Genomic DNA, 57,671 nt, shown 5'->3' with positions numbered 1-57,671 from the left:
AAAACAGTGCTTGTATTTTATACGGCACTGTTTTTTATATCTAGCTAACACCAACACCAACACCAACACCAACACCAACACCAACACCAACACCAACACCAACACCAACACCAACACCAACACCAACACCAACACCGCTTCTATACTTTTAAAGCCTATAAAAATAATAAAATAAATCCAAAAGCAGCTTTAGAGATATATACGTGTCTTGCGAAGCTACTCGCAAACTAATATGTATATTTTTATCAGTAAAAAACATATTGGGAAGCGCTACGAAAAATAAAACAAAGAGACTTAAAAAATTCATAGGAATAAATAAACTAAAGCAAATAAACGCTATGTAGGGATACAAAAGTTGATAAAAAATATCATCTACATAATAAGATGGCTAAATAATTCAATCAAAAAATGTAATTTAATCTTTAATGGGAAATTGTCTGTTTCGATGACAATGGCTTCTATTGCTTTGATTTTAGGTACATTACCACTTTTATTTATACCTAAAATTTTAATGCTGAGTGAATTATTATTTGTTTCTTTGTTTGTATCGGTATTAATAATATTCTTTATATTTGGTAAATCATGCAAGTTTTTAGCACTAATTATTATGTTTTTTCTATGGGCTAATTGGCATGGAATTAACATCATTAATCATATTAATTATCTATCTAAAAAAAATAACGATATTGATGTGGTTATTGTTGGTATTCCTTTGAATAGCAAAGAGCAAAAAATCAAAGTACGTATTGATAAAATTAACAATCGCATTGTTTTTCCTCCGTTATATGCTACATGGAAAACAAAGAAAACTGTTTGCGCAGGGCAGTCTTGGCGGATCAATGGCAAAATAAAGCCATTGCACAGTTCACTAAATGAAGGCGGGTTTAATCTACAACGTTATTATTTAGCTAATAGGGTTATAGGGGGGGTGAAAAGCCAAAAAATAGAACCATTAGAAATGGCGTGTTCTGTAAGGCAAAAAATTATTTATAACTATATGGAGCTAATTAGCTCATTATCTAATAAAGGAATTATTTATGGGTTAATGTTTGGCGATAGAAATTTACTGCCTACAGATCAAACCTATTTACTGCAGAAAACAGGTTTGACACATTTAATGGCTATCTCGGGTTTACATATTGGTTTAGCCTACTTGTTTGGTTTTCTTATTGCTCGAGGAATTCAATATTTTTTACCAATAAAATATATTAGTGAAATACTTCCAGTAGTAATAGGTATGGTGCTAGCTATTTTTTATGCATGGATCTCGGGGTTTGCTATCCCTGCAACACGGGCACTGTTTGCCTTACTATTATGGGTATATATTAGAAATAAGCCTGCAAGGCATTTTGCTTGGCAATGGGCGCTTTGGAGCATAGCGGGAATATTACTATTTGACCCATTGGCTATTTTGTCAGATAGTTTTTGGTTATCTAGCTTCGCTGTACTAGCCATCCTCTATTGGTTATCAATATTTCCATTAGCCTACCATTTAGCTAGAGGGATAAAAGGTAAAATTATAGGGTTAGCACATTTGCAAATAGGCTTGCTCATCTTACTAATTCCAATGCAACTTATTATATTTAATGGTATTAACATAATGGGGTTAGTGGCCAATATTTGGTTTGTTCCGTTAATTTCTTGGTGTGTTGTCCCTGCTATTTTGATCGTATTTTTAGTGCCAATAGAGGTAGTTCAGCGCTCTTTTCTATATGCGATAGATAGGGTGATAGATTTAGGGTTAAAGCCATTACCTTATTTCAGTACTTTTTGGTCAGAGTTCATTAATGTACCTTATTATTTATTCTTAATATGTTGGCTAAGCATCATTGTCATCTTATTTAAGTGGTACAAACGTTACTTTGGGCTTATTGGGTGTGTGGTTATCTCAATCTTTCTAGAAAGGGGAAGTGGTAAACAACTCAAAGAAGGCTGGAAAATGACGGTATTAGATATCGGGCACGGTTTAGCTGTTGTGATAGAGCAAAATGACTTGGCATTTCTCTATGATACTGGAAATACTTGGAAAGAAGGGAGTAATGCACAGCGTCAAATTGTTCCTTTTCTTAAATATCATGATATAACCCCTATTGGCTTAATTTTAAGCCATAATCATTTAGACCATACAGGGGGAGTGAATTATTTAATTCAACAATACCCATGGTTAAGTGTAAGAAGTAGTTTTGGGCCACAGGATACTTTGGCATACAAGAAAAAAAGTAATAATATTAATAATATAAGAAAGATGAAGCACCTTCCCTGTTTTAAAGGTCAAAAATGGCAGTGGGGAATATTAACTTTTGAAGTATTATGGCCTGAAAAGTTAGCACCAATATCGCATAATGATGATTCTTGTGTCATTCAATTGACGGATGGGTTTCATAAAATTTTATTAACAGGAGATATCGAAAAACAAGGGGAAAAATCACTTGTCGCAATGTACAAGAACCGGTTACGTTCGAATCTTCTTTTCGCCCCTCATCATGGAAGCAGCACTTCATCAACTGATTTATTGTTAAGAAATGTTCAACCTTCAATGGTAGTCGTCTCATCTGCAAGGTACAGTGCATGGAAAATTCCGTCGCCAAAAGTCTATTTTAGATATAAAAATAGTAATATTAAGTGGTTAAATACAGCAGAAGATGGTCAGTTAACTATATGGTTTAAAAGGGGAAATGTCCAAGCTTCGCGTTATCGCTATGAAATTCAGCCCCGCTGGTATCATCTGTGGTTTGGCTTACCGCTATTTCCCGAGTAGAATAGTGCGCTTACATTAAGTCTGGTAATTAAAAGTATGAATGATAAAGACCTTTCGACAAAACAAACTTTTCGTCGCTTGTGGCCGATAATTGCGCCTTTTAAAGCGGGTTTAATCGTTGCAGCAATAGCACTTATCATAAACGCAGCGGGTGACGCATTTATGATTTCTTTATTAAAACCTTTATTGGATGAAGGCTTTGATAAAGCAGATAATGACGTTTTAAAATGGCTTCCGCTTGCGGTGTTAGGGTTAATGGTTGTTCGTGGTGGGTCTAGCTTTGTTTCAACCTATTGTGTTTCATGGGTTGCAGGTAAAGTCGTGATGAACATGCGACGTAAACTGTTTGGCCATATGATGGGAATGCCCGTTAGTTTTTTTGACCAACAATCCACAGGAACACTGTTATCTAGAATTACTTATGATTCAGAACAAGTTGCATCTTCTTCTTCTGGGGCATTAATTACAATTATTCGTGAAAGTGCTTATATCATCGGGTTATTTGCGATGATGTTCTATTATAGCTGGCAGCTTTCTCTTATTTTAATCGTGATCGCCCCTGTTGTATCAGTCACTATTCGTATCGTTTCTAAGCGTTTTCGTAAGATTAGTAAAAACATGCAAACGGGTATGGGGCATGTGACGGCAAGTGCTGAACAGATGCTTAAGGGTCATAAAGAAGTGTTAATTTTTGGTGGTCAGAAAGTTGAAACTGAACGTTTTAATAAAGTCAGTAACAACATGCGCCGTCAAAATATGAAAATGGTAACCGCTTCAGCAATCTCAGACCCTATTGTTCAGTTAATTGCATCATTTGCATTAGCATTTGTTCTTTATGCTGCGAGCTTTCCCGAAATTCGCGATGAATTAACATCAGGAACAATTGCAGTTGTTTTCTCATCAATGTTTGCCTTGATGCGTCCATTAAAATCATTAACTAACGTTAACTCACAATTCCAACGTGGTATGGCGGCTTGCCAAACGTTATTTGCAATCTTAGATTCGGAACAAGAAAAAGATAACGGAACTAAAGTACTTAAAGAGGTTAAAGGGGATATTAAATTTGAACATGTCACCTTTACCTATGCAACCAAAGAACATCCTGCGTTAGATGATGTATCGTTTATTTTGCCTGCAGGGAAATCAGTTGCTCTAGTTGGGCGATCAGGCTCAGGTAAGTCCACTATTGCAAATTTGATTACACGTTTTTATGACATTGATGAAGGCTCTATTCAAATTGATGGTCATGATATCCGTGAATACACATTATCCTCATTACGTAGCCAAGTCGCGTTAGTTTCTCAACATGTTTATTTATTTAACGATACGATAGCGAATAATATTGCTTATGCAACAGACGGTAGCTACAGCCGCGAACAAATAGAGAAAGCAGCAGAAATGGCCTATGCAATGGATTTCATTGTTAAACTTGAGAAAGGCCTAGATACAGTTATTGGCGAAAATGGTGTGATGCTTTCTGGCGGACAACGTCAAAGAATAGCGATTGCTCGAGCGCTGCTACGCGACGCCCCAATTCTTATTCTTGATGAGGCAACATCTGCACTAGATACAGAGTCTGAGCGTGCTATTCAAGCGGCTCTTGATGAGTTACAGAAAAATAGAACATCCTTGGTCATTGCTCATCGGTTATCGACGATAGAAAATGCGGATGAAATATTAGTTGTACAAGATGGCCGGATCATTGAGCGTGGTGACCATAAATCGCTATTAGCTCAAGATGGCGCATATTCACAGTTACATAGTATTCAGTTTAAACAATGATAGAACGTATTTGGTCTGGTAAATCATGGCTGTATCTTTTATTACTGCCGTTGTCTTTCCTTTATGGATTGGTAACGGTAATTAGGGATATAGTTTATAAAATCGGGCTGAAACGTTCATGGAAAGCGCCAATTCCAGTGGTAGTGGTGGGAAACCTGACAGCGGGGGGGAATGGTAAAACCCCTGTTGTTATCTGGTTGGTGGAATCACTCACCAAAGAAGGCTACCGCGTGGGGGTTGTTTCTCGAGGGTATGGCGGTAAAGCTGAAAAGTACCCGTTGATACTCGATGAAACGACCACAACTGAAGTTGCAGGGGATGAACCTGTATTAATTTTTCATCGTACTAAATCCCCTGTAGCCGTTGCACCCAAGCGCAGTGATGCAGTTAAAGCCTTACTAGAAAAGTTTCCACTAGATGTAATTATTACTGATGATGGGTTGCAACACTATGCATTGCAACGTGACTACGAAATAGTCGTAATTGATGGTCAACGTCGTTTTGGTAATGGGTGGTGGTTACCCGCAGGGCCTATGCGCGAAAGAGCTGGGCGTTTGAAGAGTGTTAACGCTGTCATTGTTAACGGTGGTGAAGCTCAAAAAAATGAGGCTTTAATGGCCCTTGAAGGCGATGTTGCTTGTAACCTTGTTAGTGGTGAAAAACGAGCGGTTACACAATTGCCTGCAGTTATCGCAATGGCAGGTATTGGTCATCCTCCTCGTTTTTTTGCCTCATTAGAAAATAAAGGGGTCGAGGTCATTAGTACCCATGCTTTTGCTGATCACCAGTCATATGAATTAAAACAGCTTTCACGGTTAGTTAAAAATGAGCAAAACTTATTGATGACCGAAAAAGATGCTGTAAAGTGCCGTGCTTTTGCACAACCCAATTGGTGGTTCCTTCCAGTCCAAGCGCATTTACAAGCTCCTGACGCTGAAAAAATCTTAAGCGGAATAAAAAAACTTATCACAAATAACAAAAAAACTTGTCTATAACGTTCCTCTGTGATAATAATATCGCCAATGTGATATAGATCCACTTATTATGTATCTAGATGCAATACATTAATAATTGGATTTTATACTAGCTTAAATTTTACGCTCCGTTCTTTAGTTAGTCTTCATATCCTCGCATAATCTATATTGTAAAGTCGCTGTCATCGTGTTTTGTCATCATAATGTCAAAATAGACTGTTAACTTCGCAGTAGATTTGCGGTGTCTGAAATTTACATACATGAGCGTTATAAAATATGCACAATGATTTGTGCGCATGAATTGGTAAAGTTTAATTACTCTTTGATATATTAATAGATCAGCAGTTTATAAATGGGAAGCAAGAAAGAGTAATGATACAAAGATAAAAAATATTGTTCTCAGAACAAAAGGAGTTTTAATATGAATTTTCAATTACATATGGGTCGAGTTAAATGGTTTGATGCAAAAGAAGGTTACGGTTTTATTTCCCCATTCAATGGTGGTGATGATGTATTTGTGACAACAAAGTCAATTGCTAATAAAAAAATCAAATCATTATTCGAAGGTCAAAACGTTGAGTTCTCTGTTACTCGTAATTCGAATGGCATAACGGCAGCTGACGTTATTGCTTATTAAATAATAAACAGAACAATTTCTCCTGCTTTTATCCTCTCATCTCACGCAGGAGATCTTATTCAGGAAGATTAAAGTTAACGGTGATATCTGCATGTGATATCCTGACTCCAAGTGAGTTAAAATCCATTCAGGAGAAAACATGGATCACCGTTTACTTGAAATCGTTGCCTGTCCTGTATGCCACGGCAAATTAAGTTATAACAAAGAAAACCTCGAACTTATTTGTAAGTTTGATCATCTAGCCTATCCCATTCGTGATGGCATCCCTGTATTGCTAGAAAATGAAGCCCGCCCTGTTTCATTAGATGAAGGCCAGTAATCATCATGTTTACGGTTATTATTCCTGCTCGTTATGCATCAACACGTCTACCCGGTAAACCTTTGGCTGATATCCATGGCAAGCCAATGGTTGTTCGAGTGATGGAGCAAGCTATTAAGTCGGGGGCTAGCCGGGTGATAGTTGCGACAGATCACTCTGATGTTGCTAAAGCGGTGATTGAAGCAGGCGGTGAAGCCTGTATGACAGACCCAAATCATCAGTCTGGAACAGAAAGGTTGGCTGAAGTTATTGATACATACGCTTTTTCTGACAATGAAATTATCGTAAATGTGCAAGGTGATGAACCTTTAATTCCACCTGAGATTATAAGCCAAGTGGCTCATAACCTTCAGGGGAGCAAAGCTGAAATGGGGACACTGGCTGTGCCCATTAATGATGCTCATGAAGCGTTTAATCCAAATGCAGTCAAGGTTGTTACTGACCACGAAGGTTATGCACTGTATTTTTCTCGGGCAACGATTCCTTGGGATAGAGACAACTTTGCGAAAAGCCAAGACACAATAGGTGATACCTTTTTACGCCATATTGGTATATATGCTTATCGCGCAGGGTTTATTCGTCGTTATATTAAGTGGGAAGCGAGTCCATTAGAAAAAATCGAAATGCTAGAGCAACTTAGGGTGCTTTGGTACGGAGAAAAAATTCATGTGGATGTTGCGAAAACCACGCCAGGCGCTGGTGTTGATACCCCTGAAGATCTTGAACTCGTTAGAAAGCAATTTATTCAGTAGTCAGTATTTTCTTAATAGCCAAAATGGCCAATATACGATTTAGCTAAACGAAAGGTGTAATCTCAATAGGTTACACCTTTTTTGTTGTTATTCAGCAGCAATAGCTTCAGGCGTGGCAAGCTGTTCTTCTAACGCTTGTGTATTATTGGGTTTTAAATGCCACCAAATGGTACCAAGAAATTCATACCAAGCACGTTCACTATGACCAAAATAATATGAGGAAGGAATGTATTTCTCCCATGGATTAATTTCACTCGTGATAACCAACTGATTTGCGGGTGCAGGGAAAGGGGTCATTCCTCGTTGAGTAAACATGGTCATCGCTCGAGGCAGGTGATTAGCAGAAGTTACTAATAAAAAAGGTGATTTCCCAATAATTTTTTCAACTTCATAAGCTTCCTCTTGTGTATCTTTGGGTTCAGTGAGGGGGATAGTATCTTGTGCTGGGACACCCAAGGATTGCGCAACTTGTGCGGCAACTTCGGCACTGCTGATGGTGCTACTCGCTTTACCGCCAGTGAAAATAAGTTTACTACCAGGGTGTTTAAGATAAAGGCGAACACCTTCAGTCACTCTAGGTAAGCTATTATTCAATAGATTAGAGCTTGGGCTCCAATCCGGGTTATATGTAAAGCCACCTCCTAGCACAACAATGTAACGTACATCTTGAGGAGGTGTTTCAGTAATCAGTTCATAGCGTTTATTAAATTGCTTTTCTGCAGGGGCAAGCAAAGTATCTGAAATAGGCTGTAATCCCAACAAGGTTATGAAAACTAAACTTAGAGTAGTCAACGTCTTCCCACAACGCTGCCAGCGTGTGAACCAGAGCAAAAGCAGCCCAATAAACCCGACGATGAGCAATAATGGTAATGGCATCAATAGAGAACCAATATATTTTTTTAAGATAAATAACATAACTAAGCCTATTCTTATGGGGTATCGAGCCACCATTGCGGTGGTATCTGCAGAAAAAATACGTAATAAAACGGCTAAACTAGAGGAAAAATAACAACATGGTGTTTAATAGCGCCAAAATGAAATTTGCTGGGCACAATAAAGTACTATGCAAAAATATAGCTATTATCTGTTATAATTCCTGTTTTAACAGTCGCCTCGCATTGTATGTGATAAGTGCAATGTAATGTGAGAATATTTCTGGTTAGCGTTGATTTTCTCCATAATCAAGATGTAATCAACCATTTTACGTTTTTTCGCGACAAATTGGCTCATAAACCGCTTTAAATAATAGATGATAGGTAACCGGATAGCACATGGCAGACCGCAACTTTGATGATATTGTCGATAAATTTGCAAAAAATATCTACGGAACGACAAAAGGAAAAATACGAGAAGCGGTAGTTTGGCAAGATTTAACTCAATTATTGCACAGCCAATTTGAGGGTAAAACCCTAAAAATACTTGATGCAGGCGGTGGTGAAGGGCACTTTTCACGCAAACTCGCCGAAATGGGGCATCAGGTGATACTTTGCGATTTATCTGAAGAGATGTTAGAACGAGGCAGTGAGCTTGCCAAGGAACAAGGTATTAGCGATAACATGCGTTTTGTACATTGTGCGGTGCAAGATGTTGCACAATACATTGATGAACCTGTTGACCTTGTTCTGTTTCATGCGGTACTTGAATGGATTAGCGATCAAAAATATGCAATTGAACAACTGGTAGATATAATTAGACCAGAAGGCGTATTTTCTGTCATGTTCTATAATGCAAATGGTCTGGTGATGCGTAACGCAATTTTGGGAAATTTTCATCTTGCAACGCCACATATTCAACGTCGTCGTAAACGCTCGTTATCACCGCAAAAACCGCTTTTTCCTCATCAAGTTGATGCTTGGTTGAGTGAGTGTAATATGCAAATTATCGGTAAAAGTGGTGTTAGGGTATTTCATGACTATTTACAGAGTCGGCAGTTACAGCAAAAAGATTTTCCAGCATTGTTAGCATTAGAGCAGCAGTATTGCCGTGAAGAACCCTATATTAGTATGGGTCGTTATATTCATGTCATGGCACGCAAACAAATACAAAAGGACGATTTATGAGTGATTTTTCCCAGACCGTCCCTGAACTTGTGTCTTGGGCACGAAAAAATGATTTTTCGATTTCACTTCCTGCTGAACGTTTAGCATTTTTGCTTGCGGTGGCGGTATTAAATAGTGAAAGAGTCAATGGTGAAATGAGTGAAGTGGAGCTGGTTGATGCCTTTCGTGAGGTCTGCAAAGGGTTTGAACAGACCACAGAATCTTTGGCAGTAAGAGCCAATAATGCCATCAATGATATGGTTCGCCAGAAGATATTTAACCGTTTTGCCAGTGACATTGTTGAAGGTAATGCCATTTACCGCCTAACCCCTCTGGGGATCGGTATCAGCGATTATTATATTCGTCAGCGAGAGTTCTCAACATTAAGACTTTCTATGCAGCTTTCTATTGTCGCAGGAGAACTGCAACGTGCCGCTGAAGCCGCAGAAGAAGGGGGCGATGAATTTTATTGGCATCGTTACGTGTTTGCTCCACTAAAATATTCAGTTGCTGAAATTTTTGACAGTATTGATTTATCGCAACGCATTATGGATGAACAACAAAATTCAGTAAAAGAAGATATTGCGGCATTATTAAATCAAGACTGGCAGGCAGCTATTGCTAACTGTGAGCAATTACTATCAGAAACATCAGGTACATTGCGTGAGTTGCAAGACACATTGGAAGCCGCAGGGGATAAACTGCAAGCGAATTTATTACGTATTCAAGAAGCCAATATGAATGCGCCGGTGTTCTCTGATTTAGTGGATAGGTTGGTTTTTGACCTGCAAAATAAACTAGACCGTATTGTTAACTGGGGTCAACAATCTATCGATTTATGGATTGGTTATGATCGTCATGTTCATAAGTTTATCCGTACAGCTATCGATATGGATAAAAATAGAATATTTTCTCAGCGGTTACGTCAATCCGTTCAGCACTACCTTGATAGCCCTTGGGCACTCACTTACGCCAATGCGGATCGGTTATTCGATATGCGTGATGAAGAACTCGCATTGCATGATGAAGAAGTGATGGGTGAATTACCACCAGAGCTTGAATTTGAAGAGTTTAGTGAATTGAATGACAAGCTTGCTGAGCTAATGGAAGTTGAGTTAGCCATTTATAAAGCAGAGCAACGGCCGCTCGATGTTGGCCGTGTGTTGCATGACTATTTACTGCAATATCCACAAAAACGTCATTTTGATGTAGCTCGAATTATTATCGACCAAGCTGTTAAATTAGGTATCGCAGAGGCTGATTTGGCGGGGTTACCGGCAGAATGGCAAGCTATTAATGATCACGGAGCCAAGGTACAGGCACATGTCATCGACAAATATTGAACAATTTATGCCAGTTAAGCTGGCTCAAGCATTAGCTAACCCGATTTTTCCAGAGCTAGACAGCCAATTGCGTTCAGGTCGCCATATTAGTGTTGATGACCTTGATAACCACGCATTTTTGATGGATTTTCAGGAAGCATTAGAACAATTTTATGCACGATATAACGTAGAATTAATTCGTGCCCCTGAGGGGTTTTTCTATTTACGCCCACGCTCAACAACTCTCATACCACGCTCGGTGTTGTCTGAATTAGATATGATGGTTGGGAAAATCCTTTGTTATCTCTATCTCAGCCCTGAACGCTTGAGTAACCAAGGTATTTTTACCTCACAAGAGTTATTTGAAGAATTACTATCATTAGCGGATGAAAGCAAATTACTTAAATTTGTTAATCAACGTTCGACAGGTTCTGACTTAGATAAACAAAAACTGCAGGAAAAACTCAGAACATCACTCAACCGTTTACGTCGCTTGGGAATGGTGCACTTTCTGCAGAATGATCCGAGTAAATTTATTATTAGCGAATCTGTATTTCGTTTTGGCGCTGATGTGCGTAGTGGTGATAACCCACAAGATGCACAGTTACGGATGATCCGTGATGGTGAAGCTATCTCTCTTGAAGGGGAATTATCGCTGAAAGACAGTGAAGAAGAGGGTGGCGAAGAGAATCAAGAACCGGCAGAAAGTGATGAGGATGAAGAATAATGATTGAACGCGGAAAATTTCGCTCACTGACGCTGGTGAATTGGAACGGTTTTTTTGCCCGAACTTTTGACCTTGATGAATTAGTGACCACATTATCGGGTGGTAATGGTGCGGGTAAATCAACCACAATGGCGGCGTTTATTACCGCGATGATCCCTGATTTAACCTTACTTCACTTCCGTAACACAACGGAAGCGGGCGCGACCTCTGGTTCTCGTGATAAAGGCTTACACGGGAAATTACGCCCAGGTGTCTGTTACGCAATTTTGGATGTGTTAAATTCGAAGCACCAGCGTGTCATGGTGGGTGTGCGTTTACAACAAGTCGCAGGGCGCGATAAAAAAGTTGATATTAAGCCGTTTATGGTACAAGGCATTCCACTGGCGACGGTGCCTACGGAAATATTGACAGAGGTTATCGATGGCCGCCAAGCAAAAGTGATCCCACTTAATGAACTAAAAGAGCGCCTTGAGGAACAGGAAGGCGTTTTGTTCAAGCAGTTTAACTCAATTACTGACTACCATTCGATTCTGTTTGAATTAGGGGTTTTACCTAAACGTTTACGTTCCGCGAGTGACCGAAGCAAATATTATCGCCTGATTGAAGCGTCACTATATGGTGGTATTTCTAGTGCCATTACTCGCTCATTACGTGATTATTTATTACCTGAAAACAGTGGGGTACGTAAAGCATTCCAAGATATGGAAGCGGCTTTGCGTGAAAACCGTTTAACATTAGAAGCCATTCGTGTAACGCAATCAGACCGTGACTTATTCAAGCATTTGATTAGCCAAGCGACTGATTACGTTTCTGCGGATTATATGCGCCATTCCAATGAAAGACGTATTCACCTTGATGCAGCACTGGCTGCACGCAATGAGCTATTAGCCAGCCGTAAACAATTGCGTGTTGAACAGGTTCGAAGCGTCGAAATGGCGCGTGAGTTGAATGAGCAAAATGGCGCTTCTACAGAATTAGAAGCAGACTACCAAGCGGCCAGTGACCACTTGAATTTAGTACAAGCCGCGCTGCGTCAGCAAGAGAAAATTGACCGTTATCAAGCGGATATCGAAGAACTGACGTATCGTCTTGAAGAACAAAGTGAAGTCGTTGCTGAAGCAACTGAAACTCAAGAAGAATATGAAGCGCGAGCTGAAGCTGCTGAAATTGAAGTTGACGAATTAAAAAATCAACTCGCCGATTACCAACAAGCTCTGGATGTACAACAAACACGCGCTATTCAGTACCAGCAAGCCTTGCATGCCTTAACGCGTGCTCGTGAATTGTGCCAACTTCCTGAATTATCCATTGATAATGCAGATGAATGGTTAGATACCTTCGAAGCACGCGAACAGCAAGCAACCCAAGCGTTATTAGCGCTTGAGCAAAAAATGAGTGTGGCAGATGCCGCACATAGCCAATTTGAGCAAGCCTATCAATTAGTTAGAAGTATGATAGGGGAAGTTAGCCGCAGTGATGCATACCAACAAGCGCGTACATTACTACGTGATTGGTCCTCACAACAACATTTAGCGGATCGCGTACAGCCATTGCGTATGCAGCTATCTGAATTGCAACAACGTCTGAATAGCCAGCAAAATGCTGAACGCTTATTGGCAGAGTTTTGTAAGCGTCATGGCCAAAGTTATGAGCCCGATGAGCTTGATGCATTAATGGCTGAGCTGGAAGCACAGCAAGAAGAGCTTAGTATTGGTGTGAATGAGAGTGGCGAAAAACGGATGCAAATGCGCCAAGAATTGGAGCAGATCCGCCAGCGTATTAGCCAACTTTCATCTAAAGCCCCTGCATGGATTATGGCTCAAGAAGCGCTAACACAGCTTAATGAGCAGTCCCATGAAACGTTTGAGTCAAGTACTGCTGTGACTGAGTTTATGCAGCAACTCCTCGAACAAGAGCGGGAAATAACGGTTGAACGAGATGAAGTTGCTGCGCAACGTAAAGATCTCGAAAAGCAAATTGAGCGACTAAGCCAGCCAAGTGGTGCGGAAGATAGCCGCATGTTAGCGTTGGCAGAGCGTTTCAATGGTGTGTTGTTATCTGAAATTTATGATGATATTACCATCGAAGACGCAGCTTATTTCTCCGCGCTATATGGTCCTGCGCGTCACGGAATTGTGGTGCAAGACCTTGATGCAGTTCGCAATCAACTGGATTCGTTACAAGATTGCCCAGATGATGTGTATTTTATCGAGGGAGATCCATCTTCTTTCGACGATAGCGTTTTTGATGCGCAAGAGTTTGAAAATGCGGTATTAGTCCGTTCGTCTGAGCGTCAATGGCGTTACTCTCGTTATCCTGAGTTGCCTTTGTTTGGTCGTGCCGCACGTGAAAGCCATTTAGAGTCGTTAACGGCTGAACGTGATGAGCTCGCTGAGCGCTATGCGAATCTGTCATTTGACGTACAGAAAATTCAGCGTTCACACCAAGCATTCAGCCGGTTTATAGGCCAACACATTTCGGTGGCCTTTGAAGATGATCCAGAAGCTGAAATTCGTACACTCAACCAAAAACGTTCGGAAATTGAACGTGCTTTAGCTCAATTTGAAGAGCAAACTCAGCAGCAACGTCAACAATTTGCCCAAGGTAAAGAAAGCCTTGCGGCTCTTAATCGCTTATTACCTCAAATGGGGTTATTACTCGATGAAACATTGGCGGACAGAGTTGAAGAGATAAACGAAGAGCTAACGGAAGCGGAAGAAGCGGCACATTTCCTGAATAAACATGGTGATGCGTTAGAGAAATTAGAGCCGATTGTGACGGTGTTACTCAGTGATCCTGAACAACACGAGCAATTACGCAAAGATTATGAGTCAGCAAAACACAGCCAGCAAAATGCGAAACAGCAAGCTTTTGCATTAGTAGAGGTTGTTCAGCGCCGTGCTCACTTTAGTTACAGTGATTCAACCGGAATGGTGAATGAAAACGCGGACCTGAATGAAAAACTACGTCAGCGTTTAGAGCAGGCAGAAACCGAGCGTACACGTGCTCGTGAACAATTACGCCAGCACCAAGCACAAAGTGCACAGTTCCATCAAGTTCTTGCCTCGTTACGCAGTTCTTTCGATACCAAACAAGAGATGCTAAAAGAGCTCGAAGTCGAGATGCAAGAAATTGGCGTAAAAGCCGACCCTGACGCCCAAGAGCGCGCTCGTATCCGACGCGATGAGCTGCACCAGCGGGTTATGGAAAACCGTAGTCGTATTAACCAGTTAGAAAAACAGCTGACATTATGTGAAGCTGAAATGGATAACTTACAGAAGCGCCTTCGTAAGTTAGAAAAAGACTACTATATGCTGCGTGAGCAGGTCGTGACAGCAAAAGCAGGTTGGTGTGCGGTAATGCGCTTGGTGAAAGACAATGGCGTTGAGCGTCGTCTACACCGGCGTGAGCTGGCTTATACTGACGGTGATAGCTTACGTTCGATGTCGGATAAAGCCTTAGGAGCGTTGCGTTTAGCGGTTGCAGATAACGAACATTTACGCGATGTACTGCGTTTATCCGAAGATCCAAAACACCCAGAACGGAAGATAAAATTCTTTATCGCAGTATATCAACACCTACGTGAACGTATTCGCCAAGATATTATTCGAACTGATGACCCGATTGATGCAATCGAGCAAATGGAAATTGAACTGGCGCGTTTAACGGAAGAGCTAACAGCGCGTGAGCAAAAATTGGCGATCAGTTCAAAAAGTGTGGCGAATATTATTCGTAAAACCATTCAGCGCGAACAGAATCGCATTCGTATGCTAAACCAAGGGCTGCAAGCTGTAGCATTTGGTCAGGTTAAAGGGGTTCGCCTCAATGTGAATATTCGTGAAAGTCATGCATTGTTACTGAGTGTGCTTTCTGAAGAGAGCGAAATGCATCAAGACTTATTCACCAGCCAACGGTTAACATTCTCTGAAGCAATGGCTAAGTTATACCAACGCCTCAACCCTCAAGTGGATGTTGGGCAACGCTTGCCGCAAACTATCGGTGAAGAATTACTCGATTATCGTAACTACTTAGAGTTAGAAGTTGAGGTTAACAGAGGCTCTGATGGTTGGTTAAAAGCAGAAAGTGGTGCGTTATCAACCGGTGAAGCGATTGGTACGGGGATGTCCATTTTAGTGATGGTAGTACAAAGCTGGGAAGAAGAGTCCCGCCGTTTGCGTGCGAAAGATATTATTCCTTGCCGTTTATTATTCTTAGATGAAGCTGCACGATTAGATGCTAAATCAATTGCAACCCTATTTGAACTGTGCGACAGATTAGAAATGCAGCTAATTATTGCGGCGCCAGAGAATATTAGTCCTGAGAAGGGCACAACCTATAAGCTAGTTCGTAAAGTGGTCGGTAATCATGAACATGTGCATGTAGTTGGCTTAAAAGGCTTTGGGCAAGAAAACCCGACTGTACAAGCCCCAACATTGCAGTAATAGTTTTTGTGAGTGAAACAAAGGCCGGTATTTAGGAATAAATATCGGTTTTTTTTATATGCTAATTAGGCGGCAAAGAAAGCGTCAGGTAAAACTTTTAATTAAAATAAAATTCATCTATGTTTAAACCACTAATACACTTTTGAATTCATTATGATGAAAATAATTCTTTTTCTCATTAATCGTTAGCTTAGCTGTACATAATCTGAAAAAAGGAAAATTAGCCTATTCCTATAACATTACTGCTAAAATTAAATACAATAAAATTGTAATTATAATAAAAATATTATTATCCATGTTGTAAATTAAGGTGGATGTATGGCAAAGAGAAGAGTGAGAGCTCTGCAAGTCTCGGTAATATGCGGGTTGATGGCGTTACAGTTTCCCGCATTCTCAAATGAAGAAAATACGCAGCAAAGTGTTTCTGAAGTTCAAACGATAGCTTCGGTAACACCTACAGAAAGTTTAGTCAAAATAACACAGTCGCTTCCTGCGGATGTGAAACCTATTTTTTCTACGCAATTAGCAAAATTATACGCTGATAGGCAAATGCAGTTATTGTGGCAAGATGAAACGGCAATTAGCCAATTTCAGCAACAACTGGCAGAATTATCCCTTTCTGGAGTTCAGCCTCAATTTGGGGAGTGGCTAGCGATACTGGAAAATAACCAGTTAAATGAGCTAGGCCGTGACGTTATTTTATCTGATGCCATGCTTGGCTATTTACAGTATTTATCTTCGATAGAAGCGAGTGGGCAATATTGGTTATACACCAATCGGCCTTATAAAATTATTGCTCCAACGGCCGCTCAAATGAAACCATGGATAGATGCCGTCGAGTCTAATAATTTAAGTGGCTGGGTTAAATCGCAAGCCCCGAGTCACCCAATGTATTTGCCAATGCGCAAAGAAATGTTGAAATTATTGGCGATCCCGGAAGATAACCTGGAAATTGTGGGGACGAAAACATTAAAGCCAGGGCAGTCTAGCGATGATGTGGTTATTTTGCGTCAAATCTTGCAACGTGAAGGGTTACTTGAAGGTGGAAATGTAACCGAAGACATCGCACCTCCTGAAACAATGGCTCAAGTTGCAGAACTGGCAACTGAACAAACCGCTGAATCGACAGGAACACTTGATGCACCTGCGAGCTCCGTGTCGAAAGTATATGATCAAGAACTCGTCGATGCGGTAAAAAAATTCCAATTGCAATATGGCTTAGAAGCAGACGGTGTTGTTGGAAAAGGCACGCGTGTTTGGTTAAACATGCAGCCTAAGCAGAAAGCAGGTTTAATGGCACTCAATATTCAACGCTTACGTATTATACCTGCAAGTAGTGGGACAGGGATTTTAGTTAATATTCCTGGCTACTCTTTAGATTTCTATTTAAATGACGAAGTGATTTTAGACTCTAAAGTGATTGTTGGCCGTGCTGATCGCAAAACACCGATCATGAGCAGTGCGCTAAATAACGTAGTCATTAACCCGCCTTGGAGTGTGCCGACCAGTATGGCACGTAAAGATATTGCTCCAAGAGGAAAACAAGATCCAAGTTATTTTAGCCGCAAAGGGTATACGGTTTATTCAGGTTGGGGAGCCGACTCATATGAAATCAACCCATATGCTATTGATTGGGATAATATCACCCCAGCTAATTTTCCATATCGCATTCGACAGGCACCGGGCCCGACTAACTCATTAGGGCGCTATAAGTTTAATATGCCGAGTTCAGATGCGATTTATTTACACGATACACCAAACCATAGTTTATTTAATCGCAATGCGCGTGCAATAAGCTCTGGATGTGTGCGAGTGAATAAGGCAAGTGAATTAGCCAGTATTTTATTAGGTGATGCAGGTTGGGAACAAAAACGCATTGATGGTGCGTTGAAAGAGGGGTCAACACGGTATGTGAATATACCCGATAGGATCCCAGTTTTTCTGTACTATCAAACTGCTTGGGTAGATAAAGACCAGCAACCACAATATCGAGCCGATATTTATCAGTATGATAATTCGATTAATAATGCAGATAAATATTTGCCAATATTGAAAAAGATTTTACACTAATTGTAGGTTTTAATTTGAAGGGGGGATTTTCTCCCCTTAATTATTTTAAGAGTTAACTGCTTGAGCGCTGTTTTTTACACATTTCCATTCTGTGACCTTACCTCTAGAATCCGTTTTTATCTTATTTATTCCGTTGTTTTATGGTTCCTCAATCATTACTATTTTGTTTATCTTTGATAAAGGCAGCATGTTTTGTGTCTTAAATTGCATGTTTCGAGCAGTTCTAGTGATAAAACTCTCTTTTTGACGAAAAATGCAATAAAATTTCCGCGAAGTATGCATATCTTTACATAATTATACATTAAAGATAAGCATGATTTGCTAGACTCAATAGGTTGCCAAAATTTTATCGATTAATACTGAAAATATTAGAGTCTGAGCTATCACCTATGGATATAATTGATCAATCCCGCAGAAAGTGGTTAGGTATTGGGGCCGCAACAGTTGGCCTTAGTTTATTACCAAGCCATGTATTTGCTGCGATGACGACCCCTCGACCACGTATTTTGCGTTTTCAAAACATTAATACAGGCGAATCGCTAAAAACCGAGTTTTTTGACGGGCGCCGTTATAATAAGTCTGAATTAGCGCGTTTAAATCATTTTTTCCGTGACTACCGTTGCGACAAAGTAAAAACTATTGACCCAAAACTGTTTGACCAAATCTATTTATTACAAATGATGATGGGAACAAACAAACCTGTCCAACTGATCTCTGGTTATCGTTCTTTAGAGACTAACAATAAATTGCGTAGTAAAAGCTCTGGTGTGGCAAAGAAAAGTTACCATACCCGTGGGCAAGCGATGGATTTCCATATCGAAGGGCTACAACTGAGTAATATCCGCAAGGCTGCGCTAAAAATGAAAGCGGGTGGCGTTGGTTATTATCCTCGAAGCAATTTTATACATATTGATACAGGACCTGCAAGAACGTGGTAATCTGTGCATAGGTGACACAGATTACGGAGTAATTGCTCGATGAAATATACTATTATCCCAGTAACACCATTTATGCAAAATTGCCACGTTATTTGGGATGAAAATACGTTAGATGCAGTCGTTGTTGACCCCGGTGGAGAAGCTGAAAAATTAATTTCTGCTATTGAAAACCTTGGGCTGAAGTTAACTAAAATTCTGTTAACGCATGGCCATTCTGATCATATCGGCGCATCAGCTATCCTTTCTAAGCATTTTTCAGTGCCTATTTATGGCCCACAAAAAGAAGACGCCTTTTGGATTGAAAACCTCGCGGAACAAAATGCGATGTTTTATATTGGTGAATGCCCTGACTTTACGCCGGATTACTGGTTAGAAGAAGGGGACAAAGTGACTTGCGGCAATATTACATTTGATGTACTGCATTGTCCTGGTCATACACCCGGCCACATTATTTTTGTGAATCACACCGATAAATTAATTTCAATGGGTGATGTCCTTTTTAAAGGGGGCGTCGGCCGAAGTGATTTTCCACGCGGTAACCATCAAGACTTAATTTCCTCTATAAAAAACAAAGTATTACCTCTAGGTGATGATTTTCAGTTCATTCCAGGACATGGCCCCATGTCAAATTTAGGTTTTGAGCGTAAAACAAACCCTTTCTTGCAAGATGAGTTACCCGTTTGGTAATTATCTAATCTGACTTAACCCCCTTAATTACAGGGGGTTTTTATAACTTACTATTAATCATCTCATAAAAAATAATCACTAACACTATGTCCTAATTGTTCCCAACTTAGTTTGGGAATGCCTGGAATTTTGCTATTTTCTTATCGAACAAATAATTGTTTGTTTTAATAATAAACAAATAATTAATTGAAATAATTAGTGAAATTACAATCTTCAGGGAAATAAGAGCATGGATGATAAGGATGTTAACGCTGCAACTCAAGCTAATGGCAAAACAGGACGAGACTATTCGAGTATCAATTTACAACTTAAACCGTTGGCAGAAACAACCCCGCAAGTCAAAACGGGCATTCCAGTTAGTCATCAACACATTTTTACGAAAATAGCGAGTGAAGAAAATATTATTATTGGTATACGGCCGATAGATGCTAAATCAACGAATTTAATTGAGTCGGGGGAGTACAGTAGTAAGGGATTGGCTATCAAAGGTAAAAGTGCAGATTGGGGGCCTCATAGTGGTTTTATCCCAGTACAACAGGAGTTTGCTAAAAAATCAGGCCGAGCTAACAGTGACGAACTTAATCGCCAGCTTCAAGGGCTAATTCAATCCGGTAAGGCAATTAGTGTCCATTTAGAGATTAGCACTCAGCGAATAAATGAATTATGTCAACTTAGTGCAGTTTCACCATTAGAACTCATCAATGATGAGGGTTATTATCGTACTACATCTATTGTTGATGGCATCGAAAAAGTTTTTTTCTTGAAAAAAAATGCGGATAAAACATCAGATAGCTGGAAAGTTTACTATCTGGAAAACGAACAGTTTATTGAGTTCTTTGTTATTGGTGATATTAAAACGGGTAGGCCAATCACGGCAGATTATGATTTATTTAGCATTATATTTCCAATATCAGATTTAGAGCATTATATCAATGTGAGAGAAATGCCATCTTGGGAAAAATGGAAGGCTAGTGTCAATTATGATGAATTATCAGTAAAGGAAAAAAAATTATTTAATAATAAAGCTGAATATGATCGCTATGAGGGACAGGATAACGGCTTTAGTAATAAGAAAATAAAACAGCTCAAGGATAAGATGAATCACCAGCTAGGCCGAAAGAGTGGATTTGAATTAGTCCATCACGGTGCTGATGATGCTAACCCAGCCAGCGTTATGAGTGAAAATTTTCCGATAACTTTTTTCTTACCTGAAAATTTGAAAGGAAAAAATAAACTTAAAGGGACAACTGAATCAATTGAGACTTATTTTCCAATGAATTCTAATGGCTCTATTATTATTGATAATGTAGAACAATTATCTAATTTTCAACAATTGTTAATTAATCAGGGATATCGTGCCCCATTAAATAAAAGATGGAGCGAAGGTGATAATGGGAAATTATTTGAACCAAAAAGGAAAATATCAGATAGTTATTTAAAAGGGTTAGCATTAATTAACCGAAAAAAAAGCATTAATGATAATGCTGAAAGTAAAGAAAGTAATAAAAAATCCAATGATAAATTTATTACAGATATTGATGATGAATTCAAAGATATCCATCTAGATGACAATAAGCGTAAACCTACTCTTGCAGAAGAGCACGGAACAGAAATCAAGAATGCAGTTCTCTTTGATAACCATTTGAATAAAAACAAAAAAATAAATGGACTGGAAATAGTTGAAAATTCACATCATTCTATTATTAATACATTAGAAAAAATAGCACTAAAAGAAATTTCTATTCAAAATGTCAATAAGACTGAACATGCCTATTTATTGAAGTATTTTTCAGATGAAAATAGAAACATAGATGTTGAAAAATTAAACATTGCAGTTTCTGATCCGTTAGTAAACCGAAAGCTAAATGCAACGTTAAGTCAAAAATTTGAAGCTAATTCACTATTACTGAAGCCATTTCTAGAATTAGAAATATCAAGTCATTATCAACAACAAGCAGTTGACATTCAGACATTATTGTCCGCGATAAGAGATGACATGTCGATATTAAATCACTTAAGTGAGCGTTCACAGACGTTATTAATGAAGCTATTTCCTGCAGGTAGTGGGGTCGATAAAGGAAAAATTTTAGCGATAGTTGCAGATGATCATAAATTTATTCTATTTAATAATAAATTGATGGAGTTTAGTAAATTATCTCCAACCAATTTTATTGGAGAAAATGCGCCGTTAAAACAATATTCTTTTGCAGAGGCATTTAGTATTTATGAAGATAACCAAGAACAGAGATTGGCTCAATTTAACCAACAATTAATTAATGGTAGTAAAGTTGAATTAGTGGACCATGGGGTTATTCGTTCAGGCCCTCAAAGTCGAGTGATGGATCAAATTTTGGGGGGGATATACGCGGTTGAATTGTATTTGGCGGGGAGTGACTCAGCTCGAAATTTTATAGAACGCAAAGCACAAATAGAGAGAGTCACAGTGAAAAAGGTATCGACATCTTCAGAAAAATCTCTGTTGATGAAGATGGCACAGTACAGCCAAGATATTAATACTGAAATTAATAAAAATGGAATATCAATAGCGGATCAACCGATAAGAAATTTATTTTCAACAGTTAAGGATACCAATAACGTAATAATATTCTTAAAGGGTAAATCGGTCACTTACACGGTAACTCATGTGCAACGTTATGGCGGTTACGAAATTAGCTTGTTTGATCCCCAAGGACTCCAGCTTAGTGTAAAAAATAAGACTTCTTGGCAAGCTCAACAACAATTCAAACAGCGAATTAAGCATTATTTTAATGAAAATGTCGAATTTTCTGATGGTGAATTTAGAGCCGATCTCCAGTTTATTGATTTAGACTCTACGGATTTTAAAAGCGCATTATCTTCTTTACGTAACCAACGACAATCAATTATTGAACAACCTGAATTTACATTACCAAAAAACTGCTGGGTCACTATTAACGGTGAAAAAATTGCGTTTGCCAAATTACAACAATTAGGTGCCACTATTGATGGAAAAACGATTTCCTTAAGTGATATCAATAGCCCTGATCTACATCATAAAATTCGTTTTTCCCCAGATAAGCTAGCGATGTATTTCACATTAATGGAAGGTGGGAAAGAAGATCTCTCTTTTATTAAAGTGTTCCATGAGCAATTAAAATCTGCGGATATCCACCAATTAATTGAGCGCCAAACTAACTTTACTGAGTCGGGTGTATTAAGAAAACAGTTTGAATACTTAGCGAATAACATTGATATTCAGCAAGATGCTATCTCTTCTTCTATTTTATTTAAGGTTCGTCAAGAAGGTAAGAGGCTTTCTCAACTTCGACGTTTGACAAATCGTTCAGGGCAAATAATGGGGACAGCCGGAGCTATTCAAAGTTTGATTAGCGCGTATGCAATTTTGGATAAATTAGATAACCCCGATATTAGTGATGAGGAAATTAAAGAGTTAGAAAAACAGTTTTATTTACTTGCAGCATCTGCCTTGTTTAATTATGGCGATATGATAGTGCGACCGATGCTATTAAATATTGCCTCCAGTAAGGGAGCAACTTCGTTGGTTCGTGCGAGGATTGCCTCGGGAACAGTCGTGATTTTCAATTTGGTCGGGATGGGAATTGATGTTTACCAAGCCTACGATAGTTTATCTAAATTAGACAGTGTCACAGACCCGAAACAACGCCAAGATCTTATCGTAAACGCATCTTTCTCTATTGCTAGCGCAGTGGTCAATGGGGTTACCATTATTGGTATTTTAGTGGGTTCTTCTGTTATTCCTGTCGCTGGGTTAGTTATTGGAGGTATATTGCTGGTGGGGGGCTGGGTTTATAACGGTGTTCGTGCGGTTGAAAACATCAAAGGAGTTATTGATATTGACTGGGATCGTGAATTAGAGGAGGGGATCCGTGGTGCTTTAGGTTTAGACCCAACCATACGTACTCAGCAAGAAATGAATACACAACATTATATTAATGCTTTCAAAGAGCAAGATTGGAATATGGATCTGGCTTTATTTGAAAATAATATTGCGCAAGCCGGGTTTGATCACCATCTCAGTATTATTGAAAAACCTACCTATGAAAATGAGCTTCGATATTATCTGGTTGATAATAATGATAACTATTTCTATGGCAAGTTGGGGAATTTATATGTAGAGGCAGGAAATACGACTGTGCGGTTTTTACGCAAAGAAGCGCCTTCATTTACTGCTGAAGAAATTGAGTTCATTTTACAAAATGAAATTGTCAGAACAACTGCGTGGTTTAGAAGTTTAGGGCATCTTTATGAAGATATAGGGCTGTCTATTCACCATGATTTTTTTATTAAATCAAAAGAGAAAGAGGTTTTTGATCTTAAAAATACCGGTAGTATAGCTACTCATGAGCGTTATTCTTTAAATTCTACTTATAAAAACTTGTTATTAGATGAATTTAAAGTACGACACCAAATTTTAAATGATGAATTATCAATACCTTTTCAAGGTCAGTTAATAAATTCCAATCCAGAACAAATTAGTTTTTATTCGAAAAAAACCGAATTTGGAGTATTAGGGCAACAGATATTCAGAGAAAACGAACGTATTTTCAGTGAGCATTTAGTGAATAACATTCAACGAACAGCCTTATATATTGAAAATGCCAGTAGTAAAGGGACTAGCTGGAATACGGCTAATGGTAATGACGTTGTAATTGGTAAAAAAACACAGAAAAATGCTTTTCAAGTACTATCAGGTGAGAAGTATTTTGCAGGGGGAGATAAAAACGATCTATTTTTTATTCGAGATAGCTGTTTAGCATCGCTAACCTCTCGAGGGGGAAATAAGCCGACTAAGTACCTAGATGGCCAAGGAGGACAGGATACTGTCATTATTGATAGCCTACCAGATGGCTATCGTGTGTATGCAGATCTCAACAGAAATATATTGCACTATCAGCGACAAGGAAATCATCCCTATACTCCCGTTGCCCATTTACAAAGCATGGAAAACCTGATGGTAAGAGGGAGTAGTAATGATTGTTTACAGGGAAATGATACGGCAAACATATTAGATGGTGGGTTAGGTAACGATAGATTAGAGGGGAAAGGAGGAGATGATAAACTCATTTTAACTCAAGGTATTGCTGTTGGTGGTGAGGGAAATGATAGTTACCATATTCGCCGTTATGAATGGCTTGACCATGCTGACAACTTGTATCTTACAGAGCGCTATTTTGATGGAAAAGAAAAAGCAGTTAAAACGCGAAAACAGCTAAACCCTATTTATACACAAAGTCGCCATAATTTTCAGGCGAAAGTGGTTATAAAAGAAGCTAATTGCCAACAAAGTCGAGTCTCTTTAGAGTATTTTTTTAATGAAATAAAGCAAGTTCAGCTAGACGGTAACAACTTGGTTTTAACAGTTAAACAACCCAAAAATAGTATTGATGGCCACTTTTTTCAAAATGTGGAAAGTGAAGTCATTATTGTTCTCGAAAATGTGCAAGATGCGAGATCGAAGGCGCCCCACCATGTATATCGGTTACAAACCCTTGATGGTTGGATGATGACAACGGTAATAGATGAAAAACATCCTAACCAGTATTTCAATTTAAGCTATATACAAGAAGGGGATCAATTAGCATCTAAAGACGAAAAGTCTGTCAAAATAGATGAGTCAACGGGTACCATAACGATAGATCAATCCCGCCATTATAAAGCGCCTAAATGGGGGCGGTTTATTCCAATAGGTCATGCTGAACACTTAACCTACCGTGGAAATAGCCAAAACAATGTATTACTACTAATAAAATTAGGTAGTTACATTGAAGTTAGCCATGGAATAGATACCTATCAAATTGTACAAAATAAAGATGAGTACGGTGAGGTTGAGTTCGATTTTTCTAAAGTTAATAACAGCTATACGGATAAGGACAGCTTGTGCCTATTATTGCCTACTGTAAATGGTTATTCGCTGAATATGGATGATGGACAGCTATACAGCTTAGATAAATTTGGGCAAAAAAAATTGACTATTAAGTTTACTAATGTGGGCAATAATCTCTCTGATATTGTCTTAATTCAAGATAAGCATAGCAACTTATTTAAAGCCAATTTACAGGAAAATAGCCTATCACCAGTAAACCCAGTTAAAGAAAGTAGTGCGGGTGACGATCAAATTATATTGCCAATGGGCTATCAATCCGAAAAGCATATCATTGATGCTCAAAATGGTGATGACACTATTATCAATAAGGGCTCAGAAAGCTATGTCCTGCTGGGAGGAGATGGTGATGATAATATTAAAGCCAGCGGTGGAAATAACCTATTATATGGTGGTGCTGGGGACAACTTTATTAGTGGTGGCTCGGGGGATGATTTACTGTTATCCAGTCGAGGAAACGATACGTTAATGGGTGGTGCAGGTGATGACCACTACTTAATTGATGGTCATCAGCCTGGTGTTGTTTATATTGAAGACCTGATTGGAAATAACCATATTCACTTGGTCAATTTTAAACGCGAACAAATTGAAGGTGGTGATTCAAAATATCAACTTTATGTTTCAGCAGCCGGTAAATTGGTAAAAATAAAGGTATCTCATGATGATGAAGGGAACTTTAACATTCATCACTATGAAAGGCTGGACGAAAAATTTAACTCCTCTACCGCTGACGGGATGACTACTCTCACTAATTATTTATCTGAAAAACTCTATAGAGCAAAACAATCAGGGGAATTCACGACTTGGAAACCGGTTGATGAGCTTGCAAGCACATTAAATGGCGTGGTAGTCAATAAGGGTGAAGCTAGGCCTTTAAACCTAACATCGAGAGATGATGGTATTGTATTACATCAGGAAAACCCTAGAAATAATTGGCTTATTGATACGTTAGCTGGCAATGATAGCGTTATGGATATGACTCAACATGGGCGAATTATCAAAGGTGAGAGTGGTAACGATAAGTTGATAACCCTTGGTGGTGAAAATGTGCTATATGGTGGGCAAGGTAATGATATTTTATTGGCTCAAGGTATGCATCGAGATGTGCTCATCTCTTTAGATGGAAAAGACCAATTAGGGGCAGCTCAAGGGGACGACCTCTATATTGTCAGTGGTCATGGTAAAGGAGATGTGAAGATCACTGATTTTGAGGGGCGTAATCAGGTGGTACTAATTGATTTTGATACTGATGAAGTCAATTATGAACAATTGTCAGATAAGGTTGCTGAAACAACATATCGCTCAAAGAGCGGCAGGCAGGTGACGCTATCCCATAACAACCATATTGGGTCAATGAATAGTGTCATGCAGGTGCGTCATCTCAATAGTTACCAGCAATTATCAAAACAACATATAGAGCAAACCGTCGACCGTTTGGTTCAGTTGCTTGTTGAGGAGCGAATTGATTATGAAAGTAATCTCGACCTTAGTATAAATAACAGTAATCATAGAAAGAATTGGGGGGCGGTACACATAACTGAGCGCTTCCTTAGCCACCTTAAATAGTTGTTGATAAAAATAGCCAGTCAGTAATGCTACTGACTGGCATGATATTAAAGATGCTGTTTTATTCTTTTCAAAAGGTTAAGTATCAACAAATTTGAATGATTACAGCACTTTAACGATAGCATCACACAGAGGAACCATGTTCTCTAAGGTTAAGCCTGCCACGTTAATACGGCCAGAGCTAACAGCATAGATACCAAATTCGCTACGTAGACGCTCTACCTGCTCTTTTGTTAAGCCACTGAAGGAGAACATCCCATTTTGGTTGATAATGAAGCTGAAGTCCTGTTTAGCGCCTTTTTCTTCCAATGTTTTCACTAACAGTTGGCGCATGCGTTTAATACGCTCACGCATTGCGGTTAATTCTTGGATCCATTCCGCTTTTAACACTTCATCAGAAAGGATAGTTGTCACCACTGCCGCACCGTGTGCTGGTGGGTTTGAGTAGTTGGCACGAATAACCGCTTTAGCTTGGCTAAATGCACGCTCTGCGTTATCACTGTCTTTGGCAATGATGGTACAAGCACCAACACGCTCATTGTATAAACCGAAGTTTTTAGAGAACGAGCTCGCAACAATCATTTCAGGGTTATTTTTGGTGAAAATGCGCAGGCCTTCGGCATCTTCATCTAAGCCTTTTGCGAAACCTTGGTAGGCAAAGTCAAAAACAGCTAATAAACCTTTTTCTGCACATAATGCAGCTAGTTTTGTCCATTGCTCAGCCGTTGGGTCAATACCCGTTGGGTTATGGCAGCAGCCGTGTAGAACAATCACATCACCGGCCACAGCAGATGACAGGCTGTTAAGCATACCGTCGAAATCCATACCATGTTTGGCAGCGTCATAGTAGTTGTAAGTTAAAACTTCTAAACCAGCCGCTTCAAAGATATTTTTGTGGTTAGGCCAAGTTGGGTTGCTGATCCAAACACGCTTTGCATTGGTTTGTTTAGCGATAAAATCTGCAGCGATACGCAGTGCACCAGTACCACCCGGTGCTTGTGCTGTACGTGCACGTTTTGAGGTGACAATTTCATGTTGTGCACCGAATAACAGTTCTTGTGTTACACGGCCAAATTCTGGCATTCCGCTAATCGCAAGATAGTTTTTGGTGTTTTCGTTATCCAGCAGGAATTTTTCTGCTTTTTTAACGGTATCAAGCACAGGGGTTTTCCCTGATTCGTCCTTATAGACGCCAATACCTAAGTTGATTTTATTATCGCGGGGATCAGCACGGAAACTATCAGCAAGACCTAAGATTGGGTCAGCAGGGGCAGAAGTAATTTTTTCAAACATGTTGTCGATTCCAAAGCTCTGTAGTGGTACCCAAGACAATTTACAGTGTATGAAGGCGTAAGTGAGAATGCGTTTGGCTATCCTTGCTTGTAAACAGCCCATACAACTGAAATTGATGGATATAGCTGAAAACGGGTTTAGTCGAACGAGTCGAGTTCTCAGGTTAACGTGATAAAGGCTTTTTGCCAACCGTTTTACCAAAAATTGGCGAGATCTTGTGAGCTAGGTAGAAATTGCATGTAATCTAACCATAAATATCTATAAAGGTGGTGAATCAGTCTGTCTTACCGATAATTTAGGTGTTTTTTAGGGGGGAAGTTTGAGAGAGGGGGAAAATAAAAAAGCAGCGCCGAAGCGCTGCTTACAAAAACATGTTACTGTTTTCTAACTTATCAGTTAACTGATAATTAGAATTGGTAAACTAAACCTAAACCAACAACGTTGTCAGTCATCAGACCGTGGTCTTTGCTGAAGTCGTTGTCTTTTAACAGGTTGATTTTATAATCAACAACTGCAGACATGTTTTTGTTGAAGTAGTAGTAAGAACCTAAAGAGATGTATTTAACGATATCACCGTTACCGCCAGCGATGTTTTTACCTTTAGATTGGTTATAACCGATAGATGGTTTTAAACCGAAATCGAACAGGTATTGCGCAACTAACTCAACGTTTTCAGTTTTGTTAGCAATTTCGTTATCACTACCAAAGTAAGTTGTGTTCAGTGTTTGGCCATACATAGCAGCTAAGTAAACGTTGTTAGCGTCGAACTTACCACCAACGTTCCATGCTTGAGCACGTTTACCAGTAGCGTCAGATTCTTTCTGAGCTGTAGTACGAGCAGAGTTAGAATAACCACCACCCAGTGTTACGCCCCAACCTAAGTCATATGCTGCAGATAAACCGTATCCGTCACCATTGTCTTTATGAGCGTTTTTCCAGCCAGTAGCTGGTGCTGGATTTGCAGCAGATACACCTGATTTATTAGATTCAGTGTTTTTGCCTTGGTATTGCAGAGCAAAGCTCAGGCCATCAACATAACCAAACGCGTTGTTGTTACGGTAAGTTAACAGGTTACGGTTACGGCTAGTCATGAATACATCAGACTGAGCCATAGTGTCGCCGCCCCATAAAGGCATAACGTCAGTCCATGCGTTCGTGTCATAGATAACACCGTAGTTACGGCCGTAATCGATTGAACCGAAATCAGCAAATTTTAAACCAGCGTAAGCTAAACGGTTTTTGTTGTCGTTGTTGTTTTCAGTTTTGTTAGTTTTAGTTTCCCACTCGAAACGACCAAAACCAGTTAACTGATCAGTGATTTGAGTATCACCTTTAACACCTAAACGAACACGTGAATCGTCGCCATCTTCACCGCTTTCAGCGTTAGCAAAATAGTGACGAACGTCAACTTTACCGTAAACGTCTAATTTGTTGCCGTCTTTGTTGTATACTTCAGCTGCGTTTGCTGCACCAGCAGCTAACAGAGCTGGGATAACCATTGCAAGAATATTGCGTTTCATCATTATTATTACCCTCATTGGTGTTATTCGGACACCTGCCACTGCCAAAAATAATTCGCAAAAAATAATTGGAACTATTTGTGAGAGATTAGTGTCGTCTATGTCGGCGACCAGTGTTCCATTGCTAAATAAAATTATCTACCCTCAAAGTGCTACAAAATCAAAGTTTCTGAAACAAATGGTAACAATGTGTTTCAAAATGTAAAAAATAGAGCAATAAACAACCACTCATCGTACCAGTTTAAAAAATATTACAAAAATTAGGGAACTTTTTCAAAAGACAAATTGAGTTTTTTTTGAGCAGTTTAGCGAATGTAAAGCGGTTATCTACCACTCGCAAAAAGAGAATTGTGACATAAAAAAGCAGATTATTCTTAGTGGTAGCAGATTGGTGCCATTTTGGGGTGAATTATAAGGTGATAACGTAAAAATTGTGATCGGGTTATCATGCTGCTGCAATTTTATGTAATGGACTGAAATAGTCCGCAGTTAAAAATATATTAGAGTGAAAAGATAACGGGCCAATACAAGATTGGCCCGATACTCGTCATACTTCAAGCCGCATGGGTGTTGACTGTGTTCAGCTTGCCGAATCACATACTTGTGTATGCTTATCGGCTATCTTCACTTGTCGCCTACATGCCACTCGAATTATTTAGAGTGTAAAGAATGCACTTAGAATGCCGCATTACGTGGGGTACGCGGGAATGGAATGACTTCACGTACGTTACCCACTCCAGTGACATAAGCCACTAAACGCTCAAAACCAAGGCCGAAACCTGAGTGAGGAACGGTGCCATAACGACGCAGATCACGGTACCACCAGTAATCTTCTTTATTCATACCCATTTCTTCAAGGCGTGCATCTAGCATATCAAGACGTTCTTCACGCTGTGAGCCACCGATGATTTCACCAATACCCGGTGCTAATACGTCCATCGCGGCAACCGTTTTACCATCTTCATTGAGACGCATATAGAAAGCTTTGATGTCTTTCGGGTAGTTTTTCACAACAACAGGTGCTTTAAAGTGTTGTTCTGCTAAGTAGCGCTCATGTTCAGACGACATATCGACGCCCCAATAAACTGGGTTTTCGAATTTTTGACCACAAGTTTCAAGGATTTTAATGGCGTCTGTGTAATCAACTTGTGCAAAGTCTGAATTCACAAAGCTTTCTAAGCGGTTGATAACGTCTTTATCAACACGCTGAGCAAAGAACTCTAAGTCGTCGCGGCGTTCTTCAAGAGCAGCTTTGAATGCGAATTTCAGCATTTTTTCTGCCAGACCTGCGACATCATCTAAGTTTGCAAACGCAACTTCAGGTTCAACCATCCAGAACTCAGCCAAGTGGCGGCTGGTATTTGAGTTTTCAGCACGGAAAGTTGGGCCGAAAGTATAGACTTTGCTAATTGCGGTTGCGTAAGCTTCACCATTCAGTTGGCCTGAAACGGTTAAGAAAGCTTCGCGGCCAAAGAAATCTTCGCTGAAATCTACTTCGCCTTTGTCATTACGTGGCAAGTTGTTGTAGTCCAGTGTGGAGACACGGAACATTTCACCTGCGCCTTCGGTATCGGAAGCGGTAATGATTGGCGTAGAAACCCAGAAGTAGCCTTGTTCATCAAAGAAACGGTGGATTGCTTGCGCTAAAGTGTGGCGCACACGTGCAACAGCACCAATTAAGTTAGTGCGCGGGCGCAAGTGCGCTGCTTCACGTAAAAACTCTACACTGTGGCGTTTTGCTGCCATTGGGTAGGTGTCAGGGTCTTCAACCCAACCAACGACTTTTACAGCAGTGGCTTCAAGTTCAAATGATTGGCCTTGGCCTGGGGATTCTTTTACGGTACCCGTAACTTCAACGGAACAGCCAGTTGTGAGGTGCAGGACTTCGTCATTATAATTAGGTAAATTATTATTAATGATAGCCTGTAACGGATTAAAGCAAGAACCGTCATAAACGGCGAGGAAAGAAAAACCAGCATTTGAATCTCTCCTTGTACGTACCCAGCCTTGAACGGTGACTTCTGTGCCTACCGCCACTCGGCCTTGCAGTACGTCGACTACAGGCGCTACTATCATATAATTCACTCTCTTCTATATAATGGTTAATCTTATGCATCTGCAACCCGTCATACTTCGAGCTGTAGGTGTGTTGGCTTCACAAACTGACCCTAGTCACATACTTATGTATGCTCCTAGGGCTCAGTTTGCTAGCCGCCTTCCTACAACTCGAATTATTTAGGGTGTATTCCAACTTTCGTAATAGGAATATTCAACACCGAGTTCAAGGGCATAACAATCTGGTTATTATGCAATTGGCGGATGAAGCAGATTAATAAGGCTTCTTCAATACTAATCCCATTTTTCAGGGGCCAAAGCTCTATGTTACTTGCCATTTATTAGGAAACAAGTAAAAAATCGCGATAAAACATTTCTGTTGAAGCGAAGCGTGGTTATTGAGCTTAAAAGCTATAGTAATAGTAAGTGAATAAAAGAAAAAGAGGGTTTTGAAGCTCTGGGCAAGAAAAGTGCAAATTCTTACCCAGAGCTGGGGAAAAGCGACTTAATTAACTGGCTTTTTCCATTTTAGGCAGGTCAAACGCTTTTCTGAGTTGATTGACGAACTCATCATCTTCACAAATAGTTTTTCCTGGGCTATCAGATAGCTTAGCGACAGGCTTACCATTGCACTCCACTAGCTTAATCACAATATTCAACGGGGTTACATTTGGTATATTGCAGGTTAGACGCGTGCCGATACCAAAAACAAGGTTAACTCGTTGATGAAAATAACGATATAATTCAAGTGCTTTTTGCAAGTCTAAACTGTCTGAGAACACCAGCGTTTTGCTCATAGGGTCAATACCCAATTTTTGATAGTGAGCAATGGCTTTTTCTCCCCATTCGATCGGGTCCCCCGAATCATGACGCAATCCTTGGTAGCGGTTCGCAAAGTTAGCATCAAAATCACGCAAAAAGGCATCCATGGTGATACAGTCAGTTAATGCGACACCCAAGTGATTAGGATATTCATCTAGCCAACTCTGTAATGCCTCGCGTTGGCTATTTGCTAACTCCGGGCTGATTTGCTGGTGGGCTTGGAACCACTCATGGGCTTGTGTGCCAACAGGGGCTAAGTCTAACTCGTGAGCAAGTTTGTAGTTGCTTGTTCCTACAAGATGAGGAAATTCTTGTTTAAGCATCGAAACGATGGCGGATTGCACATCGTAGGAAAAACGGCGGCGTGTCCCAAAGTCCATCAGCTTAAACTTAGACAAATCGAGTTGGTGTTCATCGGCTTGTCGGTAGAACACATTCAGTAGCTTTCTAAGTTGTTGAACGGCATCATCAGCAGTGATATCTGGGTGCCGGTCTTTTTGCACAATTTCACTGACTAAAGCAAGGAGAGGAACTTCCCACATGATGACTTCACGCCAAGGCCCGCTTATGCGGATCGCTAATTGGCCTTGGTCTGTGACACTGACAGCAACTTGTTCTGGGTTAAAGCGAAATGACTTTAACCACATAAGATAGTCTTCTTGGAAGAAAGGTAAACAGCGGAGAAAATTCAGTTCATCATCAGAAAGTGATAACTTAGCCATCAACTGAATTTGTTGCCTGATTTCATTGGCGTAAGCACCTAAGATCTCACTGCTACGACAGCGGAATTCAGCGACAACCGGTACCTGATAGTAACGGTGGAAAACGGCCTGCTGCATATGAAGCTTGTAAGCATCGGTATCAAGCAGTGATGTAATAATTGGTGTAGCGTCTAAATTCATGGCACGCAGACATCCTCGCGGAGCTTATCTTTACCACTAATGCTGTTAATTTTTACTCTTGTTTCCCTTGAAACCTGTTTGATTTTCAAAAGTCACAATGAGATAAAAGCGGCAATAGTTGTTAGCTAAATCGTTAAAGTTGCAAAAGTATACCCACTTTAGCAAAAGATAGAAGTGTTATTCCACCTCTTGCTTTCAAGGAGCACGGCAATCTAAATTCGCGCATTGCTTTTCTGTATAACTATTTTCTGTATTACTATGAAATCAAATAAATACGCTTTATTTGTATTGTGTCTCATAAATTGTGTCCCATAGAAACAGACAAAAGCATTAATCACCAAAAGATACTAACACGCCATAGAATATTTAATAGTGCTATAGCACCAACAAGCAAACGAGTTTTTAACAAAATTAAGTACGGTGAGCCATATAAAATTAACATAACCATAAAAATAGATAACATTTTTTGATGAAAATGTTTCTCAAATCCATTCACATTATTGTGGCTTATAGTATTGTATAAGTAATAAAGCAGTACGATATTGAATATAACGAATTAAAAGGTTACTTATGACCCAGTTAAGACAAGCGAAATATCGTCAGGATTATCAAGCACCTGATTACACAATTACAGAGATTGACCTCGATTTTAATCTTGACCCAGTGAAAACGATTGTTACCGCAGTAAGTAAGGTAAAACGCCTTAATCCACAATCATCAACGCTTGAGCTCAATGGCGAAGATTTATCGTTAGTCAGCATCGAAGTCGATGGTAAAGCGTGGCAAAACTATAAAGAATCTGAAGGTAAATTGATTATTGAATCATTACCTGAATCTTTCACACTACGGATTGTGAATGAAATTAGCCCTGAGAAAAATACCGCCCTAGAAGGGTTATATGTTTCAGGTGAGGCGTTATGCACACAATGTGAAGCGGAAGGTTTCCGCCATATTACCTATTACCAAGACCGACCAGATGTATTAGCTCGCTATACCACCACAATTACAGCTGATAAATCACGTTATCCTTATTTACTTTCAAATGGTAACCGTATTGCAGAAGGTGAACTGAATGATGGGCGTCATTGGGTGAAGTGGGAAGACCCATTCCCAAAACCAAGTTATTTATTTGCCTTAGTTGCAGGTGATTTTGACGTTTTAAAAGACACCTTTGTCACTCGCAGTGGTCGTGAAGTTGCGTTAGAGCTCTTTGTTGATAAAGGCAATTTAGACCGCGCACCTTGGGCAATGCAGTCCCTGAAAAATGCCATGAAATGGGATGAAGAGCGCTTTGGTTTAGAGTATGACCTTGATATCTATATGATTGTTGCCGTTGATTTCTTCAACATGGGAGCAATGGAAAATAAAGGGTTGAATGTCTTTAACTCTAAATATGTTTTAGCTAAAAGCGAGACAGCGACGGATAAAGACTATCTGAATATCGAATCCGTAATTGGCCACGAGTATTTCCATAATTGGACAGGAAACCGCATTACTTGTCGTGATTGGTTCCAATTGAGCCTTAAAGAAGGGCTAACCGTTTTTCGCGACCAAGAATTTAGTTCAGATTTAGGCTCTCGCTCTGTCAACCGTATCAACAATGTCAAAGTAATGCGTTCAGCCCAGTTTGCTGAGGATGCAAGCCCAATGGCGCACCCAATCCGCCCAGACAAAGTCATTGAAATGAACAACTTCTATACTTTGACGGTATATGAAAAAGGATCGGAAGTCATTCGCATGATCCACACTCTGCTGGGTGAGGAGATGTTCCAAGCAGGTATACAACTTTATGTTCATCGCCATGATGGCAGTGCGGCAACCTGTGACGATTTTGTGCAGGCGATGGAAGATGCGTCAAATGTTGATTTATCATTATTTCGTCGTTGGTATAGCCAATCAGGGACACCAGTTTTAACTGTTCGTGATGAATATGTGCCAGAAAAACAGCTATATACGCTACATGTTAGCCAAATGACGCCACCTACGGCAGATCAAGCTGAAAAGCAACCATTGCATATCCCATTGGATATTGAGCTCTATGATGAACAAGGTGAAATTATCACGCTAAAACGTGAGGGTAGCGTGGTAAATTCGGTGCTAAACATTACGCAAGAAACTCAAACGTTTGTTTTTGATGAGGTGACAAGCCGCCCAGTTCCATCCTTATTGCGTGAGTTTTCAGCCCCTGTAAAATTAGATTACAACTATACAGATGAGCAACTAGCTTTCTTGATGCAGCATGCAAGTAATGAATTTGCTCGTTGGGATGCGGCTCAGCAACTCATTAATAATTATGTAAAAATTAATGTAGCTTATTATCAAAAAGGTGAAACATTAGTTTTACCTGAGCCAGTGGTAGATGCTTTTCGCGGTGTATTATTAAGTGATTCGATTGATCCTGCATTAGTCGCATTGATCTTAACGTTACCTTCCGAAAATGAGCTGGCAGAATTATTTACGGTTATCGACCCTGTTGCGATCCACGAAGTTGTAAACTTTATTCATCATCATTTAGCGGTAGAAATGCATGATGAACTTCTCTCGGTTTATCGCTCCATTAATATTGATGGCTATCGTGTTGATCACCAAGATATCGCTAAACGCTCATTGCGTAACATTTGCCTGCAATACTTAGCTGCGGGTGATGATAGCGAGCTGGCGAACAAATTAGTGTTGGAACAATACCAATCTGCCGATAACATGACGGATTCATTGGCCGCATTGACCGCAGCTAACGAATCACTGTTACCTTGTAAAGCACAGTTAATGGCAGACTTTGATGAGCGTTGGCACCATGACGGGTTAGTTATGGATAAGTGGTTTACCCTACAAGGGGCGAACCCTGCGAAAGAAGCCCTTGCTAATGTACGTGAATTATTGGGGCACCGCTCATTTAGCATGAGTAACCCTAACCGTGTTCGCTCACTTGTTGGGGCTTTCACAGCGGGGAATCCTGTTAATTTCCATGCGGAAGATAGCAGTGGTTATCAATTCCTGTATGAAATTTTAGTCGATCTAAATACACGCAACCCGCAAGTGGCTTCAAGACTGATTGAACCGTTGATCCGTTTAAAACGTTATGACGAAAAGCGTCAAGCGCAGATGCGCAAAGTGCTTGAGCAATTAAAAGCGCTCGATAACCTTTCTGGCGATCTATTTGAAAAAATTACCAAAGCGTTAGAAAGCTGATTTATATATAGCTAACCAATTATTGGTTTTAATAAGCCGCTAAAATTTAATTTAGCGGCTTATTTGTTTATGGCAAGAATGGAATATTAAATGAGAGATAACTATCATAAAGTGGTTGTTTTCCTCAAAAAACTAGGCAAATGAATTTTTATTGATTTTTTCATGGTAAAAGGGCGGTGAGATAGGGTAATCTATAGCGCGTTTTATCCGACGAAAAAAATCGCATGTATGAATGGCAGCTCGGCAAATCGTATTTGGCGGGGTTTTAGCATGCGACATGATGTCTACTCTATTGAAACGTACTAGTAAAAATAGGTTATTGGATATGCTATATCACCTTGCCCGCAAGGCACTATTCCAGTTCGACCCTGAAAAAGCTCATGAATTGACTTTTCGCCAGCTTCAACGTTTAAATCATTCTCCTTTTCAATGCCTTATTCGCCAATCTGTTGCCACTAAGCCCGTTCAATGCATGGGACTTTCCTTCAAAAACCCACTAGGACTCGCTGCGGGTTTAGATAAAGATGGCGAGTGTATTGATGCATTCGGTGCCATGGGGTTTGGGTTTATCGAAATTGGTACGGTAACTCCTCGTCCTCAGTCTGGTAATGACAAACCGCGGTTATTTCGACTTGTAGAAGCTGAAGGTTTAATTAACCGGATGGGGTTTAATAATAAAGGTGTCGATAACCTTGTCGAGAATGTTAAAAAATCGAATTACGGTGGGATCATCGGTATCAATATTGGTAAAAATAAAGATACGCCTGTCGAACAAGGTAAAGATGACTATTTAATTTGCATGGATAAGGTCTATGCACATGCCGGTTATATTGCTATTAATATTTCTTCCCCAAATACACCAGGGTTGCGAACATTACAATATGGCGAAGCACTGGATGATTTATTAAGTAGCATAAAAGCAAAACAACTTGAATTACAATTACAGCACCAAAAATATGTGCCAGTTGCTGTCAAAGTTGCGCCTGATTTATCTGAAGAGGAAATTATCCAAGTTTCAGATAGCCTAGTTAGACATAATATCGATGGCGTCATTGCAACGAATACCACGTTAGACCGCTCTTTGGTTCAAGGGATTAATCATTGTAATGAAGCGGGTGGGTTAAGTGGTCGTCCTGTGCAATTAAAAAGTACGCAAGTTATTAAACTTATTTCACGTGAGTTAAATGGAAAACTGCCAATAATTGGAGTCGGTGGAATTGATTCCCTTACCGCGGCACGTGAAAAAATGGAAGCGGGTGCCTCTTTAATTCAAATTTATTCTGGTTTTATTTACCATGGGCCAAAATTAATTAAAGATATTGTTAATCATATCTAGTAATAAATTGTAAATTTACGTATCAAGGGGGTTTATTTATTCCCCCTTTTAAACTATATTGCTAATAGTGGCTATTTTTATATCAAATTGATACCAATTTGCAGCTAGTTTGCTATTTAGATAACGACATTATCCGACTATTTATAAAGTAATTTATTTAGCAGATAATTTAGCGCATAAAAATACGCTTTAGAGTAAATTTAGAGAAGATCATGATATCGATCCTTTCTATTATATTTACCGGTAAATCGCTAAAGGATCGTTTATGAATATTAAACCTGATGATCATTGGCGTTGGTATTTTGATCATGACCATAATAGGGTGATGTTAGATCTCGCCAACGGCATGATATTTCGTTCATGTTTTCCTGCTAAGATGCTAACGGTTTTTGCTCGTAATGAGATGCCATTTAGTATCGAAGATGCAGGTGAATATTATTTATTCGATGAGCAGGCTAAAAGATTAAATATTACTCATGAAGAAAGAGCTGAATTAGTCTTAAATAGCTTAGTTGCTTTTCGTTTTTTAAAACCACAGATGCCAAAGAGTTGGTATTTTTCTTCATTTCACTATATTCGTGAGCCTAAGCAAGGGCAAATAATTCAAGTGTGTTTAGAAAATACGAACCGTTACTTCACATTTATTATTGCGGAAGCTGGTCCATCTGCGAGTTTATGTTTATTAGCTGAACCAATATTAGAATTACCCGATCGAACTTTACGGTTTTGCGATCCAATTAAGATCATGAACGATCGCATGCTTGAATATTCATCTAAAGTGAAACGTCAACTATACGGTAATGCTATTTAGGTGATCGCCAAAGATCGTGGAAAAAAGAATAACTAAATAAATAGGCTTTTGTTAATTTAATTAATCTCGTTTTGAGTGTTTAACACCATCATAGAATTGAACCCTTGATGGTGTTAAAAAGCAAAACCAACGCTTAATTAAATGCTAATTTAACGGATGTTTTCGGGATACAGCTACAAGCGAGTATATAACCATTTTCTTTAATGGCGCTTTGTTTTAACGGGGTGACTTCCCCCGAAATCAGTTTAATTTTACAGCGGCCACAGATACCAGCACGACATGAATAAGGGATCGTTAGACCATTGGATTCTAATTGCTCAAGGATCACATTTTGGTTATCACCTTCATATTCTGTTTCTTCAAAAATTAAACTGACATTATTGGCTTGAGTTTTTAAACTATTAGCAGCTAGAGCACTTTCCCGTTCTTGAACTAAATATTGTTTTGCTGGTTTAGTTTCTAATACCGTCAGGGTATCACCAACACGAATAACCCCCGTATTTTTAATAATTACATTTTGTCCGAAATCGACATCACCAGTTTCATCTGAACGGAAGGTTTGCAGTGTTGCAAGTGGCTCACTGTGAGGATGTTTAATTCCTTTTTCTGGGCTAACGGTCGTTAAAATGCACCGGCTACATGGCCTATCTAATGTAAAGACGACATCACCTATTTGAATGGTTTTCCATGTATCTTCTTCAAAAGGCTTGGCACCTGTAATAATTAAATTGCCACGAAACTGCTCTAATTTAATACTAGCAGGGCAACGGCGCTGTAGTTCTTGGACTGAAGCTTCGTTGATCAGTAAGAAAGGGTAGCCATCAGCAAAAGACATCGGCACATCTTGGTGTTCTTTGACACGGCGAGAAAGCTGTGGGCTCAGCCAGCGTAGTTGTACGGGCTCATCAAAAAAGGTACTTAACCAACTATTTATCGCTTCAGGCGCAATAAGTGCATGAAAATGATTGCCCCAAACTTCAGTAGGGCTCTGCTTATCGTTAAAGTCCTGATACAATACCGTTGCACTTTCGCCATTTGGTGCTCGCAAGTGAAGACCATTATTGAGCATTACCGGTGTAAAAAGTAACATTTGTGGATATTTTCTCGCCGTAATAAATTTACCTTCCAGCGTGGTTACCATAAAATTACGATCAAAAGTCAAACCGCTAATATCAGCGAAGGCGTGGGATAAACGAACTCCTCGCATAGATTTAACTGGGTGTGTGTAAAGGCGCGAAAGCGTTATCATTTTTTAATCCTTATAATTGTGCGTAGCAACTTTATGACAACTGCATAAGATTAGCTATAATGCGCAACAATTTTTCATCCAAATTGGTAATAAATACTATGAATTCTCTGTTTGCCAGCACAGCTCGCGGCCTTGAAGAACTACTGAAAACGGAATTAGAATCGCTTGGCGCTAGCCAATGCAAAGTGGCCCAAGGGGGTGTCTATTTTCAAGCCGACGAACGTGTCATGTACCAAAGCCTACTGTGGAGTCGGCTGGCATCGCGTATTTTATTGCCACTGAATGATTTTGATGTCTACAGTGACTTAGATTTGTACCTCGGTGTACAAGCTATCGACTGGAGTGAAATTTTTTCAGTCAATGATACCTTTGTTGTTCATTTTACTGGGACTAACGAAGAAATTCGCAATAGCCAATACGGTGCATTGAAAGTGAAAGATGCTATCGTTGACAGCTTCGTACGCAAGCTTGACCAGCGCCCTGATGTGGCTCGCCAACAAGCAGATATTCGTATCAACGTTTACTTAAATAAAGAGAGAGCCAGTGTGGCACTCGATTTAAGTGGTGATTCATTACATATTCGTGGCTACCGTGATTTGGCAGGCCAAGCGCCCTTAAAAGAGACACTGGCGGCGGCAATTATTAACCGCTCAGGTTGGCAGCAAGGAACCCCATTGGTCGACCCGATGTGCGGTTCAGGAACATTATTAATTGAAGCTGCAATGATGGCAACGGATAAAGCCCCCGGCTTACACCGTACGCATTGGGGTTTCTATGCGTGGTCTAAATTTAACGCGGAACTTTGGCGTGAATTAACTACGGAAGCACAAGTGCGTTTTCGCCAAGGTTTGAAAGAGACGACATCCCGCTTTTATGGTTTTGATATCGACAAGCGTGTACTTGAAATGGCTCGTGCTAACGCACGTCGCGCAGGGTTACAAGATTTAATTACCTTTAAGCAAGGTGATGCAGCAGCATTAGAAAACCCAGTTAATACTGATACGCTAGGCACCATTATCAGTAACCCACCTTATGGTGAGCGTTTAGAAAGTGAGCCTGCTTTAATTGCGCTACATAGCCAGTTAGGGCGTATCGTGAAGGCTCGATTCCCCGGGTGGCGTTTATCAATTTTTAGTGCTTCTCCTGAGCTACTCAGCTGCTTGCAACTGCGTTCAGAACGTGAGTTTAAAGCCAAAAACGGCCCTTTAGATTGCGTTCAAAAGAATTATCAATTAGCGGCTACACCGTCAGAAACCATTGCGGAAATTTCACCTGATTTTGCAAATCGTTTACGTAAAAATATCAAGAAATTAAGTAAATGGGCGAAGCAGCAAGGGATCGATTGCTACCGTGTTTATGATGCCGACCTACCTGAATACAATGTTGCGGTTGATATTTATGGCGATAAAGTCGTGATCCAAGAATACGCGCCACCGAAAACCGTTGATGAACGCAAAGCTCGTCAACGCCTATTTGATGTGATTACTGCAACAATGAATGTGTTAGAACTGACATCGAATCAGCTAGTGTTAAAAACGCGCCAGCGCCAAAAGGGCAAGCAGCAGTATGAGAAATTAGCGCAAAAAGACGATTTCTTTTTAGTACAAGAATACAATGCGAAAATGTTGGTGAATTTGACGGACTATCTGGATACGGGGTTATTTCTTGACCACCGTATTGCCCGTAAAATGTTAGGCCAGATGAGTAAAGATGCGGACTTTTTAAATTTGTTCTGTTACACCGGTACTGCTACTGTGCATGCAGGGCTTGGTGGCGCGAAAAGCACCACTTCCGTTGATATGTCACGTACTTATCTTGAGTGGGCTGAAAAAAACCTACAAGCGAACGGGCTAACAGGTCGTCAACACCGTTTAATTCAAGCGGATTGCTTGAGTTGGCTGGCGAATAGCCAGGAACAATTTGATTTGATCTTTATTGATCCCCCAACATTTTCAAATTCAAAACGTATGGATGGTACATTTGATGTACAACGGGATCATATCCAGTTGATTACCCATCTAAAACGGTTATTACGCCGTGGTGGAACCGTGATGTTCTCTAATAACAAACGTGGTTTCAAAATGGATCTTGAAGCAATTAAAGAATTAGGATTACAAGCACAAGAAATCACAGCGAAAACACTGTCAGAAGATTTTGCTCGTAACCGTCAAATACATAACTGCTGGCTAATTAGCCACGCAGAGTAAGGATAGAATCAATGGCTTTAATTAATTTGTCGGGTGCATACCTTTCGTTTAGTGATGCACCTTTACTCGATAATACTGAAATTCATATCGAAGATAACGAACGTGTATGTTTGGTTGGCCGCAATGGTGCGGGTAAATCAACGTTAATGCGTGTGTTAACGAAAGAGCAGCCGCTGGATGACGGTCAATTAATTTACGAACAAGACTTGATTGTTGCTCGCTTACAGCAAGATCCACCGCGTAATATTGAAGGTACTATTTTTGATTTTGTGGCTGAAGGCGTTGCAGAACAAGCTCAGTACCTTAAAGATTATCACCATGTTGCGAAAGAGGTCGAAACCGACCCGAGCGAAAAAAATCTCAATAAATTAGCTGAATTACAAGAGGTGTTGGATAACCGTAATTTATGGTTATTGGACTCTCGTATCAGTGATGTACTGAAAAAACTTGGTTTACCTGCGGATGCAGAATTATCTTCATTATCAGGTGGTTGGCTACGTAAAGCGGCTTTAGGTCGTGCGTTAGTGAGTAACCCGCGAGTACTCTTTTTAGATGAGCCAACCAACCACTTAGATATTGAAACGATCCTTTGGCTGGAAAATTTCCTAAAAGACTTCCAAGGTAGCATCGTATTTATTTCCCATGACCGTTCATTTATCCGCAATATGGCAACGCGTATTATTGATTTAGACCGTGGGCAATTAGCGTCTTGGCCGGGTAATTATGATGACTACTTGGTGAATAAAGAAGAAGCTTTGCGTGTTGAAGAGATGCAAAATGCAGAATTCGACCGTAAATTAGCCCAAGAAGAGACGTGGATCCGCCAAGGTATTAAAGCGCGACGGACTCGTAACGAAGGGCGTGTTCGTGCGTTGAAAGCGTTACGCGTAGAGCGTTCAGAGCGTCGTGAAGTGATGGGCACAGCGAAAATGCAAGTGGGTGAAGCTGCCCGTTCTGGAAAAATTGTGTTTGAAATGGAAAATGTGAATTACCAGGTTGATAATAAAGTACTGGTAAAAGATTTTTCAGCTCAAGTATTACGTGGTGATAAAATCGCTTTAGTTGGGCCAAACGGTTGTGGTAAAACAACATTGTTGCGTTTAATGCTGGGGGATTTACAAGCAGATAGCGGACGAGTGCATTGTGGTACTAAGTTGGAAGTCGCTTATTTCGACCAGCACCGTGCGGCATTGGACCCAGATAAAACCGTGATGGATAACTTAGCGGAAGGCAAACAAGAAGTCATGGTGAATGGTAAGCCACGTCATGTTCTTGGTTATTTGCAAGATTTTATGTTTCCACCAAAACGTGCGATGACCCCTGTTAGGGCGCTTTCTGGTGGTGAACGTAACCGCTTGTTACTTGCACGTTTATTCCTAAAACCAAGTAACTTATTGATCCTCGATGAACCGACTAACGACCTTGATGTCGAAACTTTAGAGTTACTCGAAGAGTTAGTTGATGGTTACCAAGGAACGGTTTTATTGGTTAGCCATGACCGAGAGTTTGTCGATAACAGCGTGACAGAGTGCTGGATCTTCGAAGGTAATGGGGTCATTAACCGTTTTGCTGGCGGGTATTACGATGCTCAACAGCAAAGAGCACAAACCGTGAGTTTGAAAGCAGAACAAACAGGTAAAGTAGCTGGCCAAGATAAACCGACGAAACCGAAAGAAGCGGTAAAACGGTCAAATAAGCTCAGTTATAATTTATTACGTGAATTGGAACAATTGCCAGCAAAATTGGAGCAACTTGAACGTGATATTGAAACACTGCAAGCTCAAGTTGGTGATGCTGATTTTTTCAACCAACCACATGATGTGACAGAAAAAACGCTGAGTCAGCTATCTTCAAAAGAAGCTGAATTGGAGCAAGCGTTTGATCGTTGGCAAGAGCTTGAATTGCTGAAAAACGGCTAATAACGCTTTAATTAAAGGAGCAAATACACTTTGTGCAACCATGAGTCTCATGAACATGTGCTTTGTCCTCAGTGTGACATGTTGGTTGCGGTTCCTGAATTGGAGCAAGGAAGCAAGGCAACATGTCCACGCTGCGAAACCACATTGGTCTCAAAGTGGCGATATCCGTATAAGCAGCCAGCAGCATATGCATTCAGCGCATTAATTATGCTATTTGTTGCCTGCTTATTCCCCTTTGTTAAGATGGGCGCCGCAGGGATTGAAAATGAAATCTCGCTATTCCAAATTATTGAAATTATAGCCGCCACGCGCTATAGCGGTTTGGCACTCTTTTTTCTATTCTTTTCATTGATTATCCCTGCATTTTGCATGGTCACAATTATCCTTTTAGGGTTGCAAGTTCATATTCCTAAAGGCATTAAAGTGGTGATCACCCGTATTTTGTTCCAAATGAAAGCGTGGTGTATGGCTGAGATTTTTCTAGCGGGGGTCTTAGTCAGTTTTGTTAAATTAATCGCTTATGGCGATATTGGCATTGGGTTAAGCTTTTTACCTTATTGTGTATTTTGTATGCTGCAAGTGAGAGCTTTTCAATGCTTAGACCGCCATTGGCTATGGAACCGAATTGAAGCAGCACCGAAATTAGATAGGCCGTTAATCGTCGGCCAGACGGGTATTAAGCAAGATGTACGTTTATGTCTTGTGTGTACGGCAATTTTACCTGCTGAACAATCAAAATGCCCACGCTGCCACTCTCATGGTAGTGTACGGAAAAATCAAAGTTTACAATGGACTTTGGCACTTTTAGTGACATCAATTATGTTGTATATCCCTGCAAATGTGTTGCCAATGATGACCACAAATACGTTGGGAACAGCATTAAATTCGACCATTATTGATGGCGTCATCTTGCTGTGGGAAGACGGATCATATCCTGTTGCCATGGTGATTTTTATTGCCAGTATCATGGTGCCTACATTGAAAATGATTGGAATTGCATGGCTTTGCCTAGATTCCAAAGGGTACGGTAATCGCGACCCACATCGTATGCATTTTATTTATGAGTTAGTGGAATATGTTGGCCGTTGGTCAATGATAGATGTGTTTGTTATCACTATTTTAGCCTCTTTGGTTCAAATGGGGCAGTTGATGAATATTGTCCCTGCGATGGGGATTATTTTCTTTGGTGTGGTTGTTATTCTCACAATGTTTGCAGCGATGACTTTTGACCCTAGATTAACTTGGGATCGCTGTGAAAGAAAAAATGCAGTAAATACTGTTGAACAAGAAGGAGTCATCGGGTGACTGATAAAGAAACACCACAGGCCAATGCCAAAATTAGCAAGCTAAAAAGTTGGTCGCCTGTATGGGTGATCCCAATAGTGACAGTCTTGCTTGGTGCTTGGGTCTTATTTTACCACTTTAGCAACCAAGGCCCTGAAGTGACATTAATCACTTACAATGCCGAAGGAATAGAAGCGGGTAAAACCAAAATTAAAAGCCGCAGCGTTGATATTGGCGTTGTCGAAAGTGTGACACTTGATGATAACTTTAGTCGAGTGATCATTAAAGCGCGCTTGAATAACGAAATGAAAGAGTTGTTGCGTACCGATTCCGCGTTTTGGATTGTAAAACCGACAATCGGGCGTGATGGCGTCACCGGGCTGGGCACATTACTTTCAGGTGCTTATATTGAGCTTCAGCCGGGGTTAGCGGCAAAAGAGCATTTCGAGTTCACTCTATTGGATACTCCGCCTCTTGCATCACCAGATGCCAAGGGCATTCGTGTCGTATTGGTGAGCGATAAGGCAGGGCAGCTAAACCCGGGTGACCCAGTGTTATTCCGTGGTTATCGAGTCGGTTCTGTTGAAACCAGCGACTTTGATATGGATAAACGCGATATGCGCTATCAATTATTTATCAATGCACCTTATGACAAATTGATTAGTTCAAATGTACGTTTTTGGAAAGACAGCGGTATTGCTTTTGATATGTCATCCCAAGGTGTTCATGTTGAAATGGGCTCAATTGCTACACTGCTTACCGGTGGTGTAAGTTTTGATGTTCCAACGGGGTGGGTTCCTGGTGCAAATGTGAAGGAAAATACTGAATTCCAACTGTTTGACAACCAAAGCAGTATTCAAAATTCCTTGTATACACAGTATCAAGACTTTGTCTTATTTTTCTCAGACTCAGTGCGAGGCTTGCAACCGGGTGCACCGGTAGAGTTCCGTGGTATTCGTTTAGGTACCGTTGCACAAGTGCCTTTTTATACGGAAGGTTTAGACCAATCTCTGGATAATGACTTTAGAATTCCTGTTTTGATTCACATTGAGCCGGAACGTTTCTCTAAGGATGTCGGTAAGAACTTTAATTTGAAAAATGAATTAAATTTAGCCTTGAAAGATGGCTTGAGGGCATCATTAAAGTCAGGGAATTTACTCACTGGCGCATTATTTGTTGATCTGGATTTTGTGCAAAATGCAGAGCCTTATAAAGGCCCAACTGTGGTTGCTGGCTATAAAATCATCCCAACAACCAGTGCAGGTTTAGCGCAAATTCAACAAAAAGTCATTGCGGTGTTGGATAAAATCAACAATATGCCAATTGAACCGATGCTTAACCAAACAACACAAACATTGGCAGAAGGGCAGAAAGTTGTTAAAGAAGCTAATGCGATGTTGGCACAACTCAACAAAGTTATGGCGAGTAAAGAGTTCCAAAATTTACCTCATGACTTGCAAAAAACACTGCAAGAAATGAACCGTGCAATGCAAGGTTTCCAACCTGGTTCACCAGCCTATAATAAAATGGTGGACAACATGCAGCGTTTAGACCAAGTATTGAGAGAAGTTCAGCCGCTTTTACGTACTTTGAATAATAAGAGTAATGCGTTAGTTTTCGAAGCTGAACCAACGAAGGATGTTGAGCCTAAAGGAGTGAAAAAATAATGAGATATTTACTATCGATATTTGTTTTATTATTGGCAGCTTGTAGTAGTACTCCAGAGAAAAAGTACTACCAATTGCCAATGAAAACTCCTCAGACACAATCTGCAGAGGTGATGAATAAAGGCCAAGTATGGTTGCAACGCATTATGTTATCAGATGTGCTGACATCAAATGGGATTACCTACCAGACGACAGATGTCAGTTATACCAATGCAAGTACACATCTATGGGCTAGCCCATTAGAGCAACAGCTTGGTCAGTCGATGGTGAGTGAATTATCTGCAGCGTTACCTGAAAAACTGGTGTCTTTGCAGCCATTACAGAACTCACCGGATACACTTGATATTACTTTAACAGCCTTTAATGGGCGATATGACGGCAAAGTATTAATCCAAGGTTTTTGGACTTACTCTCATGATAAAAATGTGATCCGCCGTAATTTTGATGTGCAGCTAGACCAAAATGAAGATGGCTACCCTGAGCTGGTTCGTACGTTATCGATGGGTTGGCAACAAGTGGCTGAGAGTATTGCGAAAGAGATAGATAAATACTAATCTTTGATTATTACTTAAGTAATTTATATTAAATGCACCTTGAATATATGTGGTTTATATATTCAAGGTGCATTTTTAATTTAATTAAATATAGATATTCTTTTAATTTATATATTAGTGAATAATAATTGCTTTTGTTCTCTAATATTATGATAAATAAAAGAATATTTTTATTTTTAATTAAAATCAATAGGTTATGTTAATTGTCATATACAAGTCACATTTATGCCATTTATGACAAATATATGAAAATCTTTACTTGATTTTTTTATCAACGGGCGCTATTTCTATAGGGTACCTATTAAAAATAGTAGGTGCTGTTTTCTTTTCCATTTAAATGATGAGGGAAGTAAGGCATGAAAAGACAGAAGCGAGACCGTTTAGAAAGAGCTTTATCAAGAGGTTATCAAGCAGGTTTAGCAGGGCGCTCTAAAGAGTTGTGCCCGTATCAAGCAGTAGATGCTCGGTCGCATTGGCTAGGTGGTTGGCGAAAGGCGATGGAGGATCGAACCATAGCGGTGGTGTAACCCCCCACATTCTTTGATCGTTTAGCTTAAATAACCTGTACTCGTTTTCTTGAGTATTTTTCGGGTTTTTAAGTTTAAGATATCAATTCATTTAAGAACCTCCGCGATTGCGGAGGTTTGCATTTCAAATGTTTAGAATGCGCTCGTATCTTTAAAAAGACCCACTTTTAAGTCCGTTGCAGTATAAATTAATTTACCGTCAACTAATACTTCACCGTCAGCTAACCCCATGATCAGCTTACGGTTAATCACGCGCTTAAAGCTGATGCGGTAAGTGACTTTTTTCGCAGTAGGCAGAACTTGGCCAGTAAATTTAACTTCGCCAACACCTAAAGCACGTCCTTTACCTTCACCACCGAGCCAGCCAAGGTAGAAGCCAACTAGCTGCCACATTGCATCGAGGCCCAAACAGCCTGGCATGACAGGGTCGTTTGTGAAGTGGCAGCCAAAAAACCAAAGGTCTGGATTAATATCCAGTTCAGCTTCCACATAACCTTTGTTAAATGTACCGCCATCTTCAGTCATACTGACGATACGATCCATCATCAACATGTTTCCTGATGGGAGTGGAGGACCATTTTCTCCAAATAACTCGCCTTTACCAGAAGCAATTAAATCATCTTTTGTGTAGGATCCGCGTTTCTCAACCATGTTCTTAAGATAGCCTTTATTATGTGTAGGGCTACAGGATAGCTTACACTTGTACGCTGAACAACTCCGATCTGCTATTTTTTACGCAATCTTTACTTAACTAATCCATTTTAAGAACCAAGGAAGTCTGGCTTTATCAGGTGAGTTTGCTTGATTGATTCGCTCTTGAATTAAAGCTAACAGGTGTACATTTTCTTCTTCAGCTTGTTGTTCAAAGTAAGGTTGCTTAGTCAGTAAAGTAATGGCTTGGGCGACATGTTCAACAGGCCAAATATGGAATTGGCCTTCTTGTACGGCTTCAACGACAGCTGATTTAGTACATAAGTGGCGAACATTTGCCATTGGGATAATGACACCTTGATTGCCTGTTAACCCACGTTTTTCACAGATATCAAAGAAACCTTCAATTTTTTCATTCACCCCGCCAATAGGTTGAACATAGCCAAATTGGTCAACCGCACCTGTGATAGCAACTTGTTGATCAATAGGCTGTAGTGATAATGCGCTAATTAAAGCGCACAGCTCTGCGAGTGATGCGCTATCACCATCAACTTCACCATAAGATTGCTCAAAGACGATAGAGGCGGAGAAAGGCTGAGGTTGCTCTAATTTAAGCTCGTAATTTAAATAGGCTTGCATGATCATCATGCCTTTGGCATGGATATTCCCACCCAGCTCTGCTTTACGTTCTACATCTGTGAATTCACCGTCACCTAAATGTGCGACACAGGTAATACGGGATGGCTCACCAATGGCGTCAGGGTGCCCTGGATATTGCAAGACAGACAAGCCATTAACTTGGCCGATAACTTCGCCCTCAGTTTTAACGAAGATTTGTTCTTGCAGAATATCGTCCTGAGTACGTTCAGCAAGAAAACTGTGGCGCCATTGGCGGTTTTCATTTGCTTGCTTAAATGACTCTTGAGTCAACAAATGGTTAACATGGTAATGGCTGGCATCAACAAGAGAGCGAACTAACCAAAGAATATCAAGAGGAAGATTAAATTTATCCTCACAGTAACGTACAGCTTGTTGGATAAAAGGGACCCATCCATCAGGCGAAATATGTGGTAATTTATTGGAGTCAATAATGGATTTTATATAACGCATCCATAAGCTCAATTGTTCCTCATCTTCGAAGAACATAACAGGCTCATATTCGCCATAAATAGCGCAGCTAAATAGCTCCGGTGATGTAAATTCAAATTCTTCTAAAGCTAATCTATCACCAACAATAATAACTTTAAGCTCTAAAGGTTGTGGCTCAATTTCAATCGGTAAAGGCTGATTTTCAGAATAAGGCAACCATTCAAGTTGTTGACGGTTAACCATATTTTTTAGGCGAGCCCACATTAAAGGTTGGTTGATTAATGCGCTAGCTGCGATAACTAAGATCCCGCCATTAATTTGGTGAAGTAATCCTGGCACTAAATTTAATGAAGGGGTGACATAGCCAAATAATTGTTCGGGTTCTATCCAACTACGGTAAGCGATTTTTTCATGAGAAGAGAAACGGCTTTTAACACCACTTTTCCACTGAAAAAGACGGCTATCTTCAGATAATTGATAATCACCATCAATGGTATTTATCTCTGCCAGTAAGGGGGTAATTGCATTAGCATAAAGGCTAAGATACGCCTCACTTTCATCAGACTTGATAAACATAAAGCGTGTTTGGGCAAATTCATCAACGAAATGTTGTAAGCCATCAGATAGCCTAGGCTGAATATCTGATAAAACTGTAGGGGTCAACGTTTCTGAAGATACAAATTTCGTCTGAAATGACGATAAGTTAGGAATTAGGCCTTGCCATGTTAGTTCTTGACTGATCACTATAATTATCTGCTATTAATAGGGTTATAAATAAAATGCCTGCCAATAAGCTGGGCGTATATGCCTGAATAAGGTTTATTTAATAAATTTGCTAAATAACATTGTTTGTTTTATAAACAAATTTCAGGCTCATTCATTACCCAATGGGCAAGCTTGCTATATTAGCCTTTGATAGGCAATCTTGCAGCAATAATTGTTGAATTATCGACTAGAATAACGAAAACATAAATACAATTGGTAGTGTCATTGGCCAAGTTAAGCCAATAAGTATGGCGCTCAGTAAGCGCATAAAACAGTTAGGGTCTTTTGTTACGAGTAGGGTAAATAGCATTGCGCATACACCGCCAATCCCATAGATGACGAGTATGTATTCAAATGTGGACATGCAGTTTTATTAATTTGTTAACAGATAGGGGCAGATTGTACACTATTTTTACAAGGGTAGGTTATCTTCTTTATTGAAAGAGTGAATATTCCACTAAATCGAATATCTGCTTGAGTATTTTGTATATAATCTTGCTAATATAAAGATAGGTTCAATTTTCTTCAGGAAAAATTATGAAATATCAGCAGCTTGAAAATCTTGAATGTGGCTGGAAATGGGAATACCTCGTCAATAAGGCAAGGGGTGGCGAAGCAATTACCCGCTATATAGAAAGAAGCGCAGAAAAAGAAGCGATAGACTTGCTGCTAAAAATGGAAAATAGACCGATTGATGTACTAAAGTGGATCACTCTGCATATGAATCCAGAGCTTGATAATCGAATGAAACAGAGTATTCGAGCGAGGCGCAAGCGTCATTTTAATGCAGAACACCCACATACACGTAAGAAATCAATAGATTTAAACTTTTCGGTGTGGCAGCGTTTGTCTAATCTTGCTGTGAAGCGTAATAAGACGTTGTCTGAAACTATTATTCAGTTGATTGAGGACGCGGAACATAAAGATAAATATGAAAGCCAGATGAGCTCATTGAAACAAGATTTACAAGCTATCCTTGGGACACCAAAGGGAACGGATAATTAAAAAAATCAGTGATGAGCGTCATTGCATCGTGTGTGTCCAAGCAAGATACCCTTATTACAGAATTAGATTTTTTAAAAGTAAATTTTTGGGTTGTACTTATTTTGTTATTTCTGATGATAAAAAACCCCAATATTCATTGGGGTTTTTGTTTTTCAGTTCGAAATTCAAACTAGGGCTAAGAATTAAGCACCTGGTTGAGTTACAACTTCAGTTGTACCTTGGATTTCGATTTCAACGCGACGGTCTGGCGCTAAACACTCGATCAGAGCAGCACGGCCTTTAACATCGTCACATTTGTTACCAGTTACTGGATCTTCTTTACCACGGCCTTCTGCAGCGATTGCGCTAGCTGGAACGCCTTTAGCAACTAAGTAGTCAACTACAGACTGAGCACGTTTTTGTGACAGTGGCAGGTTGTAGTTTTGTGAACCGATACGGTCAGTGAAACCAACTACCAGTACGCGACCTTGAGTTGGGTCGATGCTGCTCAGTTCGTTGTACAGCTCATTCAGAGCTTCTTGACCTTCTGGTTTCAGGCTTGCTTTGTTGAAGTTAAACAGAACGTCTGAACGCAGAGTAAAGCGTTTGTTTTCAACAACTGGAGCTGGAGCAACAACCGGAGCTGGAGCAACAACTGGAGCATCAGCTTGACCGAAACGGTAAGCAACACCAACGCTCAGCATGCCGTTGTCTGGACGAGTACCGATGTTGTCTTTATCACCTAAGTTGCTAACCCATTGGTAGTCTAAACGAGTAGCCCACTCTGGAGTGATTGCATACTCAAGACCTAATGCGTATACAGGTGCAACGCCAGTGTCAGTTTCTTTGAAACGTTGGCCATTTTGGTGAGCTTTAGCTTCTGTACGGTAAACCATACCACCTAAACGAGTGTAAACATCTAAGTCATCCATGATTGGATAGCTTAATTTGGTAGTTAATGAAACACCCATAGATTTCAGGTCACCGCTGTTACCAGCGCCTTTGTATTTCATTTTACCGAACCAATCATAGCCAAGCTCGAAGCCTAAGTATTGGTTATATTGGTAACCAGCGTAGGCACCTGCACCGATTGTGTCACGGTCAGTGCTGTTACCAACAGTGCCCCAACCTGCATAGTCTGTACCAGTTTTTGCTGGATTCAGGCTAGTGTCTTCATAGTGAGACCAACCTAATTTAGCACCGGTATACCAAGTGTTATCTTTTGGAGCTGCTTGTGCAACGGTTGCAAAAGCTGCTACTGCCACTGCTACTGCGATAGCTGTTTTTTTCATTTTTACGCCTCGTTATCATCCAATATTGGCTTGGCTTCGCTGAGCCTTATTATATGCCATTGGTTTAATTTACTTGCTAGGTTTCGCAGACATTATCTACAAAAAAATAATAAAAGTAAAAAAATAATGCCATAAGCCGAACAAGCTAAAGTCTACAACGAACTTAAAAAGATACAAGTAGAGTGAGCAATAATCGTTAAAAAAAGTGTTTTTTTAGTGTATAAATCAGAGAGATATGTATATTTTTAGCAATGATTATTTTTAATCTATCTGATTGATCTACAATACTTTTAATTTAACTTTAGAGACAAATATGTCTAAAGGTTAAATTTAGTAAGAAAATTCTTAATCTTGCCTAGTGGTAATGATTTGAATGAATTTTTAAGTGGTTTGACTGTCTTGCTTGTGTACTAACCATATCATATGTTTTCTGTGGGCGCATAATTAAACCGATAGAACGGCCTTCTTGAGCAGCATATTGCAAACGAATAAAATCTTGCTCGCTTATTTCCGGCAGCCACCCCAAAACCACACTATAATTACCACTTCTTAATGCTTTTTCCATGGCATCAATCGTAGTGATATCTTCCATATGATTTAATTGCATAACTTTATTGGTGGGTATACCTGATTGTTCTAACCAGTGTTTACTGAGTTTTTTATTAGGACTTAGCCAGAGTAACCAGCGTGATTGAACCCCAAACTGGCGAAGCATGGGTAATAAAATGTAATCCATAATAGGGTGTTTTTCATCGTAAACAAGTTCGCTCACCATACCTTGTTGCATAGAGCTGTTAGTAAGCCCTGTCGCAGGGATTGATTGTGCGTAATTATTAAGAGAATGTTCTGTTGAGTTGTTCCAAGAATAGATGCTCATAATTTACCTCGTTACAATGCTGTATGAACATACAGTAACTGTATATCCATCCAATATCAAGACTATTTTTTCAAAGCGCTTCGCAACTTTGTTGTTTTTTTCTGCATTCTTCTTGGCATTTTTTATGGATGCTCTCAAAATTGGTTATGCGTAATTATCTGTAAAAAAAGAAATTATAAAATTAATTTTCTCAAGGATGAAAATTGAGCATACCCAAAAAGGAGTTTGGTAATGTTGTTAGAAGAAGAAAAAAATTTTTATTTATCCCGTTTGTTAAGTCAGTTTGGCGAGTTAAAACGTAAAAATCATTTCGGTGGGTTTTGTCTATTAGTCGATGATGCAATTGTAGGGTTGGTACTCGACGGTTGTTTTTATTTGCGTGGCTGCTTAGTGGCAAGAAGTCACTTTGAAGCGTCAGGGTTTAATCGATTAGTTTATACTAAAAAAGGCATTCCATTGGAAATGCGTTACTACCAACTTTCGGAACAAGTTTGGCATGACGAGTCCTTGTTTCTTCAATATATTGAGCTGGCATACCGTTCAGCTATCGAGGAATTAAAACAAAAGCAATCAATGACTATGCGTATAAAAGATTTGCCTAATATGAATATGTCGGTTGAGCGCGCACTAGGGAAAATAGGTGTATCTCATGTTGATGATTTGCGTTTGATGGGCGCAAAGGCTTGTTTTATGAAGTTAAAAAAACATGGTAGGAATAACCCCAGTATTAAGTTACTCATTGGCTTAGCCGCTGCAATAGAGGGGTGCCATAGTGCTGTTTTACCCAAGGATATCAAACAAGAATTAATCGCTTGGTATAATAGTTTTGAGTTGACGTCAGCCTAAACCTGCGAAAGTGGACTGGTATTTTTGTAGTTAATATTACATTACGCCATATGAAGATGGGCGGGTATTTAGAATTTCAATACCCGCTCATCGGTATATTTATGACGCACTAATGGTTCGAATTATTTGTTTTATCTCAGGAATTAGTTCGAGCAATAACTTAGTTTGTTCCATGATAAGTAACGTTTTTTCGTCATCACTGGTTGAAATGTTATCTATGCGCTGCAATAAACTGTGGCGAAGTTTATCTGATTTTTCATCAATAACGAGTGGGTCAATGGTTGTGATTTGTAGCGATGATTCAACATAACAAATAGCGTCGTTGAGTAATGAAAGATTACCTTCATTTTGCATTTTTTCACGATGCGCACCTAATGCAGAGATATAGCTGAGTAAAGTGTGGTTTAAGCAGAGAAGGCGAAAAGCTTGTTCTTGAGTGATTCGATAAGACTTAGGGTCAGAAGCCATATTGGAGACAATAGAAGCGAATTCTGCATCATTATTATGTGCGTCTCTTCGTGCGATTCGATATTCAAGGCGGTTGTCTTTACCTTGGTAGTACTGTTGTAAAATAGCATCTAAATAACGGCAGTTGCTATCCATGGTTTTTTGTATGACCTGGGGAAGTTGACGGAATTTCCAGTCAGGCCAAATGAAGCTGACGGCAAGTAATGCAATAAAGCAACCAATTAATGTGTCAATGATCCGTGGAAGTGCAACGTCAAACCCTTCGCCAAGTAGGTTAAAACAAAACAAGACGAGTAGCGTGATAAATAAGGTTGCTTGGGCGTATTGGCTACTGCGAAACATAAAGAACAGTAAACCAGAAATAACGATTAGCGTGAGTTGGCCTTCCATTGAAGGGATTAAATTCAGCAAGGGTAAGCCAATGAGAATACCAACAATCGTGCCTATTATACGTAGAGCTAAACGGCGTTTAGTGGCGCTGTAGTTAGGTTGGCATACAAATAAGCTAGTGAGTAATATCCAATATCCTCTTTCCATATCAAATAGTTGGATGATGATATAGCCAGTACAAAGGAGAATTGACATTCTGACCGCATGGCGAAATAAAGAGGATTTCGGGGTTAAATGGTGTTTAACTCGCGAAATAATATCACTAATACCTGATAACGATTCGTCAGATAATTGCTCTATTTGTTTATTATTTTGCTGCCATGTACTTTGCTCAAGGCTTAGGCCTTTAAGTTGAACGTCAATGCCTTTTAAGTTTTTAAGCAAGTTATACAGAGCTTTAATTTCATGAAGCTCAGGTGATTGCTGTTTTAGTAGCTGTAGCGATTTTTCAATGTAAGTGAAGGTACGTTCAAAACGAGGGTTATGTTGGTATTGTTTACGCCATAAAACCGATTGAGCAACTTGCTGGCAGGCTCTTGCTTGCATGGTTAGTAGGCGTTGGAAACGAAATAAAATATCACAATGACGTAAAGTACGGCTAAGTTGTTGGTATTGTATGTGAGATGAACTTGCTCGTTCGTGAATATCTTGGGCAACAAAATAATAATGCAGTGAATTTCGCGTGCCTTTTTGTCCCCGATCTCCTTTTAATCGGCTCAGTAATGCAATTTTAGCTTGGTTCATGGTGCTAACTAAATGACTGTTAACTAAAGCTAAATCATAAACTGAACGTTGGTAGTCATCTTCTAAGTCTGGGTCAAATAAGTTGGCTTTTGCATCTAGATAAGCTGAAAGTTGCTGGTAGCATTGGGTTATTGCATCTTGTAGTGGCCTAACAGGAAATAAAATATGGCCAATCAAAGTTAAGATATTATACCAAATTGCTCCTGTGAGTAATAATGCAGGTTGTTGGTACCAAGTATCAAAAATAGGTACACCGAGCATGGTATAAATGGCAATTAACAGTGCACCAAATGCGATGGTTGCGTATCGCTGCCCTAAAGCACCAAGAAGAATAAAACCACACGTGGAAAAGGCGAGGCCAAAAAAGAAAAACAAAGGGTATGGAAACAGCAGTTCAATTGAAACGGATGCAATAAAAAAACAAAAAAGTGTAATAATTAAATTTTTTATTCTGCCAGTTAGCCTATCATCTAAGTCAGTCAGTGCTGCAGCAACCACGCCCAAGGTAAGTGGGATAGTGATTTTAGGCTCTTGGTTTAATAACCACGGCACCAAGGTTGCGCCTGTCAGGGCTATAAAGATTCGGATATAATATAAAATATGGCTGTTATATAGCACACGACGATAACTGGTAAGCAGTGTTAGCACAAAGTACCTCAAAGGTAAGACAAGCCCTAATCTATATAGGATAGCTTGTTTGCAAGGAATAAAAAACCGTTTGGAATCAAGCCAACCGTATTTTTGTCATTGATTTTCTCAGGTGCAGGACGTATGGAACTGAAATCAACACAGATTGGACAGCGTCTGGCTCAGCATCCCTACAATCGGGTTCGCTTGCTCAACGCAGGTATTGAAGTGAGTGGTGAAAACCACCAATATCTTATCCCATTTAATGAACTCATTGATATTCGTTGTAAGAGAGGGATTGTTTGGGGGGAGTTAGAATTTGAAATTGTGAATGAGCAGGTTGTTCGTTTACATGGTACGGAATGGAAGCAAACTCAGCGCTTTTATCATTACTTAAATGAAAAATGGCAACAATGGAGCACTGAAATGAGCCACGTCAGTGCTAGTGTATTGAGTGAATTAGTTAATTCGATTGAACAATTGACGCAACAAGATCATTGGTTGACGTTGCGCCACTTAGCCGAGATAAAAGATAAAATATCACAGAAATTCTCATCGCTACCTATGCCTTTGGCGCGCCTTTTATTATTTGAAAATTGTGCACCACAATATCACGAATGCTTAAATTGGCTAAATAATGGCCAAAACTGTCGACGGCAAATTAACGATCACTGGTGTGAGTCTGTCT

38 protein-coding genes (1 of these 38 running past the window's edge) are annotated in these 57,671 nt (G+C 39.8%); 26 read left to right on the top strand and 12 right to left on the bottom strand.

Translation table 11 applies throughout. The features are described 5' to 3' along the window. The first annotated feature begins 355 nt into the window (after positions 1–355). The 6 genes from PR809_RS01830 to kdsB all read left to right on the top strand — a co-directional run bounded on the left by PR809_RS01830 (position 356) and on the right by kdsB (position 7,222). Complete coding sequence (locus PR809_RS01830; protein WP_241098759.1) at positions 356–2,758, top strand: DNA internalization-related competence protein ComEC/Rec2; 2,403 nt, start codon at positions 356–358, stop codon at positions 2,756–2,758. Between the two features lie 36 nt (positions 2,759–2,794). Then, positions 2,795–4,540 carry a lipid A ABC transporter ATP-binding protein/permease MsbA gene (gene msbA / locus PR809_RS01825; RefSeq protein WP_166268065.1) on the top strand — a complete coding sequence of 582 codons (1,746 nt, stop codon included), beginning with the start codon at positions 2,795–2,797 and terminating at the stop codon, positions 4,538–4,540. Beyond that, a complete protein-coding gene (gene lpxK / locus PR809_RS01820) occupies positions 4,537–5,535 on the top strand; it encodes a tetraacyldisaccharide 4'-kinase (protein WP_206276791.1) in 999 nt (332 codons plus the stop codon). The genes msbA and lpxK overlap by 4 nt, the downstream gene beginning before the upstream one ends. A gap of 400 nt (positions 5,536–5,935) precedes the next feature. Continuing rightward, positions 5,936–6,151, top strand: a complete 216-nt coding sequence (locus tag PR809_RS01815) for a cold-shock protein (protein WP_102138484.1) — start codon at positions 5,936–5,938, stop codon at positions 6,149–6,151. 139 nt (positions 6,152–6,290) lie between these two features. After that, positions 6,291–6,470: a Trm112 family protein gene (locus tag PR809_RS01810; RefSeq protein ID WP_004256203.1), complete on the top strand. Its 180-nt coding sequence runs from the start codon at positions 6,291–6,293 to the stop codon at positions 6,468–6,470. A 5-nt stretch (positions 6,471–6,475) separates the two neighbouring features. Next, positions 6,476–7,222 carry a 3-deoxy-manno-octulosonate cytidylyltransferase gene (kdsB, locus tag PR809_RS01805; RefSeq protein WP_102138485.1) on the top strand — a complete coding sequence of 249 codons (747 nt, stop codon included), beginning with the start codon at positions 6,476–6,478 and terminating at the stop codon, positions 7,220–7,222. Between the two features lie 87 nt (positions 7,223–7,309). Here the strand turns inward: kdsB and elyC are convergent, their stop codons facing one another. Beyond that, a complete protein-coding gene (gene elyC, locus PR809_RS01800) occupies positions 7,310–8,137 on the bottom strand; it encodes an envelope biogenesis factor ElyC (protein WP_102138486.1) in 828 nt (275 codons plus the stop codon). A 356-nt stretch (positions 8,138–8,493) separates the two neighbouring features. Here elyC and cmoM point away from each other — a divergent pair, with 356 nt between their 5' ends. The 8 genes from cmoM to PR809_RS01760 all read left to right on the top strand — a co-directional run bounded on the left by cmoM (position 8,494) and on the right by PR809_RS01760 (position 26,915). Continuing rightward, positions 8,494–9,282, top strand: coding sequence for a tRNA uridine 5-oxyacetic acid(34) methyltransferase CmoM (gene cmoM, locus PR809_RS01795; RefSeq protein ID WP_102138487.1), 789 nt, complete (start codon positions 8,494–8,496; stop codon positions 9,280–9,282). Next, positions 9,279–10,604: a chromosome partition protein MukF gene (gene mukF / locus PR809_RS01790; RefSeq protein WP_206276790.1), complete on the top strand. Its 1,326-nt coding sequence runs from the start codon at positions 9,279–9,281 to the stop codon at positions 10,602–10,604. Before cmoM ends, mukF begins: the two co-directional genes overlap by 4 nt. Then, positions 10,585–11,310, top strand: coding sequence for a chromosome partition protein MukE (gene mukE / locus PR809_RS01785; RefSeq protein ID WP_102138489.1), 726 nt, complete (start codon positions 10,585–10,587; stop codon positions 11,308–11,310). Before mukF ends, mukE begins: the two co-directional genes overlap by 20 nt. After that, the gene (gene mukB / locus PR809_RS01780) at positions 11,310–15,752 is read left to right on the top strand and encodes a chromosome partition protein MukB (protein WP_166268063.1); all 4,443 of its coding nucleotides are present in this window, start codon (positions 11,310–11,312) and stop codon (positions 15,750–15,752) included. The genes mukE and mukB overlap by 1 nt, the downstream gene beginning before the upstream one ends. A gap of 318 nt (positions 15,753–16,070) precedes the next feature. After that, entirely contained in the window at positions 16,071–17,822 is a 1,752-nt protein-coding gene (ldtD, locus tag PR809_RS01775) for a L,D-transpeptidase (protein WP_166268062.1), read from the top strand. A 389-nt stretch (positions 17,823–18,211) separates the two neighbouring features. Continuing rightward, positions 18,212–18,760 carry a YcbK family protein gene (locus PR809_RS01770; RefSeq protein WP_102138492.1) on the top strand — a complete coding sequence of 183 codons (549 nt, stop codon included), beginning with the start codon at positions 18,212–18,214 and terminating at the stop codon, positions 18,758–18,760. A gap of 39 nt (positions 18,761–18,799) precedes the next feature. Next, positions 18,800–19,447 (top strand): MBL fold metallo-hydrolase, encoded by a 648-nt coding sequence (locus PR809_RS01765; protein WP_102138493.1) that lies wholly within the window; start codon positions 18,800–18,802, stop codon positions 19,445–19,447. A gap of 229 nt (positions 19,448–19,676) precedes the next feature. Beyond that, positions 19,677–26,915: an anthrax toxin-like adenylyl cyclase domain-containing protein gene (locus PR809_RS01760; protein ID WP_272524430.1), complete on the top strand. Its 7,239-nt coding sequence runs from the start codon at positions 19,677–19,679 to the stop codon at positions 26,913–26,915. A 102-nt stretch (positions 26,916–27,017) separates the two neighbouring features. Here the strand turns inward: PR809_RS01760 and PR809_RS01755 are convergent, their stop codons facing one another. From PR809_RS01755 to pncB, 4 genes are all read right to left on the bottom strand, one after another. Continuing rightward, positions 27,018–28,208: an amino acid aminotransferase gene (locus tag PR809_RS01755; protein WP_102138495.1), complete on the bottom strand. Its 1,191-nt coding sequence runs from the start codon at positions 28,206–28,208 to the stop codon at positions 27,018–27,020. 407 nt (positions 28,209–28,615) lie between these two features. After that, positions 28,616–29,731, bottom strand: coding sequence for a porin (locus tag PR809_RS01750; RefSeq protein ID WP_272524429.1), 1,116 nt, complete (start codon positions 29,729–29,731; stop codon positions 28,616–28,618). A 672-nt stretch (positions 29,732–30,403) separates the two neighbouring features. After that, entirely contained in the window at positions 30,404–31,804 is a 1,401-nt protein-coding gene (asnS, locus tag PR809_RS01745) for an asparagine--tRNA ligase (RefSeq protein ID WP_206276670.1), read from the bottom strand. 488 nt (positions 31,805–32,292) lie between these two features. Next, complete coding sequence (gene pncB / locus PR809_RS01740) at positions 32,293–33,507, bottom strand: nicotinate phosphoribosyltransferase (RefSeq protein ID WP_102138499.1); 1,215 nt, start codon at positions 33,505–33,507, stop codon at positions 32,293–32,295. 570 nt (positions 33,508–34,077) lie between these two features. Here pncB and pepN point away from each other — a divergent pair. The 3 genes from pepN (at position 34,078) to PR809_RS01725 (ending at position 38,843) form a co-directional block, all read left to right on the top strand. Continuing rightward, positions 34,078–36,696 (top strand): aminopeptidase N, encoded by a 2,619-nt coding sequence (gene pepN, locus PR809_RS01735; RefSeq protein WP_206276671.1) that lies wholly within the window; start codon positions 34,078–34,080, stop codon positions 36,694–36,696. A 325-nt stretch (positions 36,697–37,021) separates the two neighbouring features. After that, positions 37,022–38,032 carry a quinone-dependent dihydroorotate dehydrogenase gene (pyrD, locus tag PR809_RS01730; protein WP_102138501.1) on the top strand — a complete coding sequence of 337 codons (1,011 nt, stop codon included), beginning with the start codon at positions 37,022–37,024 and terminating at the stop codon, positions 38,030–38,032. 265 nt (positions 38,033–38,297) lie between these two features. After that, a complete protein-coding gene (locus tag PR809_RS01725; protein ID WP_102138502.1) occupies positions 38,298–38,843 on the top strand; it encodes a cell division protein ZapC in 546 nt (181 codons plus the stop codon). 133 nt (positions 38,844–38,976) lie between these two features. Here PR809_RS01725 and PR809_RS01720 read toward each other — a convergent pair whose 3' ends face one another. After that, positions 38,977–40,092, bottom strand: coding sequence for a YcbX family protein (locus tag PR809_RS01720; RefSeq protein ID WP_206276672.1), 1,116 nt, complete (start codon positions 40,090–40,092; stop codon positions 38,977–38,979). A gap of 98 nt (positions 40,093–40,190) precedes the next feature. Between PR809_RS01720 and rlmKL the strand changes: the two genes are divergently transcribed. From rlmKL to rmf, 6 genes are all read left to right on the top strand, one after another. Next, positions 40,191–42,299, top strand: a complete 2,109-nt coding sequence (rlmKL, locus tag PR809_RS01715) for a bifunctional 23S rRNA (guanine(2069)-N(7))-methyltransferase RlmK/23S rRNA (guanine(2445)-N(2))-methyltransferase RlmL (RefSeq protein ID WP_166185314.1) — start codon at positions 40,191–40,193, stop codon at positions 42,297–42,299. 11 nt (positions 42,300–42,310) lie between these two features. After that, positions 42,311–44,218: an ABC transporter ATP-binding protein gene (locus tag PR809_RS01710; protein ID WP_102138505.1), complete on the top strand. Its 1,908-nt coding sequence runs from the start codon at positions 42,311–42,313 to the stop codon at positions 44,216–44,218. A gap of 30 nt (positions 44,219–44,248) precedes the next feature. Further along, a complete protein-coding gene (gene pqiA / locus PR809_RS01705; protein WP_102138506.1) occupies positions 44,249–45,523 on the top strand; it encodes a membrane integrity-associated transporter subunit PqiA in 1,275 nt (424 codons plus the stop codon). Further along, a complete protein-coding gene (gene pqiB, locus PR809_RS01700; protein ID WP_102138507.1) occupies positions 45,520–47,169 on the top strand; it encodes an intermembrane transport protein PqiB in 1,650 nt (549 codons plus the stop codon). Before pqiA ends, pqiB begins: the two co-directional genes overlap by 4 nt. Next, entirely contained in the window at positions 47,169–47,723 is a 555-nt protein-coding gene (gene pqiC / locus PR809_RS01695; protein WP_166185312.1) for a membrane integrity-associated transporter subunit PqiC, read from the top strand. Before pqiB ends, pqiC begins: the two co-directional genes overlap by 1 nt. A 356-nt stretch (positions 47,724–48,079) precedes the next feature. Further along, positions 48,080–48,250, top strand: coding sequence for a ribosome modulation factor (rmf, locus tag PR809_RS01690; RefSeq protein ID WP_004256131.1), 171 nt, complete (start codon positions 48,080–48,082; stop codon positions 48,248–48,250). A 132-nt stretch (positions 48,251–48,382) separates the two neighbouring features. Here rmf and fabA read toward each other — a convergent pair whose 3' ends face one another. The 3 genes from fabA to PR809_RS01675 all read right to left on the bottom strand — a co-directional run bounded on the left by fabA (position 48,383) and on the right by PR809_RS01675 (position 51,119). Further along, a complete protein-coding gene (fabA, locus tag PR809_RS01685; protein WP_004909641.1) occupies positions 48,383–48,901 on the bottom strand; it encodes a bifunctional 3-hydroxydecanoyl-ACP dehydratase/trans-2-decenoyl-ACP isomerase in 519 nt (172 codons plus the stop codon). Positions 48,902–48,997: 96 nt separating this feature from the next. Continuing rightward, positions 48,998–50,734: an AAA family ATPase gene (locus tag PR809_RS01680; RefSeq protein ID WP_206276951.1), complete on the bottom strand. Its 1,737-nt coding sequence runs from the start codon at positions 50,732–50,734 to the stop codon at positions 48,998–49,000. A 208-nt stretch (positions 50,735–50,942) separates the two neighbouring features. Next, positions 50,943–51,119 (bottom strand): GhoT/OrtT family toxin, encoded by a 177-nt coding sequence (locus PR809_RS01675; RefSeq protein WP_004909646.1) that lies wholly within the window; start codon positions 51,117–51,119, stop codon positions 50,943–50,945. Between the two features lie 173 nt (positions 51,120–51,292). Between PR809_RS01675 and matP the strand changes: the two genes are divergently transcribed. Further along, positions 51,293–51,760, top strand: a complete 468-nt coding sequence (gene matP / locus PR809_RS01670) for a macrodomain Ter protein MatP (protein ID WP_166185307.1) — start codon at positions 51,293–51,295, stop codon at positions 51,758–51,760. A gap of 182 nt (positions 51,761–51,942) precedes the next feature. On the opposite strand, the gene ompA is transcribed toward matP, so the two are convergent. Further along, positions 51,943–53,031, bottom strand: coding sequence for a porin OmpA (ompA, locus tag PR809_RS01665; RefSeq protein WP_166185304.1), 1,089 nt, complete (start codon positions 53,029–53,031; stop codon positions 51,943–51,945). A gap of 355 nt (positions 53,032–53,386) precedes the next feature. Further along, entirely contained in the window at positions 53,387–53,908 is a 522-nt protein-coding gene (gene sulA / locus PR809_RS01660) for an SOS-induced cell division inhibitor SulA (RefSeq protein WP_166268055.1), read from the bottom strand. Positions 53,909–54,139: 231 nt separating this feature from the next. On the opposite strand from sulA, the gene PR809_RS01655 reads away from it, so the two are divergent. Then, positions 54,140–54,754: a TfoX/Sxy family DNA transformation protein gene (locus PR809_RS01655; RefSeq protein WP_102138513.1), complete on the top strand. Its 615-nt coding sequence runs from the start codon at positions 54,140–54,142 to the stop codon at positions 54,752–54,754. Between the two features lie 99 nt (positions 54,755–54,853). On the opposite strand, the gene yccS is transcribed toward PR809_RS01655, so the two are convergent. Then, the gene (yccS, locus tag PR809_RS01650; protein ID WP_148241594.1) at positions 54,854–57,004 is read right to left on the bottom strand and encodes a YccS family putative transporter; all 2,151 of its coding nucleotides are present in this window, start codon (positions 57,002–57,004) and stop codon (positions 54,854–54,856) included. 123 nt (positions 57,005–57,127) lie between these two features. Between yccS and helD the strand changes: the two genes are divergently transcribed. Next, positions 57,128–57,671, top strand: the beginning of a protein-coding gene (helD, locus tag PR809_RS01645; RefSeq protein ID WP_166185300.1) for a DNA helicase IV. The gene runs 1,508 nt beyond the window's last position; the window shows 544 of its 2,052 coding nt (coding positions 1–544); it begins with the start codon at positions 57,128–57,130; the stop codon falls past the right edge of the window.

Source organism: Providencia sp. PROV201 (assembly GCF_028479545.1).
In the GTDB taxonomy this organism is placed as follows: Bacteria; Pseudomonadota; Gammaproteobacteria; order Enterobacterales; family Enterobacteriaceae; genus Providencia; species Providencia huaxiensis.
Note: the sequence above shows the minus strand (reverse complement) of the source record. Positions and strands in the feature narration are given on the sequence as shown.

What these genes read in the sequence shown, in the direction of transcription:
- msbA (WP_166268065.1), top strand. Translation starts at nt 2,795, where the DNA reads ATGAATGATAAAGACCTTTCGACAAAACAAACTTTTCGTCGCTTGTGG.
- lpxK (WP_206276791.1), top strand. Translation starts at nt 4,537, where the DNA reads ATGATAGAACGTATTTGGTCTGGTAAATCATGGCTGTATCTTTTATTA.
- PR809_RS01815 (WP_102138484.1), top strand. Translation starts at nt 5,936, where the DNA reads ATGAATTTTCAATTACATATGGGTCGAGTTAAATGGTTTGATGCAAAA.
- PR809_RS01810 (WP_004256203.1), top strand. Translation starts at nt 6,291, where the DNA reads ATGGATCACCGTTTACTTGAAATCGTTGCCTGTCCTGTATGCCACGGC.
- kdsB (WP_102138485.1), top strand. Translation starts at nt 6,476, where the DNA reads ATGTTTACGGTTATTATTCCTGCTCGTTATGCATCAACACGTCTACCC.
- elyC (WP_102138486.1), bottom strand. Translation starts at nt 8,137, where the DNA reads ATGTTATTTATCTTAAAAAAATATATTGGTTCTCTATTGATGCCATTA.
- cmoM (WP_102138487.1), top strand. Translation starts at nt 8,494, where the DNA reads ATGGCAGACCGCAACTTTGATGATATTGTCGATAAATTTGCAAAAAAT.
- mukF (WP_206276790.1), top strand. Translation starts at nt 9,279, where the DNA reads ATGAGTGATTTTTCCCAGACCGTCCCTGAACTTGTGTCTTGGGCACGA.
- mukE (WP_102138489.1), top strand. Translation starts at nt 10,585, where the DNA reads ATGTCATCGACAAATATTGAACAATTTATGCCAGTTAAGCTGGCTCAA.
- mukB (WP_166268063.1), top strand. Translation starts at nt 11,310, where the DNA reads ATGATTGAACGCGGAAAATTTCGCTCACTGACGCTGGTGAATTGGAAC.
- ldtD (WP_166268062.1), top strand. Translation starts at nt 16,071, where the DNA reads ATGGCAAAGAGAAGAGTGAGAGCTCTGCAAGTCTCGGTAATATGCGGG.
- PR809_RS01770 (WP_102138492.1), top strand. Translation starts at nt 18,212, where the DNA reads ATGGATATAATTGATCAATCCCGCAGAAAGTGGTTAGGTATTGGGGCC.
- PR809_RS01765 (WP_102138493.1), top strand. Translation starts at nt 18,800, where the DNA reads ATGAAATATACTATTATCCCAGTAACACCATTTATGCAAAATTGCCAC.
- PR809_RS01760 (WP_272524430.1), top strand. Translation starts at nt 19,677, where the DNA reads ATGGATGATAAGGATGTTAACGCTGCAACTCAAGCTAATGGCAAAACA.
- PR809_RS01755 (WP_102138495.1), bottom strand. Translation starts at nt 28,208, where the DNA reads ATGTTTGAAAAAATTACTTCTGCCCCTGCTGACCCAATCTTAGGTCTT.
- PR809_RS01750 (WP_272524429.1), bottom strand. Translation starts at nt 29,731, where the DNA reads ATGATGAAACGCAATATTCTTGCAATGGTTATCCCAGCTCTGTTAGCT.
- asnS (WP_206276670.1), bottom strand. Translation starts at nt 31,804, where the DNA reads ATGATAGTAGCGCCTGTAGTCGACGTACTGCAAGGCCGAGTGGCGGTA.
- pncB (WP_102138499.1), bottom strand. Translation starts at nt 33,507, where the DNA reads ATGAATTTAGACGCTACACCAATTATTACATCACTGCTTGATACCGAT.
- pepN (WP_206276671.1), top strand. Translation starts at nt 34,078, where the DNA reads ATGACCCAGTTAAGACAAGCGAAATATCGTCAGGATTATCAAGCACCT.
- pyrD (WP_102138501.1), top strand. Translation starts at nt 37,022, where the DNA reads ATGCTATATCACCTTGCCCGCAAGGCACTATTCCAGTTCGACCCTGAA.
- PR809_RS01725 (WP_102138502.1), top strand. Translation starts at nt 38,298, where the DNA reads ATGAATATTAAACCTGATGATCATTGGCGTTGGTATTTTGATCATGAC.
- PR809_RS01720 (WP_206276672.1), bottom strand. Translation starts at nt 40,092, where the DNA reads ATGATAACGCTTTCGCGCCTTTACACACACCCAGTTAAATCTATGCGA.
- rlmKL (WP_166185314.1), top strand. Translation starts at nt 40,191, where the DNA reads ATGAATTCTCTGTTTGCCAGCACAGCTCGCGGCCTTGAAGAACTACTG.
- PR809_RS01710 (WP_102138505.1), top strand. Translation starts at nt 42,311, where the DNA reads ATGGCTTTAATTAATTTGTCGGGTGCATACCTTTCGTTTAGTGATGCA.
- pqiC (WP_166185312.1), top strand. Translation starts at nt 47,169, where the DNA reads ATGAGATATTTACTATCGATATTTGTTTTATTATTGGCAGCTTGTAGT.
- rmf (WP_004256131.1), top strand. Translation starts at nt 48,080, where the DNA reads ATGAAAAGACAGAAGCGAGACCGTTTAGAAAGAGCTTTATCAAGAGGT.
- fabA (WP_004909641.1), bottom strand. Translation starts at nt 48,901, where the DNA reads ATGGTTGAGAAACGCGGATCCTACACAAAAGATGATTTAATTGCTTCT.
- PR809_RS01675 (WP_004909646.1), bottom strand. Translation starts at nt 51,119, where the DNA reads ATGTCCACATTTGAATACATACTCGTCATCTATGGGATTGGCGGTGTA.
- matP (WP_166185307.1), top strand. Translation starts at nt 51,293, where the DNA reads ATGAAATATCAGCAGCTTGAAAATCTTGAATGTGGCTGGAAATGGGAA.
- ompA (WP_166185304.1), bottom strand. Translation starts at nt 53,031, where the DNA reads ATGAAAAAAACAGCTATCGCAGTAGCAGTGGCAGTAGCAGCTTTTGCA.
- sulA (WP_166268055.1), bottom strand. Translation starts at nt 53,908, where the DNA reads ATGAGCATCTATTCTTGGAACAACTCAACAGAACATTCTCTTAATAAT.
- PR809_RS01655 (WP_102138513.1), top strand. Translation starts at nt 54,140, where the DNA reads ATGTTGTTAGAAGAAGAAAAAAATTTTTATTTATCCCGTTTGTTAAGT.